The organism is Streptomyces europaeiscabiei (assembly GCF_001550375.1).
Classification (GTDB): domain Bacteria; phylum Actinomycetota; class Actinomycetes; order Streptomycetales; family Streptomycetaceae; genus Streptomyces; species Streptomyces europaeiscabiei.
Map to the genome: position 1 here is coordinate 1 of NZ_LRTR01000115.1, position 44,539 is coordinate 44,539.

General features: G+C 70.5%; 31 protein-coding genes and 1 pseudogene. 10 read left to right on the top strand and 22 right to left on the bottom strand.

The annotated features are described in order from the left end of the window. From AWZ10_RS05095 to AWZ10_RS05110, 4 genes and pseudogenes are all read left to right on the top strand, one after another. A pseudogene (locus AWZ10_RS05095) lies at positions 1 to 633 on the top strand (citrate/2-methylcitrate synthase); the annotation flags it as partial. A 10-nt stretch (positions 634 to 643) separates the two neighbouring features. Further along, positions 644 to 1,582 carry a sucrase ferredoxin gene (locus AWZ10_RS05100; protein ID WP_046705850.1) on the top strand — a complete coding sequence of 313 codons (939 nt, stop codon included), beginning with the start codon at positions 644 to 646 and terminating at the stop codon, positions 1,580 to 1,582. Between the two features lie 142 nt (positions 1,583 to 1,724). Next, entirely contained in the window at positions 1,725 to 3,494 is a 1,770-nt protein-coding gene (locus AWZ10_RS05105; protein ID WP_060890558.1) for an ATP-binding protein, read from the top strand. Then, positions 3,491 to 4,171, top strand: coding sequence for a response regulator (locus AWZ10_RS05110; RefSeq protein ID WP_060890549.1), 681 nt, complete (start codon positions 3,491 to 3,493; stop codon positions 4,169 to 4,171). Before AWZ10_RS05105 ends, AWZ10_RS05110 begins: the two co-directional genes overlap by 4 nt. A 67-nt stretch (positions 4,172 to 4,238) precedes the next feature. Here the strand turns inward: AWZ10_RS05110 and AWZ10_RS05115 are convergent, their stop codons facing one another. From AWZ10_RS05115 to AWZ10_RS05125, 3 genes are all read right to left on the bottom strand, one after another. Beyond that, positions 4,239 to 5,831: a solute symporter family protein gene (locus tag AWZ10_RS05115; RefSeq protein WP_046705847.1), complete on the bottom strand. Its 1,593-nt coding sequence runs from the start codon at positions 5,829 to 5,831 to the stop codon at positions 4,239 to 4,241. Beyond that, on the bottom strand, positions 5,828 to 6,367 hold the full coding sequence (locus AWZ10_RS05120) for a DUF485 domain-containing protein (RefSeq protein WP_208618450.1): 540 nt from the start codon (positions 6,365 to 6,367) through the stop codon (positions 5,828 to 5,830). Before AWZ10_RS05120 ends, AWZ10_RS05115 begins: the two co-directional genes overlap by 4 nt. 318 nt (positions 6,368 to 6,685) lie before the next feature. Then, positions 6,686 to 8,806: a DNA gyrase/topoisomerase IV subunit B gene (locus AWZ10_RS05125; protein ID WP_060890550.1), complete on the bottom strand. Its 2,121-nt coding sequence runs from the start codon at positions 8,804 to 8,806 to the stop codon at positions 6,686 to 6,688. Positions 8,807 to 9,274: 468 nt separating this feature from the next. Here AWZ10_RS05125 and AWZ10_RS05130 point away from each other — a divergent pair, with 468 nt between their 5' ends. Further along, on the top strand, positions 9,275 to 9,505 hold the full coding sequence (locus tag AWZ10_RS05130; RefSeq protein ID WP_013000244.1) for a DUF7455 domain-containing protein: 231 nt from the start codon (positions 9,275 to 9,277) through the stop codon (positions 9,503 to 9,505). 132 nt (positions 9,506 to 9,637) lie between these two features. On the opposite strand, the gene AWZ10_RS05135 is transcribed toward AWZ10_RS05130, so the two are convergent. The 7 genes from AWZ10_RS05135 to AWZ10_RS05165 form a co-directional block, all read right to left on the bottom strand. Then, positions 9,638 to 10,453 carry a S1 family peptidase gene (locus tag AWZ10_RS05135; RefSeq protein WP_046705845.1) on the bottom strand — a complete coding sequence of 272 codons (816 nt, stop codon included), beginning with the start codon at positions 10,451 to 10,453 and terminating at the stop codon, positions 9,638 to 9,640. Positions 10,454 to 10,598: 145 nt separating this feature from the next. Next, entirely contained in the window at positions 10,599 to 12,143 is a 1,545-nt protein-coding gene (locus tag AWZ10_RS05140) for an RNA polymerase sigma factor (RefSeq protein ID WP_046705859.1), read from the bottom strand. A gap of 626 nt (positions 12,144 to 12,769) precedes the next feature. Further along, complete coding sequence (locus tag AWZ10_RS05145; protein ID WP_078935430.1) at positions 12,770 to 13,657, bottom strand: FadR/GntR family transcriptional regulator; 888 nt, start codon at positions 13,655 to 13,657, stop codon at positions 12,770 to 12,772. A 185-nt stretch (positions 13,658 to 13,842) separates the two neighbouring features. Continuing rightward, a complete protein-coding gene (locus tag AWZ10_RS05150) occupies positions 13,843 to 15,981 on the bottom strand; it encodes an ABC transporter ATP-binding protein (RefSeq protein ID WP_060890551.1) in 2,139 nt (712 codons plus the stop codon). Positions 15,982 to 16,176: 195 nt separating this feature from the next. Then, complete coding sequence (locus AWZ10_RS05155; RefSeq protein WP_037700861.1) at positions 16,177 to 16,935, bottom strand: NUDIX hydrolase; 759 nt, start codon at positions 16,933 to 16,935, stop codon at positions 16,177 to 16,179. A gap of 150 nt (positions 16,936 to 17,085) precedes the next feature. Continuing rightward, on the bottom strand, positions 17,086 to 19,026 hold the full coding sequence (locus AWZ10_RS05160) for a glycogen debranching N-terminal domain-containing protein (RefSeq protein WP_079104292.1): 1,941 nt from the start codon (positions 19,024 to 19,026) through the stop codon (positions 17,086 to 17,088). A 767-nt stretch (positions 19,027 to 19,793) separates the two neighbouring features. Then, complete coding sequence (locus AWZ10_RS05165) at positions 19,794 to 21,335, bottom strand: DUF4192 domain-containing protein (protein WP_046704914.1); 1,542 nt, start codon at positions 21,333 to 21,335, stop codon at positions 19,794 to 19,796. Between the two features lie 133 nt (positions 21,336 to 21,468). On the opposite strand from AWZ10_RS05165, the gene AWZ10_RS05170 reads away from it, so the two are divergent. Together AWZ10_RS05170 and AWZ10_RS05175 are read left to right on the top strand one after the other, a co-directional pair. Next, on the top strand, positions 21,469 to 23,649 hold the full coding sequence (locus tag AWZ10_RS05170) for a RecQ family ATP-dependent DNA helicase (protein ID WP_046704913.1): 2,181 nt from the start codon (positions 21,469 to 21,471) through the stop codon (positions 23,647 to 23,649). Positions 23,650 to 23,907: 258 nt separating this feature from the next. Next, on the top strand, positions 23,908 to 24,534 hold the full coding sequence (locus AWZ10_RS05175; RefSeq protein WP_046704912.1) for a hypothetical protein: 627 nt from the start codon (positions 23,908 to 23,910) through the stop codon (positions 24,532 to 24,534). A gap of 416 nt (positions 24,535 to 24,950) precedes the next feature. On the opposite strand, the gene AWZ10_RS05180 is transcribed toward AWZ10_RS05175, so the two are convergent. The 3 genes from AWZ10_RS05180 to AWZ10_RS05190 all read right to left on the bottom strand — a co-directional run bounded on the left by AWZ10_RS05180 (position 24,951) and on the right by AWZ10_RS05190 (position 27,032). Then, the gene (locus AWZ10_RS05180; RefSeq protein WP_078935342.1) at positions 24,951 to 25,556 is read right to left on the bottom strand and encodes a hypothetical protein; all 606 of its coding nucleotides are present in this window, start codon (positions 25,554 to 25,556) and stop codon (positions 24,951 to 24,953) included. 68 nt (positions 25,557 to 25,624) lie between these two features. Then, positions 25,625 to 26,326, bottom strand: coding sequence for a ribonuclease HII (locus AWZ10_RS05185; protein ID WP_060890553.1), 702 nt, complete (start codon positions 26,324 to 26,326; stop codon positions 25,625 to 25,627). 82 nt (positions 26,327 to 26,408) lie between these two features. After that, complete coding sequence (locus AWZ10_RS05190) at positions 26,409 to 27,032, bottom strand: TetR/AcrR family transcriptional regulator (RefSeq protein ID WP_060890554.1); 624 nt, start codon at positions 27,030 to 27,032, stop codon at positions 26,409 to 26,411. Between the two features lie 171 nt (positions 27,033 to 27,203). On the opposite strand from AWZ10_RS05190, the gene AWZ10_RS05195 reads away from it, so the two are divergent. After that, a complete protein-coding gene (locus AWZ10_RS05195) occupies positions 27,204 to 28,754 on the top strand; it encodes an MFS transporter (protein WP_060890555.1) in 1,551 nt (516 codons plus the stop codon). 97 nt (positions 28,755 to 28,851) lie between these two features. On the opposite strand, the gene AWZ10_RS05200 is transcribed toward AWZ10_RS05195, so the two are convergent. The 4 genes from AWZ10_RS05200 to AWZ10_RS05215 form a co-directional block, all read right to left on the bottom strand. Then, complete coding sequence (locus AWZ10_RS05200; RefSeq protein WP_240439435.1) at positions 28,852 to 30,501, bottom strand: DUF4153 domain-containing protein; 1,650 nt, start codon at positions 30,499 to 30,501, stop codon at positions 28,852 to 28,854. Between the two features lie 237 nt (positions 30,502 to 30,738). After that, positions 30,739 to 31,641 (bottom strand): ADP-ribosylglycohydrolase family protein, encoded by a 903-nt coding sequence (locus AWZ10_RS05205; protein WP_046704906.1) that lies wholly within the window; start codon positions 31,639 to 31,641, stop codon positions 30,739 to 30,741. Between the two features lie 12 nt (positions 31,642 to 31,653). After that, positions 31,654 to 32,313: a histidine phosphatase family protein gene (locus tag AWZ10_RS05210; protein WP_078935341.1), complete on the bottom strand. Its 660-nt coding sequence runs from the start codon at positions 32,311 to 32,313 to the stop codon at positions 31,654 to 31,656. A gap of 125 nt (positions 32,314 to 32,438) precedes the next feature. Continuing rightward, positions 32,439 to 33,044, bottom strand: coding sequence for a YdbC family protein (locus AWZ10_RS05215; protein ID WP_037700890.1), 606 nt, complete (start codon positions 33,042 to 33,044; stop codon positions 32,439 to 32,441). 154 nt (positions 33,045 to 33,198) lie between these two features. Here AWZ10_RS05215 and AWZ10_RS05220 point away from each other — a divergent pair, with 154 nt between their 5' ends. Beyond that, positions 33,199 to 33,732 carry a TerD family protein gene (locus tag AWZ10_RS05220; RefSeq protein WP_046704904.1) on the top strand — a complete coding sequence of 178 codons (534 nt, stop codon included), beginning with the start codon at positions 33,199 to 33,201 and terminating at the stop codon, positions 33,730 to 33,732. A gap of 90 nt (positions 33,733 to 33,822) precedes the next feature. On the opposite strand, the gene AWZ10_RS05225 is transcribed toward AWZ10_RS05220, so the two are convergent. Both AWZ10_RS05225 and nrdR read right to left on the bottom strand, forming a co-directional pair. Beyond that, complete coding sequence (locus AWZ10_RS05225) at positions 33,823 to 36,717, bottom strand: vitamin B12-dependent ribonucleotide reductase (RefSeq protein ID WP_046704903.1); 2,895 nt, start codon at positions 36,715 to 36,717, stop codon at positions 33,823 to 33,825. Positions 36,718 to 36,876: 159 nt separating this feature from the next. Next, positions 36,877 to 37,440 (bottom strand): transcriptional regulator NrdR, encoded by a 564-nt coding sequence (gene nrdR, locus AWZ10_RS05230; RefSeq protein WP_037700899.1) that lies wholly within the window; start codon positions 37,438 to 37,440, stop codon positions 36,877 to 36,879. Positions 37,441 to 37,978: 538 nt separating this feature from the next. Between nrdR and lexA the strand changes: the two genes are divergently transcribed. Further along, the gene (gene lexA, locus AWZ10_RS05235) at positions 37,979 to 38,755 is read left to right on the top strand and encodes a transcriptional repressor LexA (protein ID WP_037700901.1); all 777 of its coding nucleotides are present in this window, start codon (positions 37,979 to 37,981) and stop codon (positions 38,753 to 38,755) included. Between the two features lie 188 nt (positions 38,756 to 38,943). On the opposite strand, the gene AWZ10_RS05240 is transcribed toward lexA, so the two are convergent. The 3 genes from AWZ10_RS05240 to AWZ10_RS05250 all read right to left on the bottom strand — a co-directional run bounded on the left by AWZ10_RS05240 (position 38,944) and on the right by AWZ10_RS05250 (position 44,386). Beyond that, the gene (locus AWZ10_RS05240; protein WP_046704902.1) at positions 38,944 to 40,938 is read right to left on the bottom strand and encodes an ATP-dependent DNA helicase; all 1,995 of its coding nucleotides are present in this window, start codon (positions 40,936 to 40,938) and stop codon (positions 38,944 to 38,946) included. Positions 40,939 to 41,142: 204 nt separating this feature from the next. Next, a complete protein-coding gene (locus AWZ10_RS05245; protein ID WP_060890557.1) occupies positions 41,143 to 41,889 on the bottom strand; it encodes a GNAT family N-acetyltransferase in 747 nt (248 codons plus the stop codon). Between the two features lie 100 nt (positions 41,890 to 41,989). Beyond that, on the bottom strand, positions 41,990 to 44,386 hold the full coding sequence (locus AWZ10_RS05250; protein WP_244172398.1) for an IucA/IucC family protein: 2,397 nt from the start codon (positions 44,384 to 44,386) through the stop codon (positions 41,990 to 41,992). Positions 44,387 to 44,539 lie beyond the last annotated feature (153 nt).

Genomic DNA, 44,539 nt, shown 5'->3' on the forward strand with positions numbered 1-44,539 from the left:
CCACACGTACGCGGCCGTCTCGGCCGGCCTCGGCGCCCTGGAAGGCCCGCTGCACGGCTCGGCCGGCGCACTCGCCCACAGGCTGCTCCTCGATGTGCTGGACCAGGGCGGCGCGGCTCCCATGATCGCGGACGAGCTGCGGGCCGGGCGCAGCATCCCCGGGCTGGGCCACCGCCTCTACACGGGCGAGGATCCACGCGCGCGAGCTCTGTTCGTGCTCCTGGAGAGCATCCCCCAGGCAGCGCCCGCCCCCGCTGCGGCCCGCGACATCGTGGCGACGACAACCCACCACACACCCTGCACGCCAATGTGGACCTGGCCCTCCCGGTCCTCACGGTCCCTTTCGGCATGGCTCCTGCCGCGAGTGAGACCGCGTTGGCCGTAGCCCGCACAGCGGGCTGGATCGCCCACGCCTTGGAGGAGTACGGCGAGCGTCCGCTGCGGATGCGGCCGAGCGGCCGGCCCGTGGGAACGAGACCACCCGAGCGCTCCCGGACTAGCGGGCCGTACCGCCCGCCAACCCGCGCTCCGCCTCACCCGGGACCCGACTCCGGGTCTCGTACGCGTCCCGTGTGGGCCCTCTGTCCCCCCTTCGGACCGGGTTCACCTTCGCTCGCACGCAAGTCAGGTTAGGCTCACCTCTGTGAGTACGTGCACCTCCGCGTCCCGACACCTCGGCGAGCCTCTCGCGGGGACCGCCGCCACGGCGAGGACATGGCTGCTGCTGGAACAGCCGGGCCCTTGGGGTGTCAAGGCGCTCACCTCGAGCCACCTGGACCCCGTGCTCGGCCGCGCTCTCGAAGCCGCGGCGGAGGGCACCGGCGTACGCGTGGCGCTCATCCGGCGCCCCGGCCGCCACGCGGACCGCCGCGAGGTCCGCGAGCGCCGCGTGTACGTGGCCCACACCGTCCCCGGGAACGTCTGGCTGCACAGCACCACGACGACCGACCCCGGGCGACTGCTCGACCTCGACTTCACCGCCCTCGGCAGGGGCGACCACCACACGTTCGGGACGGTTCTGCGGGGTCGGCCCCACACCGGCGCCCCCCTCGCGCTCGTCTGCACCAACGGCAAGCGCGACCGCTGCTGCGCGCTCCTCGGCCGACCGCTCGCCGCCGAGCTGGCCGCCTCCGGAGTCGAGGGCACCTGGGAGGTCACCCATCTGGGCGGTCACCGCTTCTCGCCGACCGTGCTCGTGCTGCCCTTCGGCTACGTGTACGGCCGTGCCGAGGCCCACCACGTCAAGGAGGTCCTCCAAGGCGTACGGGAAGGCCGCGTCGTCACCGAGGGGTGCCGCGGGAGTTCCGCCTGGGAGCGCCCCGGGCAGGCTGCGGAGCTGGCGGTGCGTACGGAGACGGGCGCGGACGCGGCCGACTCGCTCACCGTCCTCCACACGCAGGGCGCGGCGCCCCACTGGGACGTGACCGTCGCCCACACCGACGGCCGCCGCTGGACCGTCGCCGTCTCCCAGGGCGCCGCCCAGCCGCCCCGCCCGGAGAGCTGCGGCTCCGCACTGGGCTCCCCGGCGAGGATGCACGTGCTGACCGTACGAGAGCTGTCACCGGCCGCGATCACGCGCTAGCCGACCGACGGCCTGTCACGGCGGAGCCGACAGGCCGCCCGGCCTCAGCCCCGGGTCCCGTCGCCGTACAAACACCCCGTGCCTGAGATCCCTGCCACACCCCTCTACGGCCGGACCACCCCGTCCACGTACCGTCATGGGTATGAGCCCCACTCCCTCCGCACGCCGCCTGCGTCTCGGTATGCCGCGGCGGGCGTTCTCGCAGGTTCTGCTGATGCAGGTGGCGATCGCCGCCGGTGTCGCCGTCCTCGCGACCGGGCTGTTCCTCGCGCCGCTCAGCGAACAGCTGGACGACCAGGCGATGCGCCGGGCCCTCGCGATCGCGCAGACCACTGCGGTCCAGCCGCAGATCGCCCAGGACCTGGTGTCGACGCAACCGTCCGTGACCGGCCCCGTTCAGGTCGAGGCCGAGCGGATCCGGAAGGCCAGCGGAGCCGAGTACGTGGTCGTGATGGACAGGGTCGGGGTGCGCTGGTCGCACCCCGACCCCGCGGAGATCGGCGGGCTGGTCTCGACGGACCCGCGCCGCGCCCTGGCCGGGAACGAGATCATGGAGATCGACTCGGGGACTCTGGGGCGCTCCGCCCGGGGCAAGGTGCCGCTGCGTGACGCCGACGGGAAGATCGTCGGCGCCGTCTCGGTCGGCATCGAGTACGACAGTGTGCGCGACCGGCTGATCCACGCGATCCCCGGGCTCCTGGCGTACGCCGGCGGTGCCATGGCGGTCGGGGCGCTGGCCGCGTATCTGATCTCCCGGAGGGTGCATCGCCAGACCCGTGACCTGGCCTTCTCCGACATCGCGGGACTGCTGGCGGAGCGCGAGGCGATGCTGCACGGCATCCGGGAGGGCGTGGTCGCGCTGGACCGCGCCGGGCGCGTACGCCTCCTGAACGACGAGGCGCGGCGGCTGCTCGGGATGGGCGACGAGGCGGTCGGCAGGTCGCTCGACGACGCGCTCGGCCCCGGCCGTACGACCGATGTGCTGGCGGGCCGGGTCACCGGCACGGATCTGCTGACCGTGCGCGGTCAGCGCGTGCTGGTCGCCAACCGCATGCCCACCGACGACGGCGGTGCCGTGGCCACCCTGCGCGACCGCACCGAGCTGGAGCAGCTCGGCCGCGAACTCGACTCCACACGCGGTCTGACGGATGCCCTGCGCGCCCAGGATCATGAGCACGCCAACCGGATGCACACACTCCTCGGCCTGCTCGAACTGGAGCTGTACGACGAGGCCGTGGATTTCGTCGGCGAGGTCGTCGGCGACCATCGGGCGACGGCCGAGCAGGTCACCGAGAAGATCCACGATCCGCTCCTCGCCGCGGTACTGGTCGGCAAGGCGACCGTCGCGGCCGAGCGCGGAGTGGCCCTGTCGGTCGCCGGTGGCACGATGCTGCCGGACCGGCTGGTCGACCCCCGTGGGCTGGTCACCGTCGTCGGCAACCTCGTCGACAACGCCTTGGACGCCGTCGCGGGTACGCCGCACGCGCGCGTGGAAGTCGATCTGCGCGCCGAGGGGCGTACGGCGATCCTCCGGGTCCGCGACACCGGCCCCGGAGTCCCGCCCGACAAGCGGGAGTTGATCTTCACGGAGGGCTGGTCCACCAAGGCGCCGCCGGCCCATCGCGAGCGCGGTATCGGGCTCTGTCTGGTGCGTCGGCTCGCCGAGCGGCAGGGGGGCAGCGCCCGGGTCACGGAGGCGCTGGGCGGCGGCGCGGAGTTCACGGTCGTACTGCCCGACGCACTCGCGGAACAGGGCCTGGTGACGCCGACGTCCGCACCGAAGCCCATCTCCACGGCACCCGACGACGATCCGGCCCGGCAGGACGAGCCGACGGCCGGCCGCGACGGACGACCGGGCCCCGAGCGGGAGCCCGAAGCCGCCACCACAGCCGCCGACAAGGAGTCGCGATGATCGAGGTCCTGATCGTGGACGACGACACCGGAGTCGCCCGCGTCAACGCCGCCTACGTGGCGAAGGTCGCCGGTTTCCACGTCGCCGGTGTGGCCCACAACGCGGCCGAGGCGCTGCACCGGTTGGAGACGTTGCCCCACGTGGACCTGGTTCTCCTGGACCACTATCTGCCGGACGACACCGGGCTCATGGTGGTCCAGGAGATGCGGCGCCGGGGCCACCAGAGCGACGTGATCATGGTGACGGCAGCCCGCGACGTCTCGACCGTCCAGGCAGCGATGCGCCAGGGCGCGCTCCAGTACCTGGTCAAACCGTTCGCGTTCGCCGGGCTGCGGGCGAAGCTGGAGGCGTACGCGGATCTGCGGCGCACCCTGGACGGCGGTGGCGAGGCCGAACAGGCCGAGGTGGACCGGATCTTCGGCGCTCTCTCGGCGGGCGGCGAACCGGACCTGCCCAAGGGCCACTCCCCCACCACCACCGAGTTGGTACGCCGCGCCCTGATGAGCGCCGAGGGCGCGCTGTCCGCCCAGGAGATCGCCGAGCGGACCGGCCTGAGCCGCCAGACCGCCCAGCGCTATCTGAAGCTCCTGGAACGCACGGGACGGGCCCGGCTGACCCTGAAGTACGGCGACGCCGGCCGTCCCGAGCACCGCTACGAGTGGGCGACCCGCCCCTGAGTGGCCCTCGCCAGGCCCTCACACGCGCCTCCACGGGCCGTACTCCCTCGCAGCGTCCCCCTGACCGTCACACCGCTCCGGCGCCCGTCAGCGACCGCACCTCGGTCTCCGCGTGCTTCGCCTTGTCCGGCGGCTCGGCCGACAGGACCGTGCCGAGCCAGCCCGTGAGGAAGCCCAGCGGAATGGAGACGAGGCCCGGGTTCTGCAACGGGAAGTACTGGAAGTCGGCGCCGGGGAACAGCGAGTCGGCGCTCCCCGACACGACGGGCGACAGCAGCACGAGAACCACGGAAGGGATCAGTCCCCCGTACACGGACCACACCGCGCCGCGGGTGGTGAAGCCGCGCCAGAACAGCGAGTACAGCAGCACGGGCAGATTGGCGGAGGCGGCGACCGCGAAGGCGAGGCCGACGAGAAAGGCCACGTTGAGATCCTGGGCGAGCAGCCCGAGCCCGATCGCGACCACGCCGATACCCACGGCCGCCGTACGTGCCACGGTGACCTCGCTGCGCGGCTTCGAACGCCTGCGGCGCAGCGACGCGTACAGGTCATGGGCGACGGACGCCGACGAGGCGAGGGTGATGCCGGCGACGACCGCGAGGATCGTGGCGAAGGCGATGGCGGCGACGATCGCGAACAGAACCGTTCCGCCGGTGGAGTCCGGGCCACCGCCCAGATCGAGGGCCAGCAACGGCACCGCCGTGTTCCCCGCCGCGTTGGAACCCCGTACTGCCTCCGGGCCGACGATGGCGGCCGCGCCGAAGCCCAGCACGATCGTCATCAGATAGAAGCCGCCGATGAGCCCGATCGACCAGACCACCGAGCGGCGTGCGGCCCGCGCGGTGGGCACCGTGTAGAAACGCGACAGGATGTGCGGCAGCCCGGCCGTGCCCAGCACCAGAGCGAGTCCGAGGCTGATGAAGTCCAAGCGCGCGACCCAGTCACCGCCGTACTTCAACCCGGGCGCGAGGAAGGCGTCGCCGTGTCCGCTGCGTTGGGCCGCCGTCCGCAGCAACTGGTCGAAGTCGCCGTGGAACCGCACCAGTACGAGCACGGTGAGCGCGATCGCCCCGCCCATCAGCAGGACCGCCTTCACGATCTGGATCCAGGTGGTGGCCCGCATCCCTCCCAACGACACATAGACGACCATGAGCGCGCCGACGCCGATGACCGTCCAGGCCTGCGCCGCCTCGTCCTCTCCCCCCAGCAGCAGCGCGACGAGGGTGCCCGCTCCCACCATCTGCGCCACCAGGTACAGAACGGACACGGTCACCGAGGAAGTTCCCGCCGCGATCCGCACCGGTCGCTCGCTCATCCGCGCCGCGACCACGTCCGCGAGCGTGAATCGCCCGCAGTTGCGCACCAGTTCGGCCACCAGGAACAGCACCACGAGCCAGGCGACCAGGAAGCCCACCGAGTAGAGCAGCCCGTCGTACCCGAAGAGCGCGATGAGCCCGGAGATACCGAGGAAGGATGCGGCGGACATGTAGTCGCCCGCGATGGCAAAACCATTCTCCATCGGCGAGAACAGCCGCCCTCCGGCGTAGAACTCCTCAGCCGAGCCATGCCGATTGCGGCTCACCCACGTCGTGATGCCCAACGTGACCGCCACGAACGCGCTGAACAGCAGCAGCGCCAGCGTCTGATGGTCGGCGGTCACCGCTCGCCCCCTCTGACGCCGCGCGTCAACTCCTGGGTGTCCCACCGCAGATCGAGCGCCGCCCGGTCCCGGCGCAGCCTGGCGTGCCGCGCGTACGCCCAGGTGAACAGGAACGTCGTGAGGAACTGTCCGAGCCCTGCCAGCATCGCCACGTTCACCGCGCCCGCCACCGGTCGCGCCATCAACCCCGGGGCGGTGGTCGCCGCCACGACGTACGCCACGTACCAGCTGAAGAAGACGGCGACGCCCGGGATCACGAACCTGCGGTAACGACTGCGGACCTCCTGGAAGGCCGCACTCCGCTGGACCTCCAGATAGACGTCCGCCGCGCCCCCGCCCCGGCTCTCCCGCGCCTCGGCCGCGACCGGGGCCGGCCCGCCCGTGCCGTCCAACTCCCCCCAGCCAGAGGCCAGCGCGTCGTACCAGGGGTCGTCGAACCGCACGTCCTCGCCGACGAGGCCGTGCCCCTCGTGCTGCTCAACCGGGCTCTCAGAACCGCTCCCGCGTCGGCGGGGACGGCCGGTGCTTGACTGCATGCCCAAGCATGGACAGAACGGAATGACCCCCGACGTACCTCTTCACGATTATTCACCCCATCAGGTGAAGCCCCGGCCAGCCTCCCCCCACTCGGGGCAGTCATGCCCCGAGTGAACGCGCACCCCGACGGCGGATGGGCCGCGCACGGCGAGAAGGGGGGCGCGTCGGGGGGTGTCCGCCGGCAGCGGTCGGCGCGTCAACACGTCCGGCTTACCGGCCGACCGATTCCGCGCCGTTCCGAGGACGGACACCCCGCGGCGCGCCCAGGCCCGCCACCGGACCGAAGGCACCCCGGGCGGCCAAGCCCGGCGCAGCGGCTACGCGTCGATGCGCGACCGGTCCAGCGTCGCCGCCGAGCTGGAGATGAACTCCTTGCGCGGCGCCACGTCGTTCCCCATCAGCAGATCGAACACCTGTTCCGCAGCCTCCAGGTCCGACAGGTTGATCCGCCGGAGTGTCCGGTGCCTCGGATCCATCGTCGTCTCCGCCAGCTGGTCCGCGTCCATCTCGCCGAGGCCCTTGTAGCGCTGGATGGAGTCCTTGTACCGGACGCCCTTGCTCTGGAACTCCAGCAGCTTGTCGCGCAGCTCACGGTCCGAGTACGTGTAGACGTACTTGTCCTGCCCCTTCTTGGGCTGGACCAGCTCGATCCGGTGCAGCGGCGGCACGGCCGCGAAGACCCTCCCCGCCTCGACCATCGGCCGCATGTACCGCTGGAAGAGCGTCAGCAGCAGGCACCGGATGTGCGACCCGTCCACATCGGCGTCGGTCATCATGATGATCTTGCCGTAGCGTGCCGCGTCGATATCGAACGTACGCCCGGATCCGGCCCCTATGACCTGGATGATCGCGCCGCACTCGACATTCTTGAGCATGTCCGTCACGGACGACTTCTGAACGTTGAGGATCTTGCCCCGGATCGGCAGCAGCGCCTGGAACTCGGAGTTCCGCGCGAGCTTCGCCGTGCCGAGCGCCGAGTCTCCCTCGACGATGAACAACTCGCTGCGCTCGACGTCGTCACTGCGGCAGTCGGCGAGTTTGGCGGGCAGGGACGAGGACTCCAGAGCCGTCTTGCGGCGCTGCGCGTCCTTGTGCTGACGTGCGGCGATGCGCGTGCGGGCGGCGGCGACCGCCTTCTCCATGACGACCCGCGCCTGAGCGGCGGCGTCCCGCTTCGTGGAGGTCAGGAAGGCCTTGAGCTCCTTGGTGACGACCTGCGTCACGATGCGCCGGGCCGCCGAGGTACCGAGAACCTCCTTGGTCTGGCCCTCGAACTGCGGTTCGGCCAGACGCACGGTGACGACGGCGGTGAGGCCCTCCAGGGCATCGTCCTTGACGACGTCGTCCTCGGCGACGCGCAGCATCTTCTTGGCGCGCAGCACCTCGTTCATGGTGGCGGCCACGGCCTGCTCGAAGCCCGCCACGTGGGTACCGCCCTTGGGGGTGGCGATGATGTTCACGAACGACTTGAGGGTCGTGTCGTAACCGGTGCCCCAGCGCATGGCGACGTCGACACCGAGCTCGCGAGTGACCTGGGTGGGCGTCATCTGGCCGTGTTCGTCCAGGACGGGCACGGTCTCCCTGAAGGTGCCCTGCCCGAAGAAGCGGAGGACGTCGCAGACCGGCTTGTCGGAGGCCAGGTACTCACAGAACTCGCTGATGCCGCCGTCGAAACGGAACGACTCCTCGCCCTTGCTGCCACCCTCTCCGAGGCCGAACTCGTCACGGACGACGATCGTCAGTCCGGGCACGAGGAAGGCGGTCTGGCGGGCGCGCTGATGCAGGTGCTCCAGCGAGAGCTTGGCGCCCTTGAGGAAGATCTGGCGGTCGGCCCAGTAGCGCACGCGTGTGCCGGTGCGCGTCTTGGGGATCCGCTTGCCCTTGCGCAGGCCGCCGGTCTCGAACTTGGCGTCCGAGCCGATGCCCGCGAAGGAGCCGGGCACGCCGCGCCGGAAGCTGATGGCGTGGGTGCTGCCGTTGCGGTCGACCTCGACGTCCAGGCGGGCGGAGAGCGCGTTCACCACCGAGGCGCCCACGCCGTGCAGACCGCCGGAGGCGGCGTACGAGCCGCCGCCGAACTTGCCACCGGCGTGCAGCTTGGTCATCACGACCTCGACCCCGGACAGGCCGGTCTTGGGCTCGACGTCGACCGGGATGCCCCGGCCGTTGTCCCGCACCTCCACGGAGGCGTCGTCGTGGAGGATGACATCGATGTGGTCGCAGTAGCCCCCGAGGGCCTCGTCCACGGAGTTGTCGATGATCTCCCAGAGACAGTGCATCAGGCCTCGACTGTCGGTCGAGCCGATGTACATGCCGGGGCGCTTGCGCACGGCCTCGAGCCCCTCGAGGACAAGCAGGTGCCGCGCGGTGTAGTTGGAACCGTCCCGGTCTGCTCCGGTCAGCAGGGCTGTGGACGGCACGGACGTATCGGCGGTCACGCGGTTCGCTCCTCGCTGAATTTCAGGTGGGGCCCATTTGGGTAAGGGGCCGGGCTCTGTAGCCGTTCCGAGGGTACCGAGGCCTGGTAGAGCCGTTGTCACGCCACCCTCGTCCGAAACTCAGAGTAGTCCAGAGTCGCATACGCGTTCGATCCCTCGATGGGGTGAAGTACATATCACGTTCCCTTCGGGGCATGAACCATTTAGGCTCCGGGCACGTCCTCATGAACAACCGGCAACCCAGCCGGGAGGACCGTACAACCGAAAGAACAACCACCAGAACCACCGACAGACAGCGCGAAGCCCGTACGACACGAAGACACGCACTACGGCTCATTCGCCGCCAACCGGCAGCAGACAGCCGGCCCGGAAAGATTTTTTCGAGTTAAAGCCGCGAGCGGGAACGTTTTCGGCCTGGTTGGATGTTGACCCTGGTACGACAGCTCGTCGAGCTAGAGAAGAGGCGACGTGACTACTGTTCTGACCCCCGCGACCCCGCTGACGGCCGCTGACCGATGCGACCGCTGCGGCGCCCAGGCCTACCTGCGCGTCGTCCTGCTGAGCGGTGGAGAGCTGCTGTTCTGCGCCCACCACGGCCGCAAGTTCGAGCCGGAGCTCAAGAAGATCGCCGCGGAGATACAGGACGAGACGGAGCGGCTCACGGCCGCTCCCGCGACCGCGGAAGAGGACGAGCGCTGACGCTTCGCACCCACGACGAGCCGCCACCGGCTCGAGGCCGGTGACCGGGCGGCCACTCCCGTACCCACGGGGTGGCCGCCCGCTCTCGTGCCTCACACGTACACGTCCTCACGTGCGGTCGCGTACTGCGCCTCAGCGGCTCCCCTCGAGCACCCGGGCCATGTACGAGCCCCTGGTGTAGACGCCGGGGTTCCCGGCGAGCCCACAGCCGCTGCCCCACGACACGAGCCCGATCAGCTTCCCCTGGGCGACGAGCGGCCCTCCGCTGTCCCCCTGGCAGGCGTCCCGGCCGCCGTTCTGCTCCCCGGCGCACACCATGGAACCGGGCTGATATCTGCCCTCGGCGCTGCCCGGATAGGCCCTCTCGCAGACGTCGTCGGCCAGCACCTTCACCGGTGCGGCCCGCAGGCTCTGGGCATAGTCGCCGGCGGCGGTGGTGTCCCCCCAGCCGTAGACCGCAGCCTGCGTGTCCGGCGCGTACGCGGCGTCGTCGGCCCCCGCCAATGCGATGACGGAGCTCTCGGGCAGCGGTGAGACGAGAGTCACGACAGCGAAATCCCCGGTGTTCGTGTAGGGGTCGTACTCCGGGTTGACCCAGGCACCGCTCACCGCGATCTCCTGGCCCTCCGCCGACTGCAGCTCCGCGCGGCCCGCGATGATCCGCAGATCGGCGACCCGTTCCGGAGGATCTCCCAGCACGTCCTCGCTGAGGCAGTGCGCGGCCGTCAGAACGGTCGAGCGGCCGACCACGACACCGCCGCAGAACTGCCCTGCCCGCGTACCCCCGAACCGGTCACGGCTGGACAGCGCCACCGTCCAGGGCGCCTGGGAGATCTCGACCGGATGACCGCCGATGACGACCTCGGCCGTCGCCGACGGCGGTGACGCCAGCGGTATGACGGCCGTGGCGGCCGCGACGGCCAGCAGTCGGGCGAACGATCGACGCATGCGCACTCCTCACTCCGGGACATGGATGGCACACCCAGAGTGATTCACCGGATCGGCATCCGCATGCCGCACACACGCCGAAGACCCGGCTCCTTCGAGGAAACCGGGCCTTCAGGACCGACCGGGCCGGCGGATGCCGTGCCGTCTAGTCGAGGTAGTCGCGCAGCACCTGCGAACGGGACGGGTGGCGCAGCTTCGACATCGTCTTGGACTCGATCTGGCGGATGCGCTCACGCGTGACGCCGTACACCTTGCCGATCTCGTCGAGGGTCTTCGGCTGCCCGTCGGTGAGACCGAAGCGCATGGAGACGACGCCCGCCTCACGCTCGGAGAGCGTGTCGAGCACCGAGTGCAGCTGCTCCTGCAGGAGCGTGAAGCTGACCGCGTCGGCCGGGACGACGGCCTCGGAGTCCTCGATGAGGTCACCGAACTCGCTGTCGCCGTCCTCGCCCAGCGGGGTGTGCAGCGAGATGGGCTCGCGGCCGTACTTCTGGACCTCGATGACCTTCTCGGGGGTCATGTCGAGTTCCTTGGCCAGCTCCTCCGGGGTGGGCTCGCGGCCCAGGTCCTGGAGCATCTGGCGCTGGACACGCGCGAGCTTGTTGATGACCTCGACCATGTGCACCGGGATACGGATGGTGCGGGCCTGGTCGGCCATGGCGCGGGTGATCGCCTGACGGATCCACCAGGTGGCGTACGTGGAGAACTTGTAGCCCTTGGTGTAGTCGAACTTCTCGACCGCGCGGATCAGACCGAGGTTGCCCTCCTGGATGAGGTCCAGGAAGAGCATGCCGCGGCCGGTGTAGCGCTTGGCCAGGGAGACCACCAGACGGAGGTTGGCCTCCAGGAGGTGGTTCTTGGCGCGGCGGCCGTCCTCGGCGATGATCTCCAGCTCGCGCTTGAGCTTGGGGGCGAGCTTGTCGGCGTTGGCCAGCTTGTCCTCGGCGAACAGACCGGCCTCGATGCGCTTGGCGAGCTCGACCTCCTGCTCGGCGTTGAGCAGCGGGACCTTGCCGATCTGCTTGAGGTAGTCCTTGACCGGGTCGGCGGTGGCACCGGCCACGGCGACCTGCTGGGCGGGCGCGTCGTCCTCGTCGTCGTCGGAGAGGACGAAGCCCTTGTTCTCGGCCCCCTCCTCCTCCTCTTCGCCGGGCTTGCCGCCGGGGGTCTCCTCGATGGCGTCTTCGTCGACGGGCTCGCCGTCGTCCTTCTTGGAGGTGGTCTTCTTGGCCGCCGTCTTCTTGGCCGCGAGGGTCTTCTTGGCGGGGGCCGCCTTCTTGGCGACCGCCTTCTTCGCGGCGGCCTTCCTGGCGGGTGTGGCGTCCTCGGCGGAGGCGTCGGCGGGCACCGCGGGAGCGGCTGTGGCGGTGGCCTTCTTGGTGGTCACCGTCTTCGCCGCGACCGTCTTGGTGGCGGTGCGCTTGGCCGGGCTCTTCGCTGCGACGCTCTTTCGGGTGCGCTTGGGTTCCGCGGCACTGACCATCAGCGTCACACCCTCTTCCTCGAGGATCTGGTTGAGGCTGCGCAGTACGTTCTTCCACTGAGTGGCCGGAATCTGGTCAGCTTCGAAGGCCCGACGCACATCGTCGCCGGCGATCTGCCCCTCAGCCTTTCCCCGCTCAATCAGCGCCATGACAGAGACGGACTCGGCGATCTCCGGCGGGAGCGTACGGGATGTGCTGGCCGACACGAACAACCTCTCGGAACGTTGGAAAACGGCTTCCGGCCCCGTCCACTGTGGACAGGAGCCGACCACCGGCTTGGGAGTGGGCCGACGGTGCGGGCGGGTGCCGGGAAGATGCACAGCGCCGTGAACGGCGTCCGTATTCCCTCCGCGGCTGTCACCTCTTAGGTCATCGCGCTGCTCCCGCGAGCGTTACGCCCAATCTGCGTGGCCCGAGTCACACCCCGTAAGCGTTCAAAAGCGGTCAGATACTGCCAGAGGCAATCGACCAAGGCCACAACCGGTTCTGCTTGGACAGGTACCCGAACGATTCCCGAACGAACTCCTCAATGCGGATCACCGCCCTCACCGAGATCCTGCACCCTCCGCGAGGTCGCGCGTCGCACGGGGACTCGCAGCCCGCGAGGGCCGCAGACCCCGACGGGACGAGTCCTCCCGGCGAGTCGGGCCCACCCCCTTCGAGACGGCCGCCCCGCGCGTCCCGGACGGCGCCCGCGGTCCGCAGTGCCGCCGGGCCTCACCGAATCCCGGGAGGATTCGCTGAGGCCCGGCGGCACGGGTCCGCCGGTCGAGCGATGCCACGAAAGGGTCTGCACCCCGGCCGTGGCCCCCTCGTCCCGCTCTCGGCGCCCTCAGTGTTCGCGCGGCGCCGGCACCACACGCTCCACCTCGGGGTGGACGGTCAGCAGTTGACGCATGGCTGCTTCGGCCGCCCCGCCGTCGCCCGTGGCGAGAGCGTCGACGATCCGGGCGTGGTGCGACAGGGACGACTCGGTCGGCCGGTCACACCCGGTGACCGGACCGCCGGAGACCTGCAGGGCCGAGGAGACGATCCCCGAGAGGTGCTCCAGCATGCGGTTGCCCGCGAGCTGGATGAGCAGCGAATGGAACTCGGCGTCCGCGCGCGAGAAGGTCAGCGGGTCGCCCTGCGCCATGGCGTGGCCCATGAGCTCGACCATGTCACCGAGGCGCTGCTGAACGTCGTCGCGACCGTGCCCGGCGGCGAGGCGGGCGGCCAGCGGCTCCATCGTCCAGCGCAGTTCGCTGAGCTCGCGGCGCTGGTCGTCGCGCTGCGGACCGAAGGCCCGCCATTCGATGATGTCGGGGTCGAGCAGGTTCCAGTCGCTGACCGGCCGCACGCGCGTGCCGACGTTCGGCCGGGCGCTGACCAGGCCCTTGGCCTCCAGCACGCGCAGGGATTCACGGACGACGGTGCGGGAGACCTCGAACCGCTGGCCGATCTCCTCGGGTACGAGGGGGCGGTCCGCGCCCAGGTCGCCGGAGACGATCATCTGGCCCAGCTGTTGGACGAGTTGGCCGTGCAGCCCGCGTCCGCGACTCCCGGCGGCGCGGCGGCCCACGCGCCCCAGCTCGGGGTCCGCGCCGTCCCAGGAAGGGAGGCCCACGCGGTCGACGCTCGGGTGCCCGGCGTACGGGTAGCGGTCGAGTTCGCCCGGTCCTGCGAGGCCGGAGTCGGCGGAGCGGGCGGCGGTCATCATGGTGTGCGCAAGGGTACTCACGCATCCTTTGTCGGCTGCGTTTCCAACTCCCTTGAGGTCTTTGGTGAAAAGCACACGAAAGGGTGATCGCTCACCCCGTCGCAATTGACGCCTTATCGGAAAGAAATGGGCGTTCTACGAGGAGTTGCGCGCATTGCGCCAACGCGAGAGTACGGACGGTGAGCACGAAAGGATGAGGACGATCATCACCTGACCCGGCTGCGCAGGTTCGTGAGCACGTAGGCCCCCAGCAGCGCCGTCAGCGACAACAGCAGCGCCCCGCCCACGGGTTGGGAAACCGCTCGCGCCGCGGCCTCCAGATGGCGCTCCCCCCCGAAGGGCCACTGCATCAGCACGAGCTCACGCAGCCGCATCGGAAACCCGACCGCACTTCGCACGGCCGACCCCTCCAGCACCTTCTGCACCAGCGGTACGACGAGGAGGGGTACGGCGACCACGGCGGCGAGCCCGGCGGACGTGGACCGGAAGACACCCGCCGCGAGCACTCCCGCCCAGGCACACCCCACGACGAGGCCGATCCAACTCGCGCCGAGCGGGAACCAGTCGGCGGGAACCGAAACGAGCTCCGGTCCATGGACGAGATAGAGCACTTCGAGGTCGCAGCCCACGGTGAGGACGGCCAGCAGCAGCGCGGTGGCGGCCGCGACGAGGAGTTTCGCGAGGAGCAGCCCCAGCCGACGGGGAACCGTGCCGCGGTACGCGGCCAGGGCGGGGTGACGGAACTCGTCGCCGAAGGCGATGGCCCCCAGCAGCCCCGCCCCGATGGCGGCGGGTGGCAGCGGCAGCTCCTGCGGCCACGCGGCCAGCAGCCGTGGCTGCGGGGTGTGCCCGATCCTGGCCAGGAGCACCGCCATGAGGGCGGAGGTGACGAGCACGGTCGCGACGGTGACGTACGCGGTGCCGACTCCGCCCGCCCGACGCAGTTCGTAGCGCAGCGGACGCAACGGGCTCGGCGCCGAGCGCACGGCGATGGGCGGCGGGAGCGGCGGCAGCGGGCCCGCATCGGACGACCGGGAGGGGGGTGACGGTGCGGTGCGAGCCTCGGCAGCGAGGGCGGTGTGGGACTCGCAGGGGACACGAAGCCCGGGATCGGCGTGCGGTGCGAGGCGGTCACGAGATTCGACATCCGGGCGCGGCGCGAGGCGGTCACGAGGTCCGGGATCCGCATGCGGCCCGAAGTGATCACGAGATCCGGAATCTGCGTGCGGCGCGGAACGAGCATCAGGGCCGAGGTCGACGGGGGACGTGGAGGTGACCTCCGGTGCGTCGTCAGCGGGTGTCCATGGTTCGGCCGCGGCGCCCTGAGGATCTCCGGCAGGCGCCTGAGGTCCTTCGGCGGGCGCCTGACCCCCCTCAGCCGGCCCCTGGGCCTCCTGAACCGAGCCGAGCGCGCTCTCGGCGGCCTCCAGGCCTCCTTCGGCTGCCGACGGCGGCCGCGGCGACGGTAGGGTGCCCGTATCCCCGATCTCGTCCGCGAGTTGGTGGACGAGGATGCCGTGCCGGAAAACCGTCTCGCCGATCTCGGCGCACGTACTGCCGTACACCGACAGCCGGTTGCCGCCCTCCCGCACGATCTCCACGGAACGCCGCGCGGTCCGGGCCTCCTTCATGAGGAGCGCTTCGAGCCTGGCGGCGTGCGGAGTGCGGACGGCGACCCTGGGCCGGAGCCGGGTGCGGGAGAAGTCGGCGACCTCCTGATCGGCGACGAGTCTCCCCTTTTCGAGGGTGAGGACCCGGTCGGCGGTCCGCGCGGCCTCCTTGGGGTCGCCGGTGGTGAACAGGACCGTGCCGCCCTGATCGGCATGGGCCCGCATGATCCCGTGGAGCCATCGGCCTTCGCGGACGGCCAGCCCGCGGGCGGGGTCGTCCAGCACGAGGGTGTGCGGGTCGGACAGCAGGGCGCAGGCCAGGCCGAGGCGGCGGTCCATGCCACGTGACAGCGTGTTCAGCCGCGCCTCGCGCAGGCTGACCAGGCCCACGACCTCCAGGACCTCGTCGGCACGCCGAGCCGGCAGCCCCGCGGCCGCGCACAGCATGCGCAGATGACCTCGGACCGTGCGGGCAGGGTGACCGGGCACGTCGCCGAGGAGTACGCCCACTTCGCGCGCGGGGTGGGCGATGCGGTGCAGGGGGCGGCCTCTGAAGTAGGCCACCCCACGGCCTTGTTGGAGTTCGAGAGTGAGTTTCAGCGCTGTCGACTTGCCCGCGCCGGGAGCCCCCAGGAGTGCGGTGACGCGGCCGGAGTGCGCCTCGAAGGACACATCGTCGACGGCAGGCGGAGACTCCTTGCGGGGATTGCTGGTCAATCCGATGGCCTGGATCACCCAAAGCAAGATAGCGCTATATGTCCGTTTTTTCGGGCACCTTGCGGCTCACTTCGCAGGCGGGCCTCACAGGCGTCCGGCCGGCCGCACACCGATTGCGGACCGAGCCTCGGGCGTGTGTCCCCGGCAGCCCTCTCCGGGGCCGGCACGGCCGAGGCCGCCGTACACGGCGACGAGGGCTTCGGCTACGCCTTGTCAGACCTCGGGGCGCAGCATCGGTGGGTTGAGAAGGGTGGCGCCGCCGGCGCGGAAGAGCTGGGCGGGGCGGCCGCCCTGGCGCGTGGTGGTACCGCCGGTGGGCACCAGGAAGCCTGGCGTACCTGTCACCTTGCGATGGAAGTTGCGTGGATCCAGCGCCACCCCCCACACCGCCTCGTAGACGCGTCGCAGCTCACCGACCGTGAACTCGGACGGGCAGAAGGCCGTGGCCAGCGAGGAGTACTCGATCTTGGAACGGGCACGCTCCACCCCGTCCGCGAGGATCTGCGCGTGGTCGAAGGCCAACGGCGCAACCGGTTCGCCGTCACGCCCGTAGCCGCCCTGTTCCAACAACTCCTCGACAGGCGCCCAGCGTGCGCTGTTGGCGTCGCCGCCCGGCCGAGGTGCCGGCAGATCCGGGGCGAGGGCGAGGTGGGCGACGCTGACGACCCTCATCCGCGGGTCGCGCTTCGGGTCGCCGTAGGTGGCCAACTGCTCCAGGTGCGCGCCGTTGTCCTGAGCGGGTTCGGACGGTTCGTGTGCGGTCAGGCCGGTCTCCTCGGCCAGCTCCCGGGCCGCGGCCTGCGACAGGTCCTCGTCCGGCCGCACGAAGCCACCGGGCAGTGCCCACCGCCCCTGGAACGGCTGTTCGCCCCGCCGTACCGTCAGCGCGCAGAGCGCGTGACGGCGGACGGTCAGCACGACCAGGTCCACGGTGACAGCGAAGGGCGGGTAGTCCGACGGGTCGTAGGGCATGCGGCGATCATAGTCGTCTGCCTGACGATAAACACTCCCTTCGCGGCCGCTTCCCCACTTGATCCACTTCTGTCCGATACCGATCTCACCAGCCGCCCTCCGGCCTCGGGAGCTCGGCGCCGCCTGTCCTCCCTCCCACGTCACGGGAGGTCACACTCCCAACTGCAGTCCGTCGGCAGCCTCCTCGACCATGGCGAGCCCCAGCCTGCTGACGCGCACGGCGAACGGGGCGCCCGCGACGCGCAGTCCCGTCATGCCGATCTCGCCCAGGGGCGCGCTGCGCACCGGCCGCAGCGTCACGGTCCCCGCGGGGGCGTCGGGACGGATTCCGAGGAGGGTGGTGAGCAGCAGCACCCCCGCTGCCGCCGCCGTCGCGGCCGGTCTGCAGGAGGCCGGATGCGGCAGCGGGGCACCCCCTGCCGTCCGCTGCTCCCCCGCGTACATCTCGGGCAGTCGATGGCCGAAGCTCTCCGCCGCCGCCAGGACCCCCCGCAGGAGCGCGCTCGCCTCCTTCTCGTATCCGGCGGCCGCCAGCCCCGCGACCGCGATCGCCGTCTCCTGCACACGCACGGCACCGCTGCGATGGCCGAAGGGGTTGTACGCGGCCTCCTTCGCACCCAGGCTCCGCAGCCCCCACCCCGAGTCCATGGCGGGCCCTCCGAGCAGTCGAGCCAGTTGCTCGGTCCGCACTTTGTCGAGGAGTCCCGGAGCCTGCTCCCCCGTGCCGAGCAGCCCGGTGTCAAGGAGGTGGGCAGCGCCGGCGCCCAGGTGCGGCACGAGACGCCCTTCCGGGGTGCGGGCGGCCGCAGGTCTGCCGCCGCCCCGGTCCTCGACCCAGAAGTCCGCCCCGAACCGGCTCCGCAGCTCTCTCGCCCGGTCCCGCAGCTCGGCGCCACCCGGTCGGCCGTACGCATCGAGGAGATCGGCACCCAGCAGCGCGGCCCGGTGGGCGTGGGCCTGGGTCTCGCAACGCAGCGGCCCGCCGGGGCGCGGGTCGGGCAGATAGGCACCGCCTGAGACCGCGCCCCGCAGCCACCGCAGGCAGCGCTCGGCGGCGGGCAGCAGCTCTTCGGTCTCCTGCTCGGGGAGTCCCCATCGCCGGGCCTCCGCGAGGAGCACGGGAAACAGCAGGGTCGCCTCGGTGCCCGTGCAGCCCGGCGGCAGATGCGGGCCCGCGTCCCGTCTAGGACCTGGGATCATGCCGGACTGGGCTTCCCGGCCCGCGAGTTGGGTGCGGGCGAGGGTGCGCAAGGTGCCGGCGGCGAGGCGTGTTCCGAGCGGCAGCGTCATCCGGGCCGCGACCAGCGCGTCGGCCGGAGCCATGCCGCAGCGCCAGGGCGCGCCCGCCGCGAGGTGGGTGTCCGACGGATTCTTCGGGTCGCGCAGCAGCAGGGCCTCGAGGTCCTCCAGACAGGTGCGCAGCAGGGCCTGCGCCGTCGGGTCGTCGCCCGCGACCCGGGCCTGGGCGAGGGGACTGGTGGCGCCCCGCCCCACCGGTCTGATGGGCCCCGCGCCGTCCGGTCGTACTCGCAGCTCCACGCTCCGGGTGCCGCCGGGCGGGAGCTCCAGTTCCCAGCGCAGCAGTCCTGCGGAAGCCAGGGCGTCGGCGGGCGGAGGATGGGCAGTCACCGTGGAGTGCCCGGTCGCACAGGACCAGCGCAGGCCGGAGTCGTGGACGCTCGCGGGCAGTTCCGGGCCGGCGCTGCCGGAGGCGACAGCCCCGAGTTCCGCGAGATCCGTACCCAGGGACACCTCGACGGGCAGGCGCAGTGGGCGGCGGGCCGTGCTGTGCAGGGTGATCCGCTCGGTGCCGTCCGCGTACCGCGTGCGCTCGACCATGACGTCCGGGTCCGGCCCGGCATCGGCGGACAGACGCAGCGTCGACATGAACCGGACTCGGTCGGCGGCCACCAGCCGTGCCTGCACGGCGAGCGGTTCCCGTCCGGCCACCCGCACCTGGCAGCGGGAGAGCATACGCCGTCCCGCGCGGTAGAAGCCCTCGAGTCCGGTGCCGGTCAACTGACCCTGGTCCGTCGAGATCGCAAGGCCCGGAAGAGCGACGCAGATCAGTGTGGTGTGGGCCGGTGGCAACTCCGTGGGACGGCGCGGGGCAGAGGTCGGCGCCGGCGGGGTCGACCGGCCTCCCGTGGGTGGGTGCGGCGGTCCCGGAGAGCCACCTGCGCCGGGCGCGGGAGACACGGGGCCGCCCAGGTTTCCTGAGCGTGAGCCCGTGGGGCGGGTCTCCGGGATGCGGATGTCCGTCCGCAGAGCGCCGGTGCCCTCCCCACGGGCCCGGACGGCGGGCGGGATGGAGCTGCGAAAGACCGGAACGTCGTCATGGGTGTCGGGCAGGGAGGGGAGGGGCACGGGGCGGCTTCTTCTGTCTTCGGCGCGCGTGGGATGCGCTCGGCACCAGGTGGGGAGCCGGAGAGGGACGGGGTGATGGGGCGGTTGGGTCAGGCCGTGGGTACCGCCACACAGGTGAACGGAACGGCTCCGCTCCGGGTCACGCCTCCGTCCGAGGAAGCCGACCGAGCAACGTGGGGTCGTGCTTGGGCTTGCCGGGGAACTGCGAGCAGCGGCGGACTCCGGGTGAGGCCCTGCGCGGAGCTCTGGGCCGATGTGAACGCGGCGCCGCGGCCCAAGGCGCGTGTTCGCACCGCGGCGGGGCAGTGTGTTCGCGCGGAAGCGGAGCCACAGCGAAGCACTCGTGCGGAGAGCGCGGCAGGGCAGCCCACCCATCTGCCTCCGGAGCCAGGGCGATGCGCTCACGGGCCCTTCGAGGCGGAGCAGCGCGCTCACGAACGCCCCGATCCAGGAGAGCACAGACCTTCGAGTCCCGAAAGGATTCGGCGCACTCACGTCTCCTCCTCCGGGGACTGCCCTCCACCACCGCGGCGGATCCGTGCCCGACCGTTCGCGCCCTCCGCCACGCCCCTCGGCCGTCGGCCGACGGGTGGGCTCCCGTCGGCGGAACGCGAGCGGCGGGCATGAGCGGCGCCAGGCGATCGCCGGGCGGTGCGGGCCTCCGCCCCTCCTCCCGAGCGCGGCCTGCGTCGGCGGCGGGTACCGGAAGCGACGCAGGGCCCGTCCGGGGCCGACGGCAAGCCGGGAGACTGGCCGAAGGGGCTTTCTTCGCTGTCGGCGCCGGAACTCGCAGTGGCCGCCACCAGGTCGCGTCCCCTGCGCTCCGCACGCAGGCAGCGGCGAATGGACTCGGGGTCGAGTCCCTCGTTGCAGGCCTGATGGAGGAGGCGGGCGAAGAGGTAGTCGGGGTCCGCGGCAAGAGCCATGGCCAGGGCTTCGCGAGCCTCCAGTTCGTCACCGGAGGACCAGGCGACCCAGCCCACGAGCGTGAGCGGTGCGGCGGCATGCTCGCCGTAGGGGCCGACACATCGGCGGGCGAGGGCACGCCACAGACGGAGCGCCGGGCCGGCTTCGTCGCCTTCCATCCATTCGGCGGCGCGGTCGCGGGTAGCCCGGTCCTGGAGTCCGAGGATCAAGGTGGCCGCGTCGACGTGGCCGACGAGTTCGTCGTCGTGGAGGTCCGCGTCCAGCGTGCCGGACAGGGTCGGGGTGTCCGCCAGGCTCCCGATGATGCGCTGTGCCACGGCGAGGGTCTCCTCAGCCACTTCCGCACGGCTGTACTCGTCCAGGATCCGTGGGATGAGGGCGGACTGCGCGGAGTCGAGCGCGGCTTCCTGCTGCAGCGCGGCAGCGGTCTCCCATGGCAGGAGCCTGGCCCGCATCTCCTTCAGGGTGCCCCGGATCTGAAGGCCTGCGTAGGTCGCGGCGGCGGCCAGCACGGAGGTGCCCGGCAGCCCCATCGGCTCTCCCTCGGCCGCGCAGCATCCGTTGCCGGGACAGCAGTAGGACCAGAAGCGGCCATCGGAGATGCACAGGGCCTCCACCACCGGCACATCCATGCTGCCGCAGGCCTTGCGCAACAGCTGTGCGAGTGGCCGCAGGCGTTCCATGACGTCGCGTGGCGACTCACCACTCGTCGGGTCCTGGCAGAGGAAGGCGACCATGCTCTCCGGCTTGGCTCCCCTTCGCTCGCTCCCGGTCACCAGACCATGGGCCAGCTGTTGGGCCACGGAGGGCCAGTCGTCCTTCTGGGCCGGGATGCCGAGCCGCGCCCGCCCGCCGAACCGCCCACGGGCGTCGCGGTCGTGCAGTGCGACGAGGACGATGCTGTCCTCCGGGCGGTATCCGAGCAGGTAGGGCAAGGCGTCGGCGAGTTCGGCCGGTGTACGGAGGGTGACCTGCTGTTCCCCGCCGGATTTGGCGGCCACGCCATGTCCCGGGTAGGCGGAGGGTTCGCCGCTCCCCTCGCATCCGTTCTGCCCGCTGATGTCACTGTTGCCGGGGGTCCCGGCCGCTTCGCTGTGATTCGTCATGCGGCGACCATCTCGCGGATCTTGAAATTCCGCTTTGCCCTGTGGATAAGTCCGATCGTGATCACGTCAGAATCTGTCCACAGTTCGCCCGGCTCGTTCGCGCGATGTCCGAGGCATCGGGTTGCATGGGTCCATGAGCGACGAAGACCAGCCCACCACGGACCGCCAAGACCTGCGTACGGCCGCCGATGCCGTGCTCGCCCGCCTCGTCGGCGCCCCGACGGGCGTGGCGCGGCTGCGCGAGGACCAGTGGCACGCCATCGAGGCGCTGGTCGCGGACAAGCGCCGAGCCCTGGTCGTGCAGCGCACGGGCTGGGGCAAGTCCGCGGTGTACTTCGTCGCGACCGCCCTGCTGCGCGGGCGGGGCGCGGGCCCCACCGTCATCGTCTCCCCGCTCCTCGCCCTGATGCGCAACCAGGTGGAGGCGGCCGCCCGCGCCGGAATCCACGCACGGACCATCAACTCCTCGAACACGGAGGAGTGGGACACGATCCGCCAGGAGGTCACCGCGGGCACGGTCGACGTGCTCCTGGTCAGCCCCGAGCGGCTCAACAACCCGGACTTCCGTGATCAGGTCCTGCCGGAGCTGGCGGCCGCGACCGGTCTGCTCGTCGTCGACGAGGCGCACTGCATCTCGGACTGGGGTCATGACTTCCGCCCCGACTACCGCCGGCTGCGCACCATGCTGGCCGACCTTCCGCCCGGTGTCCCGGTGCTCGCCACCACCGCGACCGCCAACGCGCGCGTGACGGCCGACGTGGCCGAACAGTTGGGCACCGGCGGGGGCACGGACGCGCTGGTCCTGCGTGGGCCACTGGACCGCGAGAGCCTGAGCCTCGGAGTGCTCGAACTGCCGGACGCCGCCCACCGGATGGCCTGGCTCGCCGACCACCTGATCGAGTTGCCGGGCTCCGGAATCATCTACACCCTCACCGTGGCCGCAGCCGAGGAGGTCACCGCGTTCCTTCGCCAGTGCGGGCACACCGTGACGTCGTACACGGGCAAGACGGAGAACGCGGACCGGCAGCAGGCCGAGGAGGATTTGCTGGCCAACCGGGTCAAGGCCCTGGTCGCCACCTCCGCACTGGGCATGGGCTTCGACAAGCCCGACCTGGGCTTCGTGGTCCACCTGGGCTCGCCGTCCTCCCCCATCGCCTACTACCAGCAGGTGGGCCGCGCGGGCCGTGGTGTCGAGCACGCCGAAGTACTGCTCCTGCCCGGCAAGGAGGACCAGGCGATCTGGGAGTACTTCGCCTCGGTCGCCTTCCCCCCGGAGGAACAGGTGCGCCGCACCCTCGACGTACTCGCGCACGCGCAGCGACCGCTGTCCCTCCCCGCCCTCGAACCACTGGTGGAACTGCGCCGCTCCCGGCTGGAGACGATGCTCAAGGTCCTCGACGTGGACGGTGCGGTCCGACGCGTCCAGGGCGGCTGGGTCTCCACCGGCGTCCCCTGGACGTACGACACCGAGCGCTATGCCTGGGTCGCCAAGCAGCGCGCCACCGAGCAGCAGGCCATGCGTGAGTACGTCGCGACGCCGGGTTGCCGAATGGAGTTCCTGCGGCGGCAGTTGGACGACGAGGAAGCCGTCCCGTGCGGACGGTGCGACACCTGCACGAAGCCCAGGTTCACGGATTCCGTCTCCCCTGCGGCGCTGGACGCGGCGCGTGGCGAGTTGGGTCGCGCGGGTGTCGAGGTCGAACCCCGCAAGATGTGGCCGACGGGGCTGCCGGCGGTCGGGGTCAATCTGAAGGGGCGTATTCCGGCCGGTGAGCAGGCCGCTCCGGGGCGGGCGTTGGGGCGGCTGTCGGACATCGGCTGGGGCAATCGACTGCGGCCGATGCTGACGCCCCAGGCCCCGGACGGGCCGGTCCCGGACGATGTGGCGAAGGCCGTGGTGGCCGTGCTGGCCGACTGGGCCAAGGGCCCCGGCGGCTGGGCCTCCGGGCGGGCCGACGCCCAGCCCCGCCCCGCGGGTGTCGTCACGATGGCGTCCCGTTCCCGGCCGCAGCTGATCGATTCCCTGGGCGCGCGGATCGCCGAGATCGGCCGCCTGCCCCTGTTGGGGTCGGTGGCGTACACCGGCGCGGTTTCCCAGGTCACCCGTAGCAACAGCGCACAACGGCTCAAGGCGCTCGACGGGGCGCTGACCGTGCCGCCCGAGCTGGCCGTCGCCCTCCAGAAGGCGGGCGGGCCCGTGCTCCTGGTCGACGACGCCACGGAGACCGGCTGGACACTCGCGGTCGCCTCGCGTGTGCTCCGGCGCGCGGGTGCACAGGGGGTGTTGCCACTCGTTCTCGCCGTCCGGGCGTGACCGACCGGTCAACCGGGCGTGGGCACGATGCCGCCTGGGCGTTGCCGACGAGTCCTATGCGCAGGGATATAAGCTGCGAATCACCACAAAACTGTCAGTGGCCCCAATTGCTCGTTGCCGCAACCAAGTTCGCCAGGAAGAATTGAAGTCCGCTCCCCGCACGGCCTAACCGTGAATCGGTAGGGCTTCTGCTGCGGCGTGCGCTCCCCCAAGTCCGACCCCCGCCCGCAGAGTGGGCGCGTAGCCGAAGGGAGGATCGTGACCTTCGGATTCGCTCCGTCCTCGGCGGCCTCCGTGTCGACGTCTGCCGACCTGTCCGCCGCTTCCGCCAACCGCATGCTCGAGCCCGCGGAGTGGGCCGCCGCCGGGATTCCGCTGTTGCGCAATCCCCGAGAGGTCGTCAGCGGGCTGCACGCACGGCATCAGCCCCGGCCCGCGACGGCGGTCATCGCCGTCCTGGATTCCGACGAGCGGTTGAGGGCGAGCGCCTCGTTCATCCGCCGTCCGGCCCCGGCCGACGGCTGGATGTTCCGCAACGCGCTCCTGTCTCAGCTGCGCCGGGTTATTCCACACGACCTGCGCCGACGCACTCCGGTGCGAACGGCCGTGCTGCTCTACTGCCGTGACGGCGACGGGCGCTGGACGGAGGAGGACGGGGCGTGGATGTGGGGGCTGCGGGACGCCTGCACGCTGCACGGGCTGCGCTGCGGCGCGTACATCACGCTGACACGTGACGGCTGGCAGGTTCTCGGCGAGGGTCGCGGCGGCCGTCGTCCCCACGCGGACTCACCGGCCGAGCCCTTCGCCACAGCCGTGGCACCGCCGCCCATGCCACGCACCGGCGGCGTCGCGTCGGAAGTACTCCGCCGAGCCGCGGCACGCTGAGCCGCTTCGGCTTCCGACGCGGCCACGGCAATCCAACCCGCACCCACGCTCGAGCCGGCGGGGGTGCGGCAAGGTCCCCGACCCCAGCGCGGGTCCACGGTCGGCCCCGGCTGACGCCTCTTGACAGCCGGCCACGGCAGCCGCTCCCGCAACTCCCGCAGGACCACCGGCACCCTCGCACCCTCAGCCCACACGACACCAGGATCCGGCCCGCACCGCACCGCACCGACAAGGCACGAGGCATCCGCGCACGAACTCTCCCGCGAAGCCCTCCCGGACACGCCGAAACACCCCGCAGGCACGCCGAAGCGCCCGTCGCGGGGTGTGGCCGTGGTGGCACCCTGGTCGTTGTCCGGTGGCGCGAACAGCTCCCCGGCGAGCCCTGAAGGGCCGACTGGGGCGAGGTCCGCAGTCGCTCAGACTCCGGCGCCCAGCACCGAGTTGATCGTCTGCGGGTCACCGCACACGATCAGCAGGGTCCGGGCCCGGCCGAGGGCCTTGGGCAGCGCCTGCGCGGCGACGGACTCGGTTCCGCCGTTGACGGCGACCACGACCACGGGACGCGTCGCGGCCCGCTCGACGGCCGAGGCATCGGCGTAGAAGACGTCGTCGCCCGCGTCGTGCTGGGCCCAGTACGAGGCCTCGCCGAAGGAGAGTTCGTGGTCGGCCCACGGATGCGACTCACCGGTGGTGATCACCAGCACGTCGCCGGGGGCACGGCCCGACTCCAGCAGCAGGTCGACGGCTTCCTCTGCGGAGTCCAGCGCGCCCTCGACCGAGGCCGGGACCAGTTGGATCTGCGGGGTGGCGGCAGGAGCGGACGGCCCGGGCTTGACCGCGGCGTGCGCCGCGCGCTGGGCCGGCACCGGCCGGGCAGGACCCGGACGACCGGGACGCGGCGGAGCCGCGGGACGGGGACCGGGTACGGGACGGGGGGTCGGTGCGACCCGGCCGCTGGCCGGAGTGGCACGCGGGCCCTGGGCACTCTCGTGAATCTGAGGCTCCTCGGGAATGAGAGGCATGAGCTGATTTTTATCAAACGCTGGTGCGACCCGCGTCGGCGGGTGGCACATGAGTGCGAACGAATCCGTCAGAAGTCGAAGCCGAGCTGGCCCTCGATCTTTGGAACGTTTCCGTCCGCCCAGGTGCGGGCCTTCTTGAGGTGCCGCCACTGGGGCAGCGCATCAAGATACGCCCACGACAACCGGTGGTACGGGGTGGGTCCCCGCTCCGCCAGAGCGGCCTTGTGGACAGGCGACGGGTACCCGGCGTTGGCCGCGAAACCGAAGTCTGCATGGTCGAGACCCAGTTCGGCCATCATTTTGTCGCGCTGAACCTTGGCGATCACCGAGGCGGCCGCCACAGCGACGCAGGACTGATCGCCTTTGATCACCGTACGGACCCGCCAGGGTGAGCCCAGGTAGTCGTGCTTGCCGTCGAGGATGACCGCGTCGGGCCTCACCGGAAGCGCCTCGAGGGCCCGTACCGCTGCCAGCCGCAGTGCGGCCGTCATGCCCAGGTCGTCGATCTCCTCCGGAGAGGCGTGACCGAGGGCGTGCGACGTCACCCACTTCAGCAGCTCCTCGGAGAGCGACTTGCGTCGCTTGATCGTCAGGAGCTTGGAGTCGGTGAGGCCCTCGGGTGGTCGGCGCAGTCCGGTGACCGCCGCACAGACGGTGACGGGGCCGGCCCACGCTCCGCGCCCCACCTCGTCGACACCGGCAATGATCTTCGCTCCGGTCGTGGCACGCAAAGAGCGCTCGACGGTGTGAGTAGGTGGTTCGTACGGCATGGCGCCCTTAGCCTACGCCGCCCGCACCCCCACACGACACCCAGGTTTCCCAGGGCATTCCCAGCCCTCTCGCCGCCCCGGTTCAGGCGCCTCGCCGACACAGCAACGGCACCATCAACTGGTCGATCATCTCCTCGAGGTCACGCTCGCTCCATTCGCTCCCGCACATCTTTGAGCGATACATCATCATGGCCGGAATCGCATCGAAGACATAACTGTTGGCCGCGTCTTTCCGCACCTCTCCACGCCCGATTCCACGCTCAATCACCTTTCGCAGAAGCTTGACCGTCGGCTCCACGACGCCCCCGATGATCACACCATGGAAGCGCTCGGCCTGAATATTGTCGCATTCGTGAATCACCGAACGCAGAGCAAACCCTGGCTGGGAGAACATCGCCTCGCGCGCCTGCCGGCACAGCTGGAGCAGATCCTCGCGCACACTCCCGAGATCCGGCGCCTCCTCGAAGCGCGGCAGCCCCGCCTGGAGCGCGTCGGCCACGAGGTCCTCCTTCGAGGGCCAGCGGCGGTAGACCGCCGCCTTGCCCGTCTGGGCGCCGGCGGCGACCCCCTCCATGGTGAGGCCGCTCCAGCCGACCGTACTGAGCTGTTCGAGCGCGGCATCGAGGATCGCGCGCTCGAGCACGGCGCCGCGCCGACGCGGGGAGGCCGTCTGAGCGGGAGCGGCCGTCCAGCGCGAAGTGACCATCTGTGTTTCTCCGTTGAGCCGAGGGGTGGGGATGCGAGAAGCGGAAGCGCTGGGGCGACGCACACCACGGCGGCGACTTCAATGAACGCTTGCGTTCACTAAGGGGGACTCACTACCGTGGACGCGTCAGTGAACGCAAGCGTTCACTAAGGCAGTTGTGGGGGACCCATAGTGACGACCTCTCCGTTGATTCAGGATCAGAAGCCGGGAGCTGCCCGCCGGGAGGGGCACCCCGGCATCGCGCTCACCGTCATCGCGGCCTGCCAACTCATGGTGGTACTCGACGCGACGATTGTGAACATCGCACTCCCGCACATTCAAGACGCGCTCAAATTCAGCACCACCGACCTGACATGGGTGGTCAGCGCCTACACGCTGACTTTCGGCGGCCTGCTGCTCCTGGGCGGACGGGCCGGTGACATACTCGGCCGCCGCCGTGTCTTCATGACCGGAATTCTCGTCTTCACGCTCGCCTCGCTGCTCGGCGGACTCGCCCAGGAGCCCTGGCAGCTGCTGGCGGCTCGGGCGCTCCAGGGCGTCGGTGGGGCGATCGCGTCGCCGACCGCGCTGGCGCTCATCACCACGACGTTCCCCGAAGGGCCCGAGCGGAACCGGGCGTTCGGCGTCTTCGCCGCGGTCTCCGCAGGTGGCGGCGCCATCGGTCTGCTCGCGGGCGGCATGCTCACCGAGTGGCTCGACTGGCGGTGGGTGCTGTTCGTCAACGTGCCCATCGGCGTCCTGATCGCCGTCCTCGCCCCGATGTACATCAGCGAGTCCGAGCGACACCCGGGACGGTTCGACATCGCGGGCGCGCTCACCTCGACGGCCGGCATGGCCTCGCTGGTCTACGGGTTCATCCGCGCGGCGGAGGACGGCTGGCGCGACAGCCTGGCCATCGGTTCCTTCGCGGCGGCGGTGGTCCTGCTGCTGGTGTTCGGCTTCATCGAGAGGCGGGCCAAGGAGCCCATCACCCCACTGAGGATGTTCCGCGACCGCAATCGCTCGGGCACGTACGTGATCATGCTGAGCCTCGCCGCGGCGATGTTCGGGATGTTCTTCTTCATCGTGCTGTTCGTGCAGAACGTGCTGCAATACACGCCGATCGAGGCCGGCCTGGCCTTCCTCCCGGTGACCGTCGCGATCGTCACGGGTGCCGGTCTGTCCCAGCGGTTCCTGCCGGTGCTCGGACCCAAGCCGTTCATGGTGGCCGGTTCGACGATGGTCGTTCTCGGCCTGGGCTGGCAGACCTTCATCAGTCCCGACAGCTCCTACGCCGGCGGGGTGCTCGGCCCGATGGTGGTGTTCGGCTTCGGCATGGGCCTGAACTTCGTGACGCTCACCCTGACGGCGGTCTCCGGGGTCGCCCAGCACGAGGCGGGCGCGGCCTCCGGTCTACTCAACGTCACACAGCAGGTGGGGGGTTCGCTCGGCCTGTCCATCCTCACCACGGTCTTCGGTACGGCCAGCCGTGACGAGGCGGACAAGCAGGTGCAGCTCTTCATGACCCAGGCCACGGACGAGCAGAAGGCCGAGTTCGCCAGGACCCAGCAGCTGCCCGCCCCCTGGGGTCACGAAGTGCTCGCCCAGGGCATCTCGACGGCGTTCGTCCCGGCCGTCGCGATGGCCGTACTGGCCCTGGTCACCGCCATCTTCGTGATCAGGGTCCGCAAGAGCGACCTGGAAGCCCTCTCCGGCACGGCCGGCCCCGCCGCAGGCGGCTGACCGGACGACCGCGGAAGCGGCTGCGGACGGCCGGACCACGCCCTGGGGAACGACGCCAAGGGCATGGTCCGGCCGTGTGGAGCCGCGCGCCGGCTGCTCAGCGGTAGAACTCCGGCTCCAACCCACCGCACGCCGGGCCGCTCGCCCCCGGTACGGGCGGACGCTCGTCCAGGATGCGCCTGGCTTCTGCCTCGCCCCAGCTCGTGGCGTACCAGGGAAGGTGGCGCCGCTCGTTCAGTTCCTCCGTGATGTCCCACAGCACGCACGACCGCATGGGTTCCTCGAGCCTGTCCAGGGCGGGCACCGCGTCGGCGGACAGCCCCCTGGCATAGGGGAGGTCGAAGCGGCCCGTGGTCTCGTACCGCTCGACGTTGCGCTCGGCGATCAGTGCGTCCGGCGACGCCAGCCCGAACGCCAGCACCACGGCGACCGCGCTGACCGCGACGGCGCGCGGGAGCCAGCGGGCGCCCCACACCCCGGCGACCATGATGAGCACGATGACCAGGCCCAGCCACAGCTCCATGGTCAGCACCGAGATCCTCAGCCGCGTCAGCCCATAGGCCTCCACATACATGTCCATACGTCGCACAGCGGATGCCACGACAACGAGCGCCAGCGCGCACAGGGTTCCCAGCACACCGCGCACGAGCGTCCGGTCACCCGATCGAGTGCGCGGGGCCCAGCGCAGGGCGACCACGATGACCAGCAGGGTGAGCAGCGTGGCCATGAGAAGCTGCCAGAACCCCTGGCGCGCGTACTCGGCGTACGTCTGGCCGGTCTTCTTCAGGACGGCGTCGTAGCCGCCGAAGAGCACGGCGAGTTGGACGGCGTTGAAGACGGCGAAGAGCGCGACGAGCCCCACCAGCGGCAGCGCCCACTCCACGCGGCCTCGGGCGCGGCCTGCGGGCACCTGCACACGGTCCCAGCGAGCCGGCGCGGCCGCCGTACGGGCCGCCGCGAGGGTCCCGAACAGGCCCAGTGCGAGAAGCAGGATGCGCCAGGGCCCGTCGGACACGGAGACGTCGGGCACCAGAGCGCCGAGCAGATCCGCGAAGGCCGCGTCGGCCCCGGCGAACAGCGCGCCGAAGACGAAGAGCAGGATCGCGGCCACGACCAGCGCCCGCAGCAAGGGCGCCAGACGGCCTCGGTCGCCGCCCACCCGCTCGCGCAGCCCCTGCCAGGCCCAGGCCGGGCCGGTGACCAGCGAGGTGAACACACCGACCGGGCCGAGCAGGACCGCGGGCCAGGTGCGGCCGCCGTGCAGGGCGAGGGAGCCCGCCGCGAGCGCGGTGACGACAGCGAGGAAAGAAGGCCACTCGGCGGCACGCAGCGCAGGCACGGTCAGCAGGACGATCCCGCCGATGCCCCAGACGATCGCCCACGGTCGCGGGCGGCGGCCCGCACGCCGTCCGGCGAAGTACACGGCGAGCGTCGCGGGCACGGCGACGACGAGTATGTTGACCGCGAGGCCCTCGCCCAGCAGCATCATGCTGAGGACGCCGGTGGCCAGGGCGGCCCACAGGGTCGCGGTGCGGATCGGTGCGGGATCATCAGGGCCGAAGTCGGTCCGTCCGGGCACCGCGGGCGGCGGGCCGCCCGGTGTCGGTCCGGGCCCGCCCGCCCTGCGCGCCGGTACGACGTCCGTGGGCGCTTTCGGCCCTGAGCGGCCCTCCTCGGTCGCGGCGCGTGCCCTGGGTGCCGGGCCTTCGGGCTCCGGCGTGGGTGGTGCCGACGGTGTTTCGGACATGGGACCCCCTCCCCCGACCGGCCCTCGACGCCCATCCCGCGCAGCGCGCAGCTGCGGCGGAAGGCCCGTGGCCGGTCCCTCGTCGCCGCTCCTCGTCATGATCAACAGGCGGCGTGGCGGACAGGGTATGCCGCAGGAGAGCACGCATGGTCGGCCCAGGAGGGCACTGTGGCACTCCTGTGACAGTCGAGGCGATTGCGTACGACGGGGCCTGGGAAGCGCACCCGCTTCGGTCGGCTATCCCACCTGGAGCCAGCTCGGGAACGCTTCGGTGTGCGCCACCCATGCCTCGGGAGGCGTCCCGGTCTTCCCGGAGGCGACCACTCCGCCGACGATGGCGCAGGTCGTGTCGACGTCACCGCCCACCTGGGCCGTCGTCCAGAAACCCTGTTCGTAGTCACCCAGGGCGCGTGCCGCCGACCAGAGCGCGAACGGCACCGTGTCGTGCGCCGTCGTGCGCCGCCCGCAGCCCAGTACGGCGGCCACCGTGTCCGCGTCGGCGTAGTCGAGCATGTCCCGGGCGCGTCGCAGTCCCGCGCCCACGGCGCTCTTCGGGACCAACGCGATGACGCCGTCCAACAGTGCTCCCGCGCTCGGCGTTCCGGCCGGGTCGGCCGCGAGGGCGGCGGCAGCGGCGACGGCCATGGCGCCGACGACGGCCTCGCGGTGCTGGTGCGTGGGGTAGGCCGAGATCTCCGCCTGATGGGTGGCCTGCTCGGGGTCGTCCGCATACCAGGCGCCCAGCGGCGCGATCCGCATGGCGGCTCCGTTGCCCCAGGATCCCTGGCCGTTGAAGAGCGCGGAGGCCAGCTCACGCCAGTCGCCGCCTTCCCGGACCAGGCGCAGCAGGCGGTTGACCGCGGGGCCGTAGCCCCGGTCGAAGTCGTGGTGCACGGCGAAGGAGCGGGCCAGCCCGTCCTGGTCGATCCGGTGGTGATCCGCCAGGACCGCCACGACGGAACAGGCCATCTCGGTGTCGTCGGTCCACTGCCAGGGGCCGGGCGGGGTCTCACGGCGCTTGAGCAGCGGGTAGTTCACGGGCACGAAGTACTGCGAGCCCAGCGCGTCCCCCACCGCGAGTCCGCGCAGGCTGGACAGGGCACGCTCCAGGCGGCCGTCGGAAGAGGAGTCAGCGGTCATCGCCCTGCCACTCTATCCGGTCGCCCCGTACGACTCCGGGTTCCGCCAGCGGTCGAACGGTCGGTCGAGCGCGTACTTGCCGTCCTCCCCCAGAACGAGCAGCCGCATCTCCGCGTTCCCGGGGTTCGACAGCGACTCGAACTCCGCCACCGTCCAGTGGAACCAGCGCATGCAGAACAGCCGCATGGCGAGCCCATGGGTGACCAGCAGGACGTTCGGCGGGTGGTCGGGGTCCTCGAAGCTGCGGAACAGGCTCTCCAGGAAACCGCCGACCCGGTCGTACACATCGGCGCCGGACTCCCCCTGCGCGAAGCGGTAGAAGAAATGTCCGTACGCGTCCCGGTAGGCCTTCTGGAGCCGCACGTCGCCGGGGTCCTGCCAGTTGCCCCAGTCCTGCTCGCGCAGCCTGGGCTCCTCGCGCACGCGGACCTGCTCGGGATCCAGATGAAACGCCTGGAACGTCTCGTGCGTACGGCGGTACGGCGAGACGTAGACGCTGACGCGCTCGCGGCCGAGGACGTCGCGGATGCGTTTGCCGGTCTCCTCGGCCTGCTGCCAGCCGAGATCGGTGAGCGCGAGAGCGTGGTCGGGCTCGCGCTCGTACACGGTGTCATCAACATTGCCCGTTGACTCGCCGTGTCGGACAAGGATGATGCGCCGTGGTCGTGCCATGCCAAGACCCTAAAGGGGACGACGGCGGATCGAGCACTCGTCCGGGTGTCATACGGCGTAGGTCACACACGTCCCGCACATCGAACCGTCAAGGTTGGAGATCCAAACCAAGCCGAGTTCGGCTCTCAAACGGTCCAGCTCGGCTCCAGTTCCACGATGTCGCCCGCCAGAGCCGCGACATCGGCCTCGAGCTGGGCCCGCAGGGCGAGGCGTTCGATGCGCTCCGCTCGGTACTTGCCGTGCTCGGCGGCCGACCGCCACATGGAAAGGATCAGGAACTCGTGCCCCGGCGCCTCCCCGAACAGGCCCCGCAGCATGCCCGGAGAGCCGGCCATCGCCGGGTTCCAGACCTTCTCCTGCATCAGAGCGAAGTGCTCGGCGCGCTCCTCGTGGACACGACAGTGCGCCACCCGCACCAGATCGGCGTCGGTGAAGCGCGGCTCGAAACCGGTCTTCACATCGAAGCGGTGGTCGAAGAGCTTGACCTGAATGTCCTTGAAGGTGCCCGACTGCGAGGCGGCGAGACGGTCGTGGGAGCGCGCCATGAAGGAGTCGTAGAAGGCACGACTCTCCCAGAAGGAGAAGATGTGCGTCACTCCGGGCCGCGCCCGGCTCCAACCCCCACCCTGTCCCCGGAAACCCGGCTCCCCCAGAAGCCCCGCCCACTTTCGCTGCCCCCGCTCGAAACCGCGGCGGTCCACCACGGTGCAGCGAATCCACTTGACCAGCACCGCGCCATGGTAAGGCCACGGAACGTGGCGGCGGTCACGCTCCGGTGGGTTGCACTCGGGCGAGCGCCCCCGCGCGCGTGCAAGGATGGACAACTGGCCTGGACCGCCAGGCAGTTCGACTCGCAAGCTCAGAGGAACGGGGAGGAGAGTTCTGTTGAACGGCCTCAACAAGGGCATCCGCAAGGTCGAGGTGTCGGTGAAGTGGGACCCCAGCCCCGCCGGACAGCCGCCGACGGATCTCGACATCATCGCGGCGACCTACCCGGCGGCCGATCCGAGCGGCAGTCCCGCCTACGTCGTGCATTTCGACAGCCGCTCGCCCGACGGCACCATCACCCTCAACCGGGACAGTAAGACCGGCCAGGGCTTCGGCTGGGACGAGATCATGACCGTGGAGCTGAGCCGCCTCGACAGCCGCTACGGGCGGGTTGTCATCGGTGTCGCCATACAGCAGGGGTCCGGCGAGAAGACCTTCGTCAACGTCCAGCAGCCCGGCCTGCGCATCCGTGAGGCCTACACGGTCCTGGCGGAGGACGACTTCGGCAGCGTCCTCGGTTCCACCGCCGCGACCATCGCCGAGTTCGTGCGTGACGCCACCGGCGAGTGGGCTTTCCACCCCGGTATCACCGGTTACGACGAGGATCCGGCGACCTTCGCGCGCGTCATGGGCAGCCCTCCCCGGTCCTGAGGCACCGCCCGTCAGCAACACCGAGGGCGGTGGAGCCGAAATTCGGCTCCACCGCCCTGATCTGCCGGTTCGCGCCCGGGGGCGCTCAGATCAGCTGCAACCGCTCGTCGAGCCGCAGCCCTCGCAGATGTAGCAGGAGCCGGCCCGCTGCATCTTCGTACCGCAGGAGAAACACAGCGGGGCGTCGGCGTGGATGCCCAGCTGCATCTCCACCAGTTCGGCGCTGGTGTGGGCCTGCTTCGGGGCGGGCACGGCCACCTCGGCCGCGGCCTTCGGGGTGGCGACGGCCTTCAGGTCCGTCTGCCGCGGGGCCGACTGCGCCAGACCCTCGACGTCGACGTCCTCCTCGGTGGGCTCGTAGGAGCCGGTCTCCAGGTGGCGCTGACGCTCCTCCGCGGAGTGGATGCCGAGTGCGGAGCGCGTCTCGAAGGGCAGGAAGTCGAGCGCCAGGCGGCGGAAGATGTAGTCGACGATCGACTGCGCCATCCGCACGTCCGGGTCATCCGTCATACCGGCCGGTTCGAAGCGCATGTTGGTGAACTTCGAGACGTACGTCTCCAGCGGAACTCCGTACTGGAGGCCCACGGAGACAGCGATGGAGAAGGCGTCCATCATGCCCGCGAGAGTCGAACCCTGCTTCGACATCTTCAGGAAGACCTCGCCGAGACCGTCGTCCGGGTAGGAGTTGGCGGTCATGTAGCCCTCGGCGCCGCCGACCGTGAAGGAGGTCGTGATCCCGGGGCGGCCCTTCGGCAGGCGCTTGCGGACCGGGCGGTACTCGACGACCTTCTCGACCGTGGCCCGGATCGTCTCCTCGGCCTTCTCGGTGATCTCGGCCTTCTCCGAGTCCTTGGTCTTGGCGGAGAGCGGCTGGCCGACCTTGCAGTTGTCGCGGTAGATCGCGAGCGCCTTGACGCCCAGCTTCCAGGCCTCGAAGTAGATCTCCTCGACCTCCTCGACGGTCGCCGTCTCCGGCATGTTGACCGTCTTGGAGATGGCACCGGAGATCCACGGCTGGATCGCGGCCATCATGCGGACGTGGCCCATCGGGGAGATGGCACGCTCGCCCATGGCGCAGTCGAAGACCTCGTAGTGCTCCTGCTTGAGGCTCGGGGCGTCGATCACGTTGCCGTTGTCGGCGATGTGGGCGACGATCGCCTCGATCTGCTCCTCCTGGTAGCCCAGGCGGCGCAGGGCCTGCGGGACCGTGCCGTTGACGATCTGCATCGAGCCGCCGCCGACCAGCTTCTTGAACTTGACCAGCGCAAGGTCCGGCTCGACACCGGTGGTGTCGCACGACATGGCCAGACCGATCGTGCCGGTCGGCGCGAGCACGGACGCCTGCGAGTTGCGGAAGCCGTTCTTCTCGCCGAGGCGCAGCACGTCCTGCCAGGCCTCGGTGGCGGCGGCCCACACCTGGGTGTCCAGGTCGTCCATCGGCACGGCCGTGCCGTTGGCGTCGGAGTGCTGCTTCATGACGCGGTTGTGGGCGTCGGCATTTCGGGCGTAACCGTCGTAGGGGCCGACGACCGCGGCCAGTTCCGCGGAGCGCCTGTACGCCGTGCCGGTCATCAGGGAGGTGATGGCACCGGCGAGGGCACGGCCGCCGTCGGAGTCGTACGCGTGGCCGGTCGCCATCAGCAGGGCGCCGAGGTTGGCGTAGCCGATGCCGAGCTGGCGGAAGGCGCGGGTGTTCTCGCCGATCTTCTGGGTGGGGAAGTCGGCGAAGCAGATGGAGATGTCCATCGCCGTGATGACGAGCTCGACGACCTTGGCGAAGCGCTCGACCTCGAAGGACTGAGTGCCCTTGCCGTCGTCCTTGAGGAACTTCATCAGGTTCAGCGAGGCGAGGTTGCAGGACGTGTTGTCCAGGTGCATGTACTCGCTGCACGGGTTGGACGCGGTGATGCGGCCGGACTCGGGGCAGGTGTGCCAGTTGTTGATCACACCGTCGTACTGGATGCCCGGGTCGGCACAGGCCCACGCGGCCTCGGCGAGCTTGCGGAACAGCGCCTTGGCGTCGACCTTCTCGATGACCTCGCCGGTCATACGGGCCCGGAGGCCGAACTCGGTGCCGTTTTCGACCGCTGTCATGAACTCGTCGTTCACGCGGACCGAGTTGTTGGCGTTCTGGTACTGGACGGACGTGATGTCGTCGCCGCCCAGGTCCATGTCGAAGCCCGCGTCGCGCAGGGCGCGGATCTTCTCCTCCTCCTTCACCTTGGTGGCGATGAAGTCCTCGACGTCCGGGTGGTCCACGTCGAGAACGACCATCTTGGCCGCGCGACGCGTGGCACCGCCCGACTTGATCGTTCCCGCGGAGGCGTCGGCGCCCCGCATGAAGGAGACCGGGCCGGAGGCGTTGCCGCCGGAGGAGAGCAGCTCCTTGGAGGAGCGGATGCGCGAGAGGTTCAGGCCGGCGCCGGAGCCGCCCTTGAAGATCATGCCCTCTTCCTTGTACCAGTCGAGGATCGACTCCATGGAGTCGTCGACGGCCAGGATGAAGCAGGCGGAGACCTGCTGGGGCTGCGGAGTGCCCACGTTGAACCAGACAGGGCTGTTGAAGCTGAAGATCTGGTGCAGGAGGGCGTACGCCAGTTCGTGCTCGAAGATCTCGGCGTCGGCGGGCGAGGCGAAGTACTTGTTGTCCTCGCCGGCCTTCGTGTACGTCTTCACGATGCGGTCGATCAGCTGCTTGAGGCCGGTCTCACGCTGAGCGGTGCCGACGGCACCGCGGAAGTACTTGCTGGTGACGATGTTGACCGCGTTCACCGACCAGAAGTCGGGGAACTCGACGCCACGCTGCTCGAAGTTGATCGAGCCGTCGCGCCAGTTGGTCATGACGACGTCACGGCGCTCCCAGACCACCTCGTCGTACGGGTGCACGCCGGGGGTGGTGTGGATGCGCTCGATACGTAGGCCCCTGTTCGCCTTGGTGCCCTTGGCGCGGGAACTCCGTGCCGGACCGCTCGCCGTCTCTGTCATGCCGCCTCCCTGTACGGGCGAAAACGCCCTGAAGTGCCACGTTGTTCCCGTGACACGGTGTTTTGTCTTGTGTCGCGACCCGGCTGGCCCAGCCGTTCGCGACAGGCCTGGATCGCCGCCGATCGGCCGGACCCACTGGTCCGGCGATGCGGCTCGCCGTCAGTCGGCGGCGTTGGCGGGCACGGGGACTTGGGCAGCCCCTCCGGACCCGCGGTCGTTCCTCGGGCGCCCCTCGACCGCGTTCTCGACGTCCTCGTCGTTCGCGTCGGGGCGCTTCTCCTGCTCTTCCCTGAGTTCCGCGATGGCGGCCTCGAAGTCCTCCAGCGAATCGAACGCCCGGTAGACCGAGGCGAACCGCAAGTAGGCGACGAGGTCGAGCTCCTGCAGCGGGCCGAGTATGGCCAGCCCCACGTCATGGGTGGTCAGTTCGGCACTTCCGGTGGCGCGCACCGCCTCCTCGACCCGCTGACCGAGCTGGGCGAGCGCGTCCTCGGTGACAGGCCTCCCCTGGCATGCCTTGCGGACACCATTGATGACCTTGGTACGGCTGAAGGGCTCGGTCACGCCGGACCTCTTGACGACCATCAGCGAGCACGTCTCCACCGTCGTGAAACGACGGGAGCAGTCGGGACACTGACGGCGCCTGCGGATCGACGTGCCGTCGTCCGTCGTACGACTGTCGACGACACGACTGTCGGAGTGCCTGCAGAAGGGACAGTGCATGACTCCAACCCTCCTCACAGCACGACTCGATGGCCCCCACGAGCCTCTTGGGCCCCGCGGAAGCAGCCCCAAGCATAGGGGATGACCAAGAGCCCTAGGACCCGGGGGACCACAACTTCTGGGCTGTTGCAGCAATCCAAGCACTAGATGTAGGGCTTGGCACGTAAATCCGCCCACGGTACGCGTGTCGCCCAGGTATGGGCACGCGCCAGACGAGGGCACCGTCGCGGAGCGCAGCCGTGCCGTCGCTGAGCGGACGGGGATACGGTGGGGCACCGCGGAAAAAGGGGTCGGTACTCGGCCGACGGAGTACCGGGTGGCAGACTGGGCCACGCGGTGACAGTGGCCCACAAGGCCCTTCACCCCGGCGGTGAAGAGTACAGCAATCAGCCCTTTTGTCCGCTGGACCGCAGGCCCTACACCCAGACACCTGGTCACGTCAGACAATCCACGGTTTTTCACTCGAACGTGTGTTTGGCGCAACCTTTCGAAAGCAACTACCGTTGTGCTGCACGGGAGACCATCGAGAGGGGCCGACGTGACCACCACCGCTGACAGTGCCACCATCACTGCCCAGGACCGCTCCCAGAGCCGACTCGAGCCGGTGCATGCGATGAACGAAGCCACGAACCATGAAGGGCCCAAGCGAGCCCTGCCCGGCCGACCTCCAGGTATCAGGGCGGACAGCTCCGGGCTCACCGATCGGCAGCGCCGGGTCATCGAGGTGATCAGGGACTCGGTGCAGCGGCGTGGATACCCGCCGTCCATGCGGGAGATCGGCCAGGCGGTCGGCCTGTCCAGCACGTCCTCCGTGGCACACCAGCTGATGGCACTGGAGCGCAAGGGCTTCCTGCGCCGCGACCCGCACCGCCCGCGTGCGTACGAGGTCCGCGGCTCCGACCAGTCCTCGGTACAGCCGACGGACACGGCCGGCAAGCCGGCCGCTTCGTACGTGCCACTTGTGGGCCGGATCGCCGCCGGTGGCCCGATCCTCGCCGAGGAGTCCGTCGAGGACGTGTTCCCGCTCCCCCGCCAACTGGTGGGCGACGGCGAGCTCTTCGTCCTCAAGGTCGTCGGCGACTCCATGATCGAGGCTGCCATCTGCGACGGTGACTGGGTGACGGTCCGCCGTCAGCCCGTCGCCGAGAACGGCGACATCGTGGCCGCCATGCTGGACGGCGAGGCTACGGTCAAGCGCTTCAAGCGCGAGGACGGCCACGTCTGGCTGCTCCCGCACAACGCCGCCTACGAGCCCATCCCGGGTGACGACGCGACCATCCTCGGCAAGGTGGTGGCCGTGTTGCGCCGCGTGTGACACCCAGCGGCGGACGGTCGCCCATGCCCGTCCCCGCCCATGATCCGGGCCCCGGAATCCACTGCGCCGGTTCCGGGGTCCTGGGCTGTCCAGGGCCCGCCGAAGAAACACGGTCCGAGCCCTGAGTCCGTGCGCAGAACGGCCGGTGGCCTGTTCCCCGGAACCATCGGGGACAGGCCACCGGCCGTTCACGCCTCCGCCTTCTCCGCCTCTTCTTCCCTGCCCTTCGCCGCGCTGTCGATCGCGGCGAGCGACCTGCGGACCTGGTTACGGTCCGTCGTGTACCAGAAATCGGGCAGTGACGCCTTCAGATAGCTGCCGTACCGCGCGGTCGCCAGGCGCTGATCCAGTACGGCGACCACTCCTCGGTCTCCCTGCGCCCGTACGAGCCGGCCGGCGCCCTGGGCCATCAGCAGGGCGGCGTGAGTGGCGGCGACGGCCATGAAGCCGTTGCCGCCCGCCTCCTCGACGGCTTTCTGGCGGGCGCTCATCAAGGGGTCGTCGGGGCGCGGGAACGGAATCTTGTCCATCACGACCAGCTGGCAGCTGGACCCGGGCACGTCGACGCCCTGCCAGAGCGACAGCGTGCCGAAGAGGCAGGTCCTCGGGTCGGCCGCGAAGCCCTTGATCAGCTCGCCGAGCGTCTCCTCGCCCTGGAGCAGGATCGGGTACTCGGGGATCCGGACGCGCAGTTCCTCCGCCGCCAACTGGGCTGCTCGCATCGACGAGAACAGGCCGAGCGTCCGGCCGCCGGCCGCCTGGATCAGCTCCGTGAGCTCGTCCAGCATGTCCGTCCGGTCGCCGTCCCGCGCGGGCCGCGACAGATGTTTGGCCACGTAGAGGATGCCCTGCCGCGGGTAGTCGAAGGGCGATCCGACGTCCACACCCTTCCACTGCGGAAGGTCGTCCCCCTGAGCGCCCTCCGGCGCCAGACCCAGTGACGCGCCCACGCCGTTGAAGTCGCCGCCGAGCTTGAGGGTGGCCGAGGTCAGGGTGACGGAACGGTCCGCGAAGAGTTTCTCCCGGAGGAGACCCGACACGGACATCGGGGCGACGCGCAGGGACGCGCCGAAGCGGTCGTGGCGTTCGTACCAGACGACGTCCCACTCGGAACCGTTGCTGATCCGCTCCGCCACGTCGTGCACGCTCTCCACGGCCGCCAGCGCTTGCTTGCGGACGGCGTCCTCGTCCTGGACGGACTTGTCGCGCGTGCTGCCGAGCGCCGAGATCACCGTTCGGGCGGCATCGCGCAGCGCCATGAGGACGTACGCCAGGTCCTCGGGGACCTCCTCCAGGCGGCCCGGCAGGGCCAGCTCCATGACCCGCTCGAACCCCTCTGCGGCGGTCTGGAGCTGATCGGCGGCCTTCTCGTTGACGAGCTTCGCCGCCCGCTTCACAGCGCGGTTGACCTGGCCTGGGGTGAGTTCGCCGGTCGCCACGCCGGTCACCCGCGAGACGAGTTCATGCGCCTCGTCCACGATCAGCACCTCGTGCTGCGGGAGCACCGGCGCACCCTCGATGGCGTCGATCGCGAGCAGCGCGTGATTGGTCACGACCACCTCGGAGAGCTTGGCCCGCTCCCGGGCCATCTCGGCGAAGCACTCGGCGCCGTACGCGCACTTCGAAGCGCCCAGGCACTCCCTGGACGACACGGAGATCTGCGCCCAGGCACGGTCGGACACACCCGGGGTGAGGTCGTCCCGGTCACCGGTCTCGGTCTCCTGCGACCAGTCCCGCAGCCGCAGCAGGTCCTGGCCCAGCTTGCTGGAGGGCGCGGCCGCCTCGAACTGGTCGAAGAGGCCCTCCTCCTCGTCCTGCGGCACGCCTTCGTTCAGGCGGTGCAGGCACAGGTAGTTCGACCGGCCCTTGAGCATCGCGAACTCGGGGCGGCGGCGCAGCAGCGGATGCAGCGCGTCGACCGTTCTCGGCAGGTCCCGCTCCACGAGCTGGCGCTGGAGCGCCAAGGTCGCCGTCGCGACGACGACGCGCTCCCCCTGTGCGAGCGCGGGCACCAGGTAACCGAGCGACTTTCCGGTGCCGGTACCCGCCTGGACCAGCAGATGGGAGCCGTCGTCGATCGCCTCCGCGACGGCTTCGGCCATGGTCACCTGGCCGGGGCGCTCCATCCCGCCGACAGCGGCGACGGCGGCATGGAGGAGTTCGTGGAGTGAGGGCTTCGTCATAGCGCGACCACCCTACGGGTCACCACTGACAAACGGGTTATCAAGGCGGAAGCACGGGGCGGGAGGGGCGGGATCAAGGCCGGGTTCTCTTCGTCGGGAAGGGCCGATTCTCGGGGGCCGGAAATCGAGTCGGGTCGATCGGGAACCGGAGCGGCGCGGGCGGTGTACCAGGAATGACGGCATCACAGCAGATCCACATCGGATCTACATCAGATCACGCAGGAGCCGGTCCCTGACCATGAGGGCGGCCCGCTTGTCGGGCAGGTCGACTTCGGCGGAGAACCGGAATCCTGCGCTCAGAAAAGCGGAGACGGAGGGAAAGTTGCGAAGGTCGGGTTCGGCGATGACGCGGGCACAGGAAGGTCTTCTGTCGAGGACGAGATCGGCTACGGCGCGGAGCAGGGTCGCACCGAGACCCCGCCCCCGGTCGGCCACGGGTCCGATGAGGAGGTGGATTCCGGTGTCGTGCGGGCGAGCGGGGTAGTGGCGGGCGATGGGGTCGAGGTCCGCCCGGTAGATCTCCCAGTAACTCATCGGGGTGCCGTTCAGCAGCCCGAGGCAGGGCACGCTGCGGCCGTCGCCGCCGAGCTGGGTCCGGAGGTGGTCCGCGGTCACGTCCTCGGTTCCGGCGAGCTTCCAGTAGGAGGCCACGGCCGAGTCGTTCATCCAGCGGGAGAGCAGCGGGAGCTCGCGTTCGGGGCGGACGGGAACGAGGTGCAGGGTGCCTGCCGGGGTGACGACCGGACCCCAGTCGGCGAGGTGGTCCAGCAGCTCGCCGTGGGCCGGGGGCGCTCCCTGTACTGCCTCGGTCCTGCCGCCGCATGAGTCGCCGTCCTCGGACAGGAGCGCGAGGAAGTCGTCGGTCAGGCGCAGTTCGAGCGTGTCCTCATTGCTCGTCGGGGACGAGGCGGTCTCGGTGCTCGCGTCGGTGCTTGCGTCGGTGGGAGTCATGGCGACGCTCCTCTCAGGAGATCGGGCGGGTCATGTTCCTCGGGGCTGAAGGGAGTCGGAGTACGCAGACATGCAGGCTGAACAGCGACCAAGGGCCCGGTCAGCGATGGAGGGGGTTGGTGATGGTGACGTAGACGGACTGGGTGTCGACCGGGCCGACGAGTTCGTCGAGGCCGTGGAGGCGGGTCAGGAGGTTGGCCTTGCAGCGCAGGACGGGTGAGTCGAGCAGCCGTGCCGACAGGGTCGTGTTGAGCCGGCCCGGGCCGGTGGCCACATCCGTGAGGAAGCGGCGGAAGGCGGCGAGCAGGAGTCGCTCGTCGCCGAGGCGCTGGGAGCCGAAAGCGCCGATGAGGCCGAGCACGTTGTTGATGCCGAGGTAGTAGGCGAACCGTTCGTCGGTGACCTCGTCGGAGACGAATGTGTCGCTGCGCTCGCCGATGCCGGGCAGTCGGGCTTCGAGATCCGCACGGCGGGATGCGCGGAAGTAGTAGCCCTGGTTGTCGCGGTACCGGCCGCCGATGGGCCAGCCGTCGGGGTCCATCAGGACGAGCGTGTTCTGCTGGTGCGCTTCGAGGGCGATCCCGGCCTCGCTGTCCAGCCACAGCACGGGCCGCACGACGTGCTCCAGATAGCGCAGGAACCACTCGGTGGCGACGGTGCCTCGGGGACGGCCGGTGCGCCCGGCCAGGCGGGTGACGACTTCGGCGAGCCGCGACCGCATGGTGAATCGCTCATCGGGAGGGGTGTCACAGCGCTGCCGCAGGGGGCTGGCGGGGCACACCGGCTCTTGGCCGCCGGGGCGGTCCTGCTGTTCACCGGGGTGGCCCGCTCGTCGCTCGACACGGGCGTGCGGCATCGGTGACACAAGTCCCGCTACGCAGGACGCGTCGTCCGCCGGGCCGAACGGATTGTGCCGGACCATCACGTCCAGGCCGGGCAGGGGGTCGCCGTCCGGTGCGGTGACAGCCAGCCAGGCCGGGTCACGGACGATGCCGAACCCGGAGTGGGCCGCCTGCCACTGCGCGGCCAGGCCGGTGCGCAGCAGTCGGTGGACCTCGACACCGCGGTGGAGTTCCTTGCGGAGGTTCTCACGACGGGAGTTGGTGATGCGCAGGCCCAGCGAGAGCTTCAGCATCGCGGGGGCGCCGGTGCGGTGGACGGTACGGATGGAGGAGGTCGGGTGCCACGGGTCGCCGTACGGACCCAGGTCTCGGAGCAGACCGGCATCGAGCAGAGCGGCCACTGCCGGGCGGTGGCGGACCTCGCGGAGCTGCCAGGGGTGCACGGGCAGGGCGGTGTAGCCCTCCGGCAGCGGCAGCCCCGGGCCGGCCAGCCGTGCGGTCAGCTGTTCGGCGGGGATGACACGACCGCGCTCGGTCCATGCCGAGTCGGTGGACAGGACGGAGGGTGCGATCGCCAGCCAGTGCAGGGGAAAGGAGCCACGCAATTCCGGTGAGTAGAGGCGCGCCTCGGCTTCGGCGAGCCCTTCCCGGCTCTTCGGGGTGGGGTGCAGGGGGTGACCGAGGAGGAGAGCCTGCTCGGCGGCGAGGAATCGGTCCGGATGGTCGGCGGGCTCGGCTCGGCGCTCGGCGATGAACATGGTGACGCGTCGTGCGGAGTCCGCGACGCTGCGGACCAGGTCGAGCTGGTCGATCCGATCGTTTTGATCGAGTTGGTCGGTCCGGTCGCGTTGGACAAGCCGGTCGAGTTGGACAAGCCGGTCGGGTCGACCTGGTTGGCCGGGCTGATCGAGTGGGGCGAGTCGGCGGGGCGGGCCAGGGTGGTCGAGTGGGGCGAGCGGATCGGGGTGATCCGGCCGGCCCGTGGTGTGGGACGCGGGGGTGTGCGCTGTCGTGGGTCGGGGCTCGGGGATACCCGTCTCGTGACGGCCTCGCGCGGCTGCCTCCCTGGCCAGTAGGGACGCCACCGTGACCGCGTCGACCAGGGGTGCGGTCCCGGGGGTGTCGGCGAGGTGTGGCGGGCCGAATCGGTGCCAGCCGGTGGGGGACCAGTAGTGCACCGGGGCGAGGAGTGTCGTACCGGACGTGGGGAGGGGGATACGGAGGGTGCCGTCGTGGGGGGAGGTGAGGTTGTGTTCGCGTACCCAGCAGCGCAAGAGGTTCTCGACCGCTGCCGCCTGGGCCGCGGTGTGCGGGTCAGGGTGGTGCAGGGCGTCGGTGGCGGGGCCTGGCAGAGGTCCGGTGGTCCGGGTTCCGCCGGCTTGGCCAGGGACGGACCGCTCACGCTCATGACGTGGCTCGGTCGAATGGTCGGCCAGCGCGGCTTGGCGAGGGACTGGCTTGGCGGGGTACGGAATCGGCGCAGGCCTGCCGGGCCCCGGCGCGGCCTGGCAGGCCTGCGCTGGATCAGCCTGACCAGAACCCTGTTCGGCCGGACCGGACCCATGCTCAGCCCGGCTGGACCTCGGCTCGACCTGGCTGGGTGATGGCTCGACGCTCGGCGGGCTCGGGGCAGCTTGGAGGGTGCCGGCTTCCATGCGGTGATCGTGGGTGGGGGCCTCGGGGGCGGGCGGCGGCTTCACGGCGGTTCCTGGGGTTGCTCGTGCGGGAGGGCAGTCGCGGATCCGTGCTGGCGAACGGGGTCGGGACTTGTGTGGGCGGGAGGCGGAGTGGGGGCTGTGGGGGGGGGG

Bases quoted from the DNA above. Each gene is read 5' to 3' on its own strand.
- AWZ10_RS05105 (WP_060890558.1), top strand. From the start codon at position 1,725: ATGAGCCCCACTCCCTCCGCACGCCGCCTGCGTCTCGGTATGCCGCGG.
- AWZ10_RS05110 (WP_060890549.1), top strand. From the start codon at position 3,491: ATGATCGAGGTCCTGATCGTGGACGACGACACCGGAGTCGCCCGCGTC.
- AWZ10_RS05120 (WP_208618450.1), bottom strand. From the start codon at position 6,367: ATGCAGTCAAGCACCGGCCGTCCCCGCCGACGCGGGAGCGGTTCTGAG.
- AWZ10_RS05135 (WP_046705845.1), bottom strand. From the start codon at position 10,453: ATGCGTCGATCGTTCGCCCGACTGCTGGCCGTCGCGGCCGCCACGGCC.
- AWZ10_RS05155 (WP_037700861.1), bottom strand. From the start codon at position 16,935: ATGCCCTACGACCCGTCGGACTACCCGCCCTTCGCTGTCACCGTGGAC.
- AWZ10_RS05165 (WP_046704914.1), bottom strand. From the start codon at position 21,335: ATGACGAATCACAGCGAAGCGGCCGGGACCCCCGGCAACAGTGACATC.
- AWZ10_RS05170 (WP_046704913.1), top strand. From the start codon at position 21,469: ATGAGCGACGAAGACCAGCCCACCACGGACCGCCAAGACCTGCGTACG.
- AWZ10_RS05180 (WP_078935342.1), bottom strand. From the start codon at position 25,556: ATGCCTCTCATTCCCGAGGAGCCTCAGATTCACGAGAGTGCCCAGGGC.
- AWZ10_RS05185 (WP_060890553.1), bottom strand. From the start codon at position 26,326: ATGCCGTACGAACCACCTACTCACACCGTCGAGCGCTCTTTGCGTGCC.
- AWZ10_RS05190 (WP_060890554.1), bottom strand. From the start codon at position 27,032: ATGGTCACTTCGCGCTGGACGGCCGCTCCCGCTCAGACGGCCTCCCCG.
- AWZ10_RS05200 (WP_240439435.1), bottom strand. From the start codon at position 30,501: ATGTCCGAAACACCGTCGGCACCACCCACGCCGGAGCCCGAAGGCCCG.
- AWZ10_RS05205 (WP_046704906.1), bottom strand. From the start codon at position 31,641: ATGACCGCTGACTCCTCTTCCGACGGCCGCCTGGAGCGTGCCCTGTCC.
- AWZ10_RS05210 (WP_078935341.1), bottom strand. From the start codon at position 32,313: ATGGCACGACCACGGCGCATCATCCTTGTCCGACACGGCGAGTCAACG.
- AWZ10_RS05225 (WP_046704903.1), bottom strand. From the start codon at position 36,717: ATGACAGAGACGGCGAGCGGTCCGGCACGGAGTTCCCGCGCCAAGGGC.
- nrdR (WP_037700899.1), bottom strand. From the start codon at position 37,440: ATGCACTGTCCCTTCTGCAGGCACTCCGACAGTCGTGTCGTCGACAGT.
- AWZ10_RS05240 (WP_046704902.1), bottom strand. From the start codon at position 40,938: ATGACGAAGCCCTCACTCCACGAACTCCTCCATGCCGCCGTCGCCGCT.
- AWZ10_RS05245 (WP_060890557.1), bottom strand. From the start codon at position 41,889: ATGACTCCCACCGACGCAAGCACCGACGCGAGCACCGAGACCGCCTCG.
- AWZ10_RS05250 (WP_244172398.1), bottom strand. From the start codon at position 44,386: ATGGAAGCCGGCACCCTCCAAGCTGCCCCGAGCCCGCCGAGCGTCGAG.